The organism is Flavobacterium panacis (genome assembly GCF_024649945.1).
Taxonomy (GTDB): domain Bacteria; phylum Bacteroidota; class Bacteroidia; order Flavobacteriales; family Flavobacteriaceae; genus Flavobacterium; species Flavobacterium panacis.
Window position 1 is genome coordinate 1 of sequence record NZ_JANKMS010000005.1, and the last position, 57147, is coordinate 57147.

At 33.0% G+C, this 57147-nt stretch carries 62 protein-coding genes, 1 tRNA gene, 1 pseudogene and 1 riboswitch (1 of these 65 only partly in view); of the genes and pseudogenes, 41 read left to right on the plus strand and 23 right to left on the minus strand.

Annotated features, from left to right (window positions below; all coding sequences use genetic code 11):
* Positions 1-178 precede the first annotated feature (178 nt).
* A tRNA-Gln gene (locus NQQ59_RS11860) sits at positions 179-249 on the minus strand.
* A 245-nt stretch (positions 250-494) separates the two neighbouring features.
* Here NQQ59_RS11860 and NQQ59_RS11865 point away from each other — a divergent pair.
* On the plus strand, positions 495-3773 hold the full coding sequence (locus NQQ59_RS11865) for a glycosyltransferase family 117 protein (protein ID WP_144215485.1): 3279 nt from the start codon (positions 495-497) through the stop codon (positions 3771-3773).
* 98 nt (positions 3774-3871) lie between these two features.
* Positions 3872-4513 (plus strand): polysaccharide deacetylase family protein, encoded by a 642-nt coding sequence (locus NQQ59_RS11870; protein WP_144215486.1) that lies wholly within the window; start codon positions 3872-3874, stop codon positions 4511-4513.
* Positions 4514-4536: 23 nt separating this feature from the next.
* Here NQQ59_RS11870 and NQQ59_RS11875 read toward each other — a convergent pair whose 3' ends face one another.
* From NQQ59_RS11875 to NQQ59_RS11900, 6 genes are all read right to left on the minus strand, one after another.
* Positions 4537-4839, minus strand: coding sequence for a thioredoxin family protein (locus NQQ59_RS11875; RefSeq protein WP_109191779.1), 303 nt, complete (start codon positions 4837-4839; stop codon positions 4537-4539).
* 73 nt (positions 4840-4912) lie between these two features.
* Entirely contained in the window at positions 4913-6148 is a 1236-nt protein-coding gene (locus NQQ59_RS11880) for a metallophosphoesterase (RefSeq protein ID WP_144215487.1), read from the minus strand.
* Between the two features lie 159 nt (positions 6149-6307).
* Positions 6308-6496 (minus strand): hypothetical protein, encoded by a 189-nt coding sequence (locus NQQ59_RS11885; protein WP_144215488.1) that lies wholly within the window; start codon positions 6494-6496, stop codon positions 6308-6310.
* A gap of 104 nt (positions 6497-6600) precedes the next feature.
* Positions 6601-7929: a sensor histidine kinase gene (locus NQQ59_RS11890; protein WP_257698245.1), complete on the minus strand. Its 1329-nt coding sequence runs from the start codon at positions 7927-7929 to the stop codon at positions 6601-6603.
* Between the two features lie 10 nt (positions 7930-7939).
* Entirely contained in the window at positions 7940-8614 is a 675-nt protein-coding gene (locus NQQ59_RS11895; RefSeq protein WP_144215489.1) for a response regulator transcription factor, read from the minus strand.
* Positions 8615-8794: 180 nt separating this feature from the next.
* Complete coding sequence (locus NQQ59_RS11900; protein ID WP_144215490.1) at positions 8795-9004, minus strand: hypothetical protein; 210 nt, start codon at positions 9002-9004, stop codon at positions 8795-8797.
* 303 nt (positions 9005-9307) lie between these two features.
* Here NQQ59_RS11900 and polA point away from each other — a divergent pair, with 303 nt between their 5' ends.
* Entirely contained in the window at positions 9308-12157 is a 2850-nt protein-coding gene (gene polA / locus NQQ59_RS11905; protein ID WP_144215491.1) for a DNA polymerase I, read from the plus strand.
* 213 nt (positions 12158-12370) lie between these two features.
* On the opposite strand, the gene NQQ59_RS11910 is transcribed toward polA, so the two are convergent.
* The gene (locus tag NQQ59_RS11910) at positions 12371-13396 is read right to left on the minus strand and encodes a LacI family DNA-binding transcriptional regulator (protein ID WP_144215492.1); all 1026 of its coding nucleotides are present in this window, start codon (positions 13394-13396) and stop codon (positions 12371-12373) included.
* Between the two features lie 209 nt (positions 13397-13605).
* On the opposite strand from NQQ59_RS11910, the gene NQQ59_RS11915 reads away from it, so the two are divergent.
* From NQQ59_RS11915 to tsf, 6 genes are all read left to right on the plus strand, one after another.
* Positions 13606-14352 carry a ferritin-like domain-containing protein gene (locus NQQ59_RS11915; RefSeq protein ID WP_144215493.1) on the plus strand — a complete coding sequence of 249 codons (747 nt, stop codon included), beginning with the start codon at positions 13606-13608 and terminating at the stop codon, positions 14350-14352.
* 25 nt (positions 14353-14377) lie between these two features.
* Positions 14378-15190, plus strand: coding sequence for a ferritin-like domain-containing protein (locus tag NQQ59_RS11920; RefSeq protein WP_144215494.1), 813 nt, complete (start codon positions 14378-14380; stop codon positions 15188-15190).
* 194 nt (positions 15191-15384) lie between these two features.
* A complete protein-coding gene (gene rplM / locus NQQ59_RS11925) occupies positions 15385-15840 on the plus strand; it encodes a 50S ribosomal protein L13 (protein WP_026728617.1) in 456 nt (151 codons plus the stop codon).
* Positions 15840-16226 (plus strand): 30S ribosomal protein S9, encoded by a 387-nt coding sequence (gene rpsI / locus NQQ59_RS11930; protein WP_035645327.1) that lies wholly within the window; start codon positions 15840-15842, stop codon positions 16224-16226. The genes rplM and rpsI overlap by 1 nt, the downstream gene beginning before the upstream one ends.
* Before the next feature lie 176 nt (positions 16227-16402).
* Positions 16403-17167, plus strand: coding sequence for a 30S ribosomal protein S2 (gene rpsB, locus NQQ59_RS11935; protein WP_095927954.1), 765 nt, complete (start codon positions 16403-16405; stop codon positions 17165-17167).
* Positions 17168-17305: 138 nt separating this feature from the next.
* Positions 17306-18268 (plus strand): translation elongation factor Ts, encoded by a 963-nt coding sequence (tsf, locus tag NQQ59_RS11940; RefSeq protein WP_109191768.1) that lies wholly within the window; start codon positions 17306-17308, stop codon positions 18266-18268.
* Between the two features lie 57 nt (positions 18269-18325).
* On the opposite strand, the gene NQQ59_RS11945 is transcribed toward tsf, so the two are convergent.
* Complete coding sequence (locus tag NQQ59_RS11945; RefSeq protein ID WP_144215495.1) at positions 18326-20392, minus strand: M3 family metallopeptidase; 2067 nt, start codon at positions 20390-20392, stop codon at positions 18326-18328.
* 148 nt (positions 20393-20540) lie between these two features.
* Between NQQ59_RS11945 and NQQ59_RS11950 the strand changes: the two genes are divergently transcribed.
* The 13 genes from NQQ59_RS11950 (at position 20541) to NQQ59_RS12010 (ending at position 30729) form a co-directional block, all read left to right on the plus strand.
* Positions 20541-21218 carry a queuosine precursor transporter gene (locus NQQ59_RS11950; protein ID WP_144215496.1) on the plus strand — a complete coding sequence of 226 codons (678 nt, stop codon included), beginning with the start codon at positions 20541-20543 and terminating at the stop codon, positions 21216-21218.
* Between the two features lie 14 nt (positions 21219-21232).
* Positions 21233-21844 carry a hypothetical protein gene (locus tag NQQ59_RS11955; protein WP_144215497.1) on the plus strand — a complete coding sequence of 204 codons (612 nt, stop codon included), beginning with the start codon at positions 21233-21235 and terminating at the stop codon, positions 21842-21844.
* Between the two features lie 146 nt (positions 21845-21990).
* Positions 21991-22428 (plus strand): lipocalin-like domain-containing protein, encoded by a 438-nt coding sequence (locus tag NQQ59_RS11960; protein WP_144215498.1) that lies wholly within the window; start codon positions 21991-21993, stop codon positions 22426-22428.
* 72 nt (positions 22429-22500) lie between these two features.
* Positions 22501-23061, plus strand: coding sequence for a DNA-3-methyladenine glycosylase I (locus NQQ59_RS11965; RefSeq protein ID WP_144215499.1), 561 nt, complete (start codon positions 22501-22503; stop codon positions 23059-23061).
* 99 nt (positions 23062-23160) lie between these two features.
* Positions 23161-23258: riboswitch (TPP riboswitch) on the plus strand.
* Positions 23259-23324: 66 nt separating this feature from the next.
* On the plus strand, positions 23325-23531 hold the full coding sequence (gene thiS, locus NQQ59_RS11970) for a sulfur carrier protein ThiS (protein WP_144215500.1): 207 nt from the start codon (positions 23325-23327) through the stop codon (positions 23529-23531).
* 133 nt (positions 23532-23664) lie between these two features.
* Positions 23665-25485: a phosphomethylpyrimidine synthase ThiC gene (gene thiC, locus NQQ59_RS11975; RefSeq protein ID WP_144215501.1), complete on the plus strand. Its 1821-nt coding sequence runs from the start codon at positions 23665-23667 to the stop codon at positions 25483-25485.
* Between the two features lie 31 nt (positions 25486-25516).
* Complete coding sequence (locus tag NQQ59_RS11980; RefSeq protein WP_144215502.1) at positions 25517-26128, plus strand: thiamine phosphate synthase; 612 nt, start codon at positions 25517-25519, stop codon at positions 26126-26128.
* A complete protein-coding gene (locus NQQ59_RS11985; protein ID WP_144215503.1) occupies positions 26086-26826 on the plus strand; it encodes a hydroxymethylpyrimidine/phosphomethylpyrimidine kinase in 741 nt (246 codons plus the stop codon). The genes NQQ59_RS11980 and NQQ59_RS11985 overlap by 43 nt, the downstream gene beginning before the upstream one ends.
* On the plus strand, positions 26819-27457 hold the full coding sequence (locus NQQ59_RS11990; protein ID WP_144215504.1) for a thiamine phosphate synthase: 639 nt from the start codon (positions 26819-26821) through the stop codon (positions 27455-27457). The genes NQQ59_RS11985 and NQQ59_RS11990 overlap by 8 nt, the downstream gene beginning before the upstream one ends.
* On the plus strand, positions 27438-28214 hold the full coding sequence (locus NQQ59_RS11995) for a thiazole synthase (protein ID WP_144215505.1): 777 nt from the start codon (positions 27438-27440) through the stop codon (positions 28212-28214). The genes NQQ59_RS11990 and NQQ59_RS11995 overlap by 20 nt, the downstream gene beginning before the upstream one ends.
* Positions 28215-28358: 144 nt before the next feature.
* The gene (locus tag NQQ59_RS12000) at positions 28359-28736 is read left to right on the plus strand and encodes a GxxExxY protein (protein WP_144215506.1); all 378 of its coding nucleotides are present in this window, start codon (positions 28359-28361) and stop codon (positions 28734-28736) included.
* Between the two features lie 72 nt (positions 28737-28808).
* Positions 28809-29921 (plus strand): 2-iminoacetate synthase ThiH, encoded by a 1113-nt coding sequence (thiH, locus tag NQQ59_RS12005; protein ID WP_144215507.1) that lies wholly within the window; start codon positions 28809-28811, stop codon positions 29919-29921.
* 97 nt (positions 29922-30018) lie between these two features.
* Positions 30019-30729: a HesA/MoeB/ThiF family protein gene (locus NQQ59_RS12010; RefSeq protein WP_144215508.1), complete on the plus strand. Its 711-nt coding sequence runs from the start codon at positions 30019-30021 to the stop codon at positions 30727-30729.
* On the opposite strand, the gene NQQ59_RS12015 is transcribed toward NQQ59_RS12010, so the two are convergent.
* The 4 genes from NQQ59_RS12015 to NQQ59_RS12030 all read right to left on the minus strand — a co-directional run bounded on the left by NQQ59_RS12015 (position 30726) and on the right by NQQ59_RS12030 (position 33588).
* A complete protein-coding gene (locus tag NQQ59_RS12015; protein WP_144215509.1) occupies positions 30726-31520 on the minus strand; it encodes an MOSC domain-containing protein in 795 nt (264 codons plus the stop codon). The genes NQQ59_RS12010 and NQQ59_RS12015 overlap by 4 nt on opposite strands.
* Positions 31521-32159 (minus strand): leucyl/phenylalanyl-tRNA--protein transferase, encoded by a 639-nt coding sequence (aat, locus tag NQQ59_RS12020; protein ID WP_144215510.1) that lies wholly within the window; start codon positions 32157-32159, stop codon positions 31521-31523.
* Positions 32160-32307: 148 nt separating this feature from the next.
* Positions 32308-32679: a DUF3127 domain-containing protein gene (locus NQQ59_RS12025; protein WP_144215511.1), complete on the minus strand. Its 372-nt coding sequence runs from the start codon at positions 32677-32679 to the stop codon at positions 32308-32310.
* Between the two features lie 33 nt (positions 32680-32712).
* On the minus strand, positions 32713-33588 hold the full coding sequence (locus NQQ59_RS12030) for a flavin reductase family protein (protein ID WP_144215512.1): 876 nt from the start codon (positions 33586-33588) through the stop codon (positions 32713-32715).
* 160 nt (positions 33589-33748) lie between these two features.
* Between NQQ59_RS12030 and NQQ59_RS12035 the strand changes: the two genes are divergently transcribed.
* Positions 33749-34900, plus strand: coding sequence for a sensor histidine kinase (locus tag NQQ59_RS12035; protein WP_144215513.1), 1152 nt, complete (start codon positions 33749-33751; stop codon positions 34898-34900).
* A 48-nt stretch (positions 34901-34948) separates the two neighbouring features.
* Here the strand turns inward: NQQ59_RS12035 and NQQ59_RS12040 are convergent, their stop codons facing one another.
* Both NQQ59_RS12040 and greA read right to left on the minus strand, forming a co-directional pair.
* Positions 34949-35338: an HIT family protein gene (locus tag NQQ59_RS12040; RefSeq protein WP_144215514.1), complete on the minus strand. Its 390-nt coding sequence runs from the start codon at positions 35336-35338 to the stop codon at positions 34949-34951.
* A 63-nt stretch (positions 35339-35401) separates the two neighbouring features.
* A complete protein-coding gene (gene greA / locus NQQ59_RS12045) occupies positions 35402-35878 on the minus strand; it encodes a transcription elongation factor GreA (RefSeq protein WP_144215515.1) in 477 nt (158 codons plus the stop codon).
* A 156-nt stretch (positions 35879-36034) separates the two neighbouring features.
* Here greA and NQQ59_RS12050 point away from each other — a divergent pair, with 156 nt between their 5' ends.
* A complete protein-coding gene (locus NQQ59_RS12050; RefSeq protein ID WP_144215516.1) occupies positions 36035-36451 on the plus strand; it encodes a Rieske (2Fe-2S) protein in 417 nt (138 codons plus the stop codon).
* A 49-nt stretch (positions 36452-36500) separates the two neighbouring features.
* Here the strand turns inward: NQQ59_RS12050 and NQQ59_RS12055 are convergent, their stop codons facing one another.
* From NQQ59_RS12055 to NQQ59_RS12075, 5 genes and pseudogenes are all read right to left on the minus strand, one after another.
* Positions 36501-38690 (minus strand): TonB-dependent receptor, encoded by a 2190-nt coding sequence (locus NQQ59_RS12055; RefSeq protein ID WP_144215517.1) that lies wholly within the window; start codon positions 38688-38690, stop codon positions 36501-36503.
* Between the two features lie 356 nt (positions 38691-39046).
* Positions 39047-39451, minus strand: a pseudogene (gene arfB, locus NQQ59_RS12060) (alternative ribosome rescue aminoacyl-tRNA hydrolase ArfB).
* A gap of 1 nt (position 39452) precedes the next feature.
* On the minus strand, positions 39453-41567 hold the full coding sequence (locus tag NQQ59_RS12065; RefSeq protein WP_144215519.1) for a DUF4301 family protein: 2115 nt from the start codon (positions 41565-41567) through the stop codon (positions 39453-39455).
* Positions 41528-42151 (minus strand): nicotinamide riboside transporter PnuC, encoded by a 624-nt coding sequence (gene pnuC, locus NQQ59_RS12070; protein ID WP_144215520.1) that lies wholly within the window; start codon positions 42149-42151, stop codon positions 41528-41530. The genes NQQ59_RS12065 and pnuC overlap by 40 nt, the downstream gene beginning before the upstream one ends.
* A 31-nt stretch (positions 42152-42182) precedes the next feature.
* Entirely contained in the window at positions 42183-42911 is a 729-nt protein-coding gene (locus tag NQQ59_RS12075; RefSeq protein WP_144215521.1) for a phosphoglycerol geranylgeranyltransferase, read from the minus strand.
* Positions 42912-43005: 94 nt separating this feature from the next.
* Between NQQ59_RS12075 and NQQ59_RS12080 the strand changes: the two genes are divergently transcribed.
* The 3 genes from NQQ59_RS12080 to NQQ59_RS12090 all read left to right on the plus strand — a co-directional run bounded on the left by NQQ59_RS12080 (position 43006) and on the right by NQQ59_RS12090 (position 44366).
* On the plus strand, positions 43006-43602 hold the full coding sequence (locus NQQ59_RS12080) for a Crp/Fnr family transcriptional regulator (protein ID WP_144215522.1): 597 nt from the start codon (positions 43006-43008) through the stop codon (positions 43600-43602).
* 81 nt (positions 43603-43683) lie between these two features.
* Positions 43684-43971, plus strand: a complete 288-nt coding sequence (locus NQQ59_RS12085) for a hypothetical protein (RefSeq protein WP_144215523.1) — start codon at positions 43684-43686, stop codon at positions 43969-43971.
* Positions 43968-44366 (plus strand): group III truncated hemoglobin, encoded by a 399-nt coding sequence (locus NQQ59_RS12090; protein ID WP_144215524.1) that lies wholly within the window; start codon positions 43968-43970, stop codon positions 44364-44366. The genes NQQ59_RS12085 and NQQ59_RS12090 overlap by 4 nt, the downstream gene beginning before the upstream one ends.
* Before the next feature lie 30 nt (positions 44367-44396).
* Here NQQ59_RS12090 and NQQ59_RS12095 read toward each other — a convergent pair whose 3' ends face one another.
* On the minus strand, positions 44397-45050 hold the full coding sequence (locus NQQ59_RS12095) for a 4'-phosphopantetheinyl transferase family protein (protein ID WP_144215525.1): 654 nt from the start codon (positions 45048-45050) through the stop codon (positions 44397-44399).
* A 305-nt stretch (positions 45051-45355) separates the two neighbouring features.
* Between NQQ59_RS12095 and ahcY the strand changes: the two genes are divergently transcribed.
* The 12 genes from ahcY (at position 45356) to NQQ59_RS12155 (ending at position 54191) form a co-directional block, all read left to right on the plus strand.
* On the plus strand, positions 45356-46672 hold the full coding sequence (gene ahcY / locus NQQ59_RS12100) for an adenosylhomocysteinase (RefSeq protein WP_144215526.1): 1317 nt from the start codon (positions 45356-45358) through the stop codon (positions 46670-46672).
* A 142-nt stretch (positions 46673-46814) separates the two neighbouring features.
* Positions 46815-47276: a hypothetical protein gene (locus NQQ59_RS12105; protein WP_144215527.1), complete on the plus strand. Its 462-nt coding sequence runs from the start codon at positions 46815-46817 to the stop codon at positions 47274-47276.
* A 291-nt stretch (positions 47277-47567) separates the two neighbouring features.
* Entirely contained in the window at positions 47568-48095 is a 528-nt protein-coding gene (locus NQQ59_RS12110; RefSeq protein WP_144215528.1) for a hypothetical protein, read from the plus strand.
* A 26-nt stretch (positions 48096-48121) separates the two neighbouring features.
* Complete coding sequence (locus NQQ59_RS12115; RefSeq protein WP_144215529.1) at positions 48122-48460, plus strand: DUF7668 domain-containing protein; 339 nt, start codon at positions 48122-48124, stop codon at positions 48458-48460.
* 30 nt (positions 48461-48490) lie between these two features.
* Complete coding sequence (locus NQQ59_RS12120; RefSeq protein WP_144215530.1) at positions 48491-48775, plus strand: hypothetical protein; 285 nt, start codon at positions 48491-48493, stop codon at positions 48773-48775.
* Between the two features lie 11 nt (positions 48776-48786).
* Entirely contained in the window at positions 48787-49872 is a 1086-nt protein-coding gene (locus NQQ59_RS12125; protein WP_144215531.1) for a WG repeat-containing protein, read from the plus strand.
* 98 nt (positions 49873-49970) lie between these two features.
* Positions 49971-50966, plus strand: a complete 996-nt coding sequence (locus tag NQQ59_RS12130; protein ID WP_144215532.1) for a hypothetical protein — start codon at positions 49971-49973, stop codon at positions 50964-50966.
* A 42-nt stretch (positions 50967-51008) separates the two neighbouring features.
* Entirely contained in the window at positions 51009-51341 is a 333-nt protein-coding gene (locus NQQ59_RS12135) for a DMT family transporter (RefSeq protein WP_144215533.1), read from the plus strand.
* Between the two features lie 187 nt (positions 51342-51528).
* A complete protein-coding gene (locus NQQ59_RS12140; RefSeq protein WP_144215534.1) occupies positions 51529-52371 on the plus strand; it encodes a bifunctional helix-turn-helix domain-containing protein/methylated-DNA--[protein]-cysteine S-methyltransferase in 843 nt (280 codons plus the stop codon).
* A gap of 116 nt (positions 52372-52487) precedes the next feature.
* Positions 52488-53201 carry a 2OG-Fe(II) oxygenase gene (locus tag NQQ59_RS12145; RefSeq protein ID WP_144215535.1) on the plus strand — a complete coding sequence of 238 codons (714 nt, stop codon included), beginning with the start codon at positions 52488-52490 and terminating at the stop codon, positions 53199-53201.
* A gap of 137 nt (positions 53202-53338) precedes the next feature.
* Positions 53339-53584 carry an Ada metal-binding domain-containing protein gene (locus NQQ59_RS12150; protein ID WP_144215536.1) on the plus strand — a complete coding sequence of 82 codons (246 nt, stop codon included), beginning with the start codon at positions 53339-53341 and terminating at the stop codon, positions 53582-53584.
* Positions 53571-54191 carry an alpha-ketoglutarate-dependent dioxygenase AlkB family protein gene (locus NQQ59_RS12155; RefSeq protein WP_144215537.1) on the plus strand — a complete coding sequence of 207 codons (621 nt, stop codon included), beginning with the start codon at positions 53571-53573 and terminating at the stop codon, positions 54189-54191. The genes NQQ59_RS12150 and NQQ59_RS12155 overlap by 14 nt, the downstream gene beginning before the upstream one ends.
* 8 nt (positions 54192-54199) lie before the next feature.
* Here NQQ59_RS12155 and NQQ59_RS12160 read toward each other — a convergent pair whose 3' ends face one another.
* Positions 54200-54520 (minus strand): MmcQ/YjbR family DNA-binding protein, encoded by a 321-nt coding sequence (locus NQQ59_RS12160; protein ID WP_144215538.1) that lies wholly within the window; start codon positions 54518-54520, stop codon positions 54200-54202.
* A 31-nt stretch (positions 54521-54551) separates the two neighbouring features.
* A complete protein-coding gene (locus NQQ59_RS12165; protein WP_144215539.1) occupies positions 54552-55307 on the minus strand; it encodes an NUDIX hydrolase in 756 nt (251 codons plus the stop codon).
* 251 nt (positions 55308-55558) lie between these two features.
* Between NQQ59_RS12165 and NQQ59_RS12170 the strand changes: the two genes are divergently transcribed.
* Both NQQ59_RS12170 and NQQ59_RS12175 read left to right on the plus strand, forming a co-directional pair.
* Entirely contained in the window at positions 55559-55816 is a 258-nt protein-coding gene (locus tag NQQ59_RS12170) for a hypothetical protein (RefSeq protein WP_144215540.1), read from the plus strand.
* 157 nt (positions 55817-55973) lie between these two features.
* Positions 55974-57147 carry the 5' portion of a hypothetical protein gene (locus NQQ59_RS12175; protein WP_144215541.1) on the plus strand. Its footprint extends 848 nt past the window's final position, so 1174 of the gene's 2022 nt are visible here — the first part of the coding sequence; its start codon is at positions 55974-55976; its stop codon lies beyond the right edge, outside the window.

Consider the following 57147-nt stretch of genomic DNA (forward strand, 5'->3'; position numbering starts at 1 on the left):
GGTCTACTAGGACTCGAACCTAGAAAGACGGCACCAAAAACCGTAGTGTTACCATTACACCATAGACCAGCAGTGCGGTTAAGCGGGTGCAAAATTAAAACTTTATTTTAGTTATGCAAATTTTAAACGAAACTTTTTTGCATAAAAAAAGCCTCTCATTTCTGAGAGGCTTTTTATGTTGGTCTACTAGGACTCGAACCTAGAAAGACGGCACCAAAAACCGTAGTGTTACCATTACACCATAGACCAGCAGTGCGTTTAAGCGAGTGCAAATTTAAGGCTTTATTTAGTTTGTGCAAACTTTTTAACTAAAAAAAATCAAAATTTTAGTTTTTTTTCACTTTACAATCTCACACAATAACAGAAAGCACTCACAAACAACAAATTACTATTCAAGGATAGTTTTGTAGAATTTTTTGTTAATGCTCTATTCTTTACATAAAAAAACATTTTCTTTGTAGGATAGAAAACTTTCAAATTTTTAACACCTAAATATGGCACAATTCAATTTCAATAAATGGAATACAATTATTGGTTGGTTTGCATTTGCAATCGCTTTAATTACTTACACATTAACAGTTGAACCTACAATGAGCTTTTGGGATTGCGGAGAATATATTGCTACCGCAGCCAAACTTGAAGTAGGTCACCCACCAGGAGCTCCGTTATTCCAAATGATGGGTGCATTTTTTGCAATGTTTGCAATAGACGCTCAACATGTAGCTGTTATGGTTAATATGATGTCTGTTTTCTCTAGCGCATTTACTATATTATTTATGTTCTGGTCGTCTTCTATGATCTTAAAAAAGATTATAGCACGTTTTGCTGAGATCGATCAAAATAATTCAATTGTTATTTTAGGAAGCTCTTTTGTTGGCGCTTTAGCTTATACATTCTCAGACAGTTTCTGGTTTAATGCTGTAGAAGCCGAAGTTTACGCAATGGCTTCTTTATTAATTGCGCTACTTTTCTGGCTTGGTTTACGTTGGGAACAAGACATGGATAAACCAAAAGGAAACAAATGGCTTTTAATTATTTCTCTAGTTGTCGGACTTTCTTTTGGAGTTCACTTCATGGCTCTTTTAACTATTCCTTCAATTGGATTTTTGTACTATTTCAAACACTACGAAAAAGTTACCATCAAAAACTTTCTTATCGCCAATGTAGTTGTTATTGGAATCTTATTGTTTATTTTCAAATTACTTCTTCCATTAACTATGGCATTTTTCGGAAAAACCGAAATTTTCATGGTAAACAGCATGGGACTTCCATTTAACTCAGGAACCATATTTGTTGCATTGTTACTTGTTGCTTTCTTTTATTTTGGATTAAAATATACCAAACAAAAAGGATTCATATTTTACAACACAATAATATTATGTATTTTATTCATCCTTATTGGTTTCTCAACTTGGTTAATGCTTCCTGTTCGTGCCAATGCCAACACTGTTATTAATGAAAACAAGCCTTCAGATGCTACTGAGGTTTTAGCTTATTATAATCGTGAGCAATATGGTGTAAATCCTTTATTTTACGGACCTCAATACACGGAACTTTTTGCTGGTCTTGATGCCAAAACACCTTATTTAGATAAGAAACCAAACTACGAAAGAGACTATAAAACTGGTAAATATATCATTACCAACAATTATAAAAATGCAGAACAAAATTCTGATGACAACCAGAAAGCAGTTCTACCTAGAATGTGGAGTACAGATACCCCTCACATTCAAAACTATATCAACTTTACCAATCCTCCTAAATTCAGAATCGATCCAAATCATAGTTATGATGAAGATTTAGCTGAATACGGAATTGATGCAAGTCAATTAAGTGAAGACGAATACAATAAAGCAACTGCGCAATTACGCAATGAAGTTGAAAAAACGGTTTCTGAATTCAGACATGCTTATGCTCAAAAGCAGATTGACAACGAAGGCTATGTAAAATTCTTAAGAAGCTATGGAAAATACTTATTAGTTGAAAAACCATCTACTGCGGATAACTTTAGTTTTATGTTTGAATATCAATTCGGATACATGTACTGGAGATATTTAATGTGGAATTTTGTTGGACGTCAGAATGACATTCAGGGTAAATATGATAATTTGGACGGAAACTGGATCAGCGGTATCAAACCTTTAGATTCAATTCACTTAGGATCTCAGGACAATTTACCTTCAGACGTATTAAACAACAAAGGTCGTAATGCCTATTATTTCCTTCCATTTATTTTAGGATTAATTGGTTTAATGTATCATGCTAATAAAGATTTAAAAAGTTTTTATGTTCTTCTGGCCCTATTCTTATTTACTGGAATCGCATTAAAAATATACTTAAATGAAAGACCTTTTGAACCTCGCGAAAGAGATTATGCACTTGTAGGTTCCTTCTATGTTTTTGCTATCTGGATCGGATTCGGAGTCTATTCACTCTATGAAAGTTTCCAGAAATATTTGGCCCCAAAAATTGCAGGACCAGTTATTATTGCCGGAAGTTTATTAGCTGCGCCAGTTTTAATGGCTGCTCAAAACTGGGATGACCACGATAGATCTGGAAGATATACCGCTGTAGCAATGGCAAAAGCTTATCTGAGCTCATGTGACAAAGATGCTATTTTATTTACCATTGGAGACAACGATACTTTCCCGCTTTGGTACGCACAGGAAATTGAGCATTTTAGAACAGATGTTAAAATCGTAAATACAAGTTTATTTATGACAGATTGGTACATTGATCAAATGAAAGCCAAAGCATACGAATCTAATCCGCTTCCTATTTCGTTCACACACGATCAATATGTTGGAGATAGATTAGACTATACTGTTTATATTCAGAAAATCGACACACGTTGGAACATTAAAGATTTTATTGATTTCATCAAAAATCCTAAATCAACTGTTGGATTACAAAACGGACAGACAATTCATTTCTATCCAACTAACAAAATTAGAGTGAACGTTGACAAAAATACTATCATTCAAAACAAAGTAGTTAATCCTAAATACAACGATTCAATTGTTCCTTATTTGGATATTGACATCAAAGGAAGCGCTTTATACAAAAACCGTTTAATGATGCTTGACATCTTAGCTAATAACAATTGGAAAAGACCAATTTACTTTAGTGGAGGTGCTTTTGATGATGAAGACTACTTATGGTTGAAAGATTATCTGCAATTAGACGGAATGGTCTATAAATTGGTTCCTGTAAAAAACACTCCTTCTAAAGATGGAGGTCCACTAGACATGGGACAAATTGATGCAGATAAAATGTATAATATTGTCATGAAATGGGATTGGGGCAATAGTGACGGAAACATTTATCACGATCCTGAAACAAGAAGAAACAGTATTACATACCGTACTAATCTTTCAAGATTAATGAATCAACTTATTAAGGAAGGCAAAATTGACAAAGCTAAAAACATAATTAATTTAGCTATTACCAAAATGCCTTTAGACAAATTTGGATATTACTCTTTAGTTGAATCTTTTGCAGATGGTTATTACAAAGTTGGAGAAACCGCTAAAGCACAGGATCTCCTAAACAAACTTGTTAAAAAATACAATGAGAATCTAAACTATTACGGTACATTAACTCCTTCTGATCAAACAGATTTAGCAGTAGATATTATTACAGATATTGAACGTTACAGAAGTTTATTACATGTAATGCAGGACAACAAAGACAATGCTTTTTACAACAAACACAAAACCACGTTTAACACTTATGTAAATGTTTTTGAGCGTTTTGGACGTGAAAAAGAATAGATAATATACGAAAATCTTAACAATTAAAAAAATGCAGCACTGTTTGATAAATAGAGCTGCATTTTTTACTTTTACATACACTGTAAATTCAATTCAAGATGAGCTTTTATTGGGTAAAAACTAACGCATTTATAAAAAAGGTATTTTCTAAATATTGCTGGGATATTCCTAACAATGAAAAGAAAATATACTTGACGTTTGATGACGGCCCTACTCCCGAAATTACAGATTGGGTTTTATCAGAATTGAAAAAGTTTGATGCAAAAGCTACTTTTTTCTGCATCGGAAAAAACATAAAAGCCAATTTAGCCCTATTTGAAAAATTAATTACTGACGGACATTCCATTGGAAACCATACCATGAATCATGTTAATGGCTGGAAAATTCACACTAATGAATACATCGAAAATGTAAAAAACTGCGCAGAGGTTTTAGATGAACAAGAAAAAGCACCGCGTCGTTTATTGTTTCGACCTCCTTATGGAAAAATCAAAAAAGCACAATCTAAAATCTTACGAAGACTAGGTTACAAAATTGTAATGTGGGATGTTTTAAGTGCCGATTTCGACCAAAGTATAACTCCTGAAAAGTGTCTTGAAAATGTTACTAAGAATGTAAAATCAGGAAGTGTAATTGTTTTTCATGACAGTATAAAAGCTTCTCCAAATTTAAGATTTGCTTTACCAAGAACACTGCATTTTTTAAAAGAAAACGGATATCAATTTGATATTATTCACTAAATAACATCAAAAAAGGAAGTAATTTAAACGTTAAATTGCTCTTGAACAATTCCAATTATAGTATTCGCGTCAAGTTCTCCGGATTGTCTCCAGATCATTTGTCCATCTTTATAAATCATTAAAGTTGGAAGTCCTTTTATACGAAGTGCTTCTGCCAGTTCCTGATTTTTATCTACATCAATTTTAATCACTTTGGCTTTATCACCAAGCGCTGCAGCAACATCCTTAATAACAGGATGCATAGAAACTGACGATTCATTCCAATCGGTGTAAAAATCAATTAACACTGGAACTTGAGCATTTATTAGTTCTCCAAATTTTGACATAAAACCAAAAAATTAAGTTTTTTAAATCTTTTAAAAGAAATAAATATAATACAAATTTAGCATTTTTAACGAATTAAGCGACATTACGGCCTTTTTTTAGTTCAATGACTGTTATTTCAGGCATAATCCCAACTCGTCCAGGATAGGCGTGAAAACCAAACCCACGGTTAACATAAACGTATCTTCCGAGGTTTTCGTACAATCCTGCCCATTGTTTGTAAATATATTGTGCCAGACTCCATTTAAAATATCCTGGAATTTCAATTCCGAATTGCATACCGTGCGTATGACCCGCAAAAGTAAGATGGAAATTCTTCGGGTGCTCTTTAATTTCGGCGTCCCAATGACTTGGATCGTGACTCATCAAGACTTTAAAATCGTCTTGATGCACATTTTCTGAAGCTTTATTTAAATCTCCAGCTTTCTTAAAATTTACTCCCCAGTTCTCAACACCAATCAAAGCAATTTTATCTTCTCCTTTTTGAATATAAGTATGCTCATTCAGCATAAGCTTAAATCCAATTTGACTGTAAAGATTTTTAATTTGATGAAAATTTTCGTCTTTTTCTTTCTCTGATGGCCATGTTACATATTCGCCATAATCATGATTTCCTAAAACGGCAAACTTCCCGTATTTATAATCTTTTATGCGATTAAAAGTTTCCAACCATGGATGCATTTCTTTAGCATGTGTATTTACAATATCTCCTGTAAACAAAATAATATCTGCTTCTTGCTGATTTATCAGATCAATAGCATAATTTATCTTTTCAGGATTATCAAAACTTCCGCTGTGAACATCTGAAATCTGAGTGATTTTAAAACCATCAAAAGCATCTGGAAGATCCGGAAAAAATATGGTCTGTTTAATAACTTTAAAATTATATTTACCTTCAAAAATTCCGTAAATAATAGAAAGAAACGGAATCGCAGCCAACCCTAAAGCTATCTGACTAACAAATTTTCTTCGATCCGGCATCATTTCCTTTCGAGGAGCATTATAAACAAAATAGTTCAAAATACTGGCACCAACTCTTATAATGTCTTCACCAAACATAATTAGTGTCAAAACAATTTTAGGCACATAAACTACAAGCATCAAACCTGTGGTAAACATAAATTGTCTGGTCTGACCAACAGAACGGTCTACTTGGGAAAAAGAATATATAATAAAGATTAAAATCAGTAAACTTATGATTTGGTAACCAATCAAAACCCAGCGTGCTTTGATTAAAGTTCGAAAAGCCTGATAAGAATAGAACTCAATAAATAATAAAAGAGCGCATAGAATTACAAAACGAAGGATCATTTGTTATAGTTTTAAACAAAAGTAACAAAGAATGAAAATGCTATTGCTTTTCATTATAAAAAATTTAACTCATAGAAAGTAAAAAAGCTGAAAGATGGCTCTTTCAGCTTTAACCTACCAACCTTTTTAAAACTATTTAATCTACAACTTAATGTTGTTTTATTTTGCTTTTGGAGCTTCTGGTTTTACAGCTTCTGCTTTTTTCTCACCTTTAGCTTTTTTGTTTGCTTTTTTATCGTGCTTTGCAACTTTCACTTCTTTTGTTTGCGCTGGAGCTGGGGTTGTTTGCGCGTTTACCATTGAGAATGTTCCTAGAACTGCTACTGCTAAAATTGCTAATTTTTTCATGACTTTAAATTTTATTGATTAATTATTTCATTATTTGTAAGTCAAAGATATAATCGCAAAATGAAGACAAAATGAAGATAAAGTCTTACAATAAATTTTAACTTTTAATTAGCTTTTTCAAACCACAATTTAAAAGTTGTTCCAACATTTAAAACCGATTCTACTTTAATATGAACGTGATGAAAAGCAGCTATACTCTGGGCAATTGCAAGTCCTAACCCCTGCCCTTCTTGATCTGAACTTATACGAGCAAATCTGCTGAATATTTTTTCAAGCTGCGATTCGTCCATTCCAATTCCGGAATCTTTAACCGAAATAAAATAATGCTCTTCAACAAAACCGTCTTCTATTAAAATACTTCCTTTTGGTTTATTATATTTAATAGCATTCGTTACCAAGTTATAGATCAAAATATGAATTAAAGTCTTGTTTCCTGTAAAAACAAAATTCTCTTTCATTTTATTTACAAATCCAATTCCCCTATCATCAATTCGATCCTGAAGATCTTCCTGTAAATCCGAAACAACTTCCCGAAGATTAATTTCCTCATTGGCTTCATACTGATTGTTATCAATCCTAGAAATCAGTAATAAGTTATTGATGATTTTTTTCAGCATGTCTAATGTCTTCAATGAACCTGCTATTTTATCAATTGCGTTATCATCTAAAGATTCATTTTGTAATAAATTCTCCAATTTATTCTTAAGCAAGGCAATTGGGGTTAAAAGTTCATGCGAAACATTTGAGATAAACTGTTTTTCTTTTTTAAAAACTTCTGCAATGCGATCCATCATTTGATTTAAAACAAAATCAAGTTCTCTAAAATCTCGTGAAGCTGCTTTTATTGGAGTATGATCAAAAGTTTCAGGTTCGTTTACACGCCTGATTTTGGTATCAATAATTTTATAAAAAGGTTTAAGAAGATATTCTATATAAAAAGTATCTGCTAAAAAGGTGATAAAAAGAATCACAACAAAAACAATCAGAATAAAGAAACGAATGACAAAAGTCAAATCGCTTACTTCAGTTAGACTACTTCCTATTTCGAGTTGATAATCTACACCTTCATAAGTAAAATAATGTTGCAAGATTCGGAATTCACTTTCTTCATCTTCAATCTTTCGATATTCATTTGTAAAAGTTGTTTTTTTCTGATGTGGTTTTATCGGAACACGCGACAAAACCAAAAACTCGCTGTGAAGTGTCGAAAATTCAGAAAAAGTTTCTGTAGAATCATTCGGATTTTCTATAAAATCATTAATCTCATCCTGATTCAGATGCTCAATAAATTTTTTCTTTTTTTCCAGAAGACTATTATTGATATGATGATAAACAACATTTTTTACCAGAATCGGTAACATTAGCCATAAAATCAAAATAACCAACAATCTGGTCAGTGCGTTAAAAATGGCTAATTGATGTTTTATTTTCACAAGAATAATTTTATTCGTTTATACGATACCCTACATTTCGAACCGTTTCAAACCAATCTATTGGTGCATGTTTATCCAGTTTTTTTCTAAGATTTCGAACATGGACATCAATAAAATTAGAATCAGAATTGATTTCTAAAATATCGCCCCAAATATGTTCTGTAAGCTGAAGACGCGTAATAACCCTATTCTTATTTAGAACTAAATATTGAAAAATATCAAACTCTTTTTTGGTTAGATTAATTGGATTATCATTAAAACTAACTTTATAATCCTGAAGCTGTAAAACAAAACCGTGAATTGTCAGATTGTTTAAAGTAAAGCCGTGAATTCTTCTAATAACAGCAAATAATCTTGCGCTGAGTTCAGTTAACGCAAAAGGTTTTGTCAAATAATCATCGGCTCCTAAATGCAATCCGTTAATTCTATCATCCAGCTCACCTCTTGCCGTTAAAACAATAACCGCCATTTTTGATTTAGTTTTTCTGACAGTCTGTAAAACTTCAAAACCATCTCCATCAGGAAGACCTAAATCTAGCAGCATTGCATCGTAATCATTACTGCCAAATTCCTCCAAAGCATCAGCACACGTATGGGCAATCTTGCAGATATATCCCGCATTACACAAAAAATCATAAACTTCCACCACAAGTTCCCGATTATCTTCAACAATCAAAATATTCATAAAAATCTAGTTAAGCGTAATTAAAATTAATCATTTAAAAGAAGAAAAATCTGCATTGTAAAAAACATTAACGAAAAAAGCTGATAAATTTCTTCATCAGCTTTTACCACCTGCATTCTTCATAATTATCCTTCCTGTTTTGTTTCCTTACAATCATTCGAAAACAAAACAAAAAGTATATTATTTTTTCATTTTTGCAGTTTCTGTTTTCGGAGCTTCTGTTTTAACTTCAGTTTTTTCTGCTTTGGCTTTTTTAGAAGTTTTGTGTTTAGGATGTTTGGTTGCTTTTACTTCTTTTACTGGAGTTTCTTTTCCTGTTTTTGCAGGGAAAGCTTGAACCATTGCACTTGTTCCTAAAACTGCTACTAGTAACATTAAAAAATTTCTCATGATTTCTACTATTTAAGAATTAATAACCTTTTAATTTATACCTCAAAATTACCCTCAGAACATGAAGAAAAAATGAAGAAAAGCAATACTACCGATATTTTAACGAGACATTAACGTTACAAGGTTTTTCACCATATAGGAGATGTAAGTTCATCCAATTATAAGGAAGCAAAATCAAACACCACAAGATGTGCCTATCCTAAAATGAACTTATATCACTTATATGTCTATAAAATTAATTTTAAGAAACCAAATCGTTTTTTAAACCTCAATTGTTTATTTTTACACACTAATATTTTTCATATGTCGACTCAAAAACGCCTTTTTCTTCTAGATGCTTATGCATTAATTTTTCGTGGTTATTATGCCTTTATTAAAAACCCGAGAATCAACTCAAAAGGAATGGACACATCTGCAATTATGGGTTTTATGAACTCACTTTTGGATGTTATTAAAAGAGAAAAACCAGATCATTTGGCCGTTGCTTTTGATAAAGGCGGTAGTCATGTAAGAACTGAAATGTTTGTTGAATACAAAGCCAACCGTGATGCTACGCCAGAAGCAATTAAAATTGCTGTTCCCTATATTCAGGAATTATTAAAAGCCATGCACATTCCGATCATTGAACTTGAAGGTTGTGAGGCTGATGATTTAATTGGAACTATTGCCAAACAAGCCGAAAAACAGAACTATAAAGTTTTTATGGTAACTCCAGATAAAGATTTTGCACAATTGGTTTCTGAAAACATCTTTATGTACAAACCAGCTCGAATGGGTAATGGAATTGAAATCTGGGGAATTCCTGAAGTTTTGGCAAAATTTGAAGTCGAAAGACCAGAACAGGTTATTGATTTTCTTGGAATGATGGGAGATGCTGTCGATAATATTCCCGGATTACCAGGTGTTGGAGAAGTTACAGCTAAAAAGTTCCTGAAAGAATTTGGTTCAATGGAAAATCTTTTGGCAAATACTGATAAACTAAAAGGCAAAATGAAAGAAAACATTGAAGCCAATAAAGAAAAAGGTATTCTTTCTAAAAAACTGGCAGCAATTATGTGTGATTGTGATGTTACTTTTAATGAAGAAGACTACGAACTTACACGTCCAGACATTGAAAAAACAGATGCTATTTTTCAAGAATTAGAATTTAGAAGAATGGCAGAACAGTTTGACAATTTATTTAAAGTTGGAAGCCCAAATGAATCTACTAGCACTCCTGCTACTGACGCTAAATTATACAAAAAACCACAACCAAAAAACGAAGATCAATTTGATCTATTTGGAGGCGGAGGCACAACTCTTGACGAAAGTGCAGAAGCTGCAAGAAATTCATTTTATAACACTTTAGAAAACACAGAGCACTCTTACCAAACTATTCAAGGTGATTTAGGAATTAAATTGCTTTTGCAAAATTTAGAAAAACAATCTTCTGTTTGTTTTGACACTGAAACGACAGGAATTGACGCGCTTCATGCAGAATTAGTTGGAATGTCTTTTTCTTATGAAAAAGGAAAAGCATTTTACGTTCCTTTTCCAGAAAGCCAGGAAGAAGCGCAAACTTTAATCAATAAATTTGTTCCGTTTTTTGAAAATGAAAACATTGAGAAAATCGGACAAAACTTAAAATACGATTTGAAAATTCTTTCTAATTATGGTGTTACTGTAAAAGGAAAACTTTTTGATACCATGATTGCACATTATCTGATCAATCCAGATATGCGTCATAATATGGATATTTTGGCAGAAACGTATTTGAAGTATTCTCCAAAATCTATTGAAACTTTAATTGGCAAAAAAGGGAAAAATCAGCTTTCTATGCGTGATGTTCCTTTGGAAGATATTAAAGAATATGCTGCCGAAGATGCAGACATTACTTTACAACTAAAAGAAATCTTCACAACAGAATTAGACAAAACAGAAACCAAAAAGTTATTCGACGAAATTGAAATTCCATTAGTAAGCGTTTTAGCTGACATGGAAACAGAAGGGATTCGTTTAGATGTTGATTTCTTAAAAGCAATGTCTTCTGAAATGGATGTTGAGATCAAATCTTTAGAAGAACAAATCTATGAAACTGCTGGTGAGAAATTCAATTTAGCATCTCCAAAACAATTAGGAGATATTTTATTTGAAAAACTTAAAATTGGAGGCGCCAAACAAAAGAAAACCAAAACAGGTCAATACGCAACTGGAGAAGAGGTTTTGACTTATTTAGCCAACGATAATCCAATTGTAAAACAGATTTTAGACTGGCGCCAGATGGTAAAACTTCAAAGCACTTATATTTTGGCTTTACCGGAACAAGTTGACAAAAAAACTTTACGCGTTCACACCGATTATATGCAAACCGTTGCTGCAACGGGTCGTTTGAGTTCTAATAATCCGAACTTGCAGAATATCCCAATTCGCACCGAAAGAGGACGTCAGATTCGTAAAGCTTTTGTCGCACGCGATGAAAACCATACTTTAATCTCTGCCGATTACTCGCAAATTGAATTACGAATTATCGCTGCTTTGAGTGGTGAAGAAAATATGATTGCCGCTTTCCAAAACGGAGAAGATATTCACAGAGCAACTGCAGCAAAAGTTTTTGATGTAGCTTTAGATGAAGTTTCTCGCGAACAAAGAAGCAACGCTAAAACGGTAAACTTCGGAATTATATATGGTGTTTCTGCTTTTGGTTTAAGTAACCAGACTTCTCTTTCTAGAAGCGAAAGTGCCGCTTTAATTGATGCTTATTACAAAACATATCCGCGTCTTAAATCTTATATTTCTGAGCAAGTTGATTTTGCCAGAGAAAAAGGTTACGTTCAAACCATTTTAGGTCGTCGTCGTTATTTAAAAGATATTAATTCGGCTAATGCCGTTGTAAGAAGTGCAGCAGAACGAAATGCCGTAAACGCTCCAATTCAAGGAAGCGCTGCCGATGTGATTAAAATCGCCATGATCAACATTCACAAAAAACTTCGTGACGGAAATTGGAAATCTAAAATGTTACTTCAGGTGCATGATGAGCTTGTGTTCGATGTTCACAATGACGAACTCGAAAAAATTCAGCCAATGATTAAACATGAAATGGAAAATGCATTTAAAATGTCGGTTCCTTTGGAAGTTGAAATTGGTTTAGGGAAAGATTGGCTAGAAGCACATTAATAATTTTAGAATTCAGATTAGTTGGTTTATAAATAAAAAATCCCCCTAATCTTGTCATTTCGACGAAGGAGAAATCTCCGCAAGTAACTCCGTAAAGAAAAGCCAATCTTTGTAGAGCTTCTCGTGGAGATTTCTCCTTCGTCGAAATGACAAAAATTATGTATAAAAAAAGGACTGTTCTCAAACAGTCCTTTTTTTGTCAATACGTTTTATTTATTTTTTTCGAGTCGATTCTCTTTCTTTCAATTTGGTTTTGATAACGATTGTTTCGTAATCAGAAGTTTCTCCTTCTGGTTCTTCCAATCTTTGGATTAATCTTTTTGCAGCCACTTCTCCAATTTCAACACCATGCTGACTAACTGTAGTCAAACTTGGCGACAAACGTCTTGAAGCCAAAATTCCGTCTGCGAAACCAATAATAGAAATATCTTCTGGAACTCTATATCCTTTTTTCAAACTTACTCTCAAAGCGGCAACTGAATCATTTTCATCCAAAGCAAAAATTCCGTCAATTTTATGATCAAAGATTCCTTCTATTTTTGCTTTCATATCTTCTTCAGAATCGGTACGAAGAATAATTTTTTCGTTAACCGGAATATTATTGTCTTTCAAAGCTTTCAAATATCCTTCTGTTCTTAATCTTCCAACACTAATATTGTCCACAGAAGAAATAAGAGCGATGTTTTTACATCCTAAATCAATTAAATGTTGCGTTGAATTTAAAGCGGAATCAAAATCATCAACCACAACTTTATCACAATCTACTTCATCTGCAATACGATCAAACATTACAATTGGCGTTCCATCAGTAATAATCTCAGAAAAGTGATTATAATCTTGAAGTGTTTGCGCCTCTTTAGAAACAGATAAAATAAATCCGTCGATAGTTCCATTGCTCAGCATTTCTAAAGTATGAACTTCTTTTTCAAGAGATTCATTCGAAATACAGGTAATTACATTATACCCTTTTTTATCGGCAACTTTCTCAATACCACTAAAAACTTTCGCAAAGAAAGAATTTAGAATATTAGGAATAATTACTCCAATCGTTTTTGTCTTACGATTCTTTAAATTCAAACCAATAACATTCGGCTTATAATTTTTGAGTTTGGCATACTCCTTAATCTTAACCTTCGTTTGTTCACTAATTTCAGGACTGTCATTCAATGCTTTAGACACAGTCGAAACAGAAACACCTAGTTCCTTGGCAATTTGTTTTAGAGTTGCTTTAGCTTTCATCCAATTGAATTTTATGTAATTAATACAAATATAGTAGAATTACCGAAAATAAAACAAAAAGAAGCTATTAGTATTTAAAAATGTAGCTCTTTTCGAAATAACAATTAAATAAACCGATTTTTTAAAACCGTCCTTACAAAAATTTCGTTAATAACTAGATACCAGAGAACTAGAAACCAATTGTTGTTAACCTATTAAAAAACTTAATTATGAAAAACGAAGTTAAAATTCATGAAGTTGATCCTTCATTGAATAGCAGAAGGAGCTTTCTTAAGCTCAGCGGATTAACCCTTGCAGCTACAGGTTTAGTCATAGCTGGTTGCAGCGATCATGACGACGATAACAATATGCCAGACACTTCTTTACCGGGAGTAAGAAATGGTATTTTCGATTTAGGCTCTGGAGATTTTGGGGTTTTAACCTATGCATACGCATTGGAACAACTGGAAGCCGACTTTTATACTAAAGTAGTTAATGCAAGTAGCTTTAATACTGTTTTTAGCAGTGTTGAGCGTCAAGTTCTAACTGATTTGTACCATCACGAAGTGGTTCACAGAGACTTTTTCAAAGCTGCTTTAACTGGAGCACTTCCTGATCCTAGTTCACAATTACTACCAACTTTAGCTTTTAATTATGGTTCATTAAATTTCAATAGTCGTACCGAAGTTTTAGCTACTGCAAAAGCATTAGAAGACACTGGAGTTGCCGCTTATAATGGAGCTGGAAGATTAATTAAAACAGCTGATTATCTATTACTAGCCGGAAAAATTGTTTCTGTTGAAGCCAGACATGCTTCAGCAATAAGAAGTTTGATTAATCCTAATTCTAAAGACTTTGCGGGAGATGATATTGTAAATATGTCAACAGGTTTAGATGATGCAAAAGATCCATCTAAAATATTGCCAATTGCTGCGAATTTTATAACCACAAAATTTACAGCTAAATACTTGCCTTAATCTTAACCGTTAAAACTTAGAAATTATGAACATTTTAAAATTTATAGAATCCTTTACTGATGACAATTTAATGAATAGTACTGGTTCTCGTAGAGACAGTTTTTCACAGTTTGGGAACATCGGAAAAAATCTAGCTTTAGCCTCAATTCCTTTCGGATTATCGGCTCTGGCTAATAAAGCTTTCGCAAAAGACATTACCGCAACACCTGCCACTCCAATTGGAGCTTTGCAATTTGCTTTGACTTTAGAATATCTCGAAAACGAATTTTATGCCATGGCACTTGATTCTGGAGTAATTCCAGCTTCTGAAAATGGCGGACGTGATTTAAAAGTATTCCAGCAAATTGCAGCTCACGAATCTGATCATGTGAAATTTTTAATTGCTGGATTGGGTGGTACTGCAAGTGCTAACTTCGTTCCAAAACCAACTTTTGACTTTACAGTGGGTGGCGCTTTTAATCCTTTTGGAGATTATCCAACATTTTTAGCTTTGGCACAAGCATTTGAAGATACAGGAGTTCGAGCGTATAAAGGACAAGCAGCAAATCTAATTACAACACCAGATTTATTGACAGCCGCTTTACAAATTCATTCTGTTGAAGCTCGTCACGCTTCTGAAGTGAGAAGACTACGAGGTTTAAAAGGATGGATTTCTAATTCAGAAAGAGGTGCTGGTATGCCAGCGGCAACACAGGCAGTCTATGATGGCGAAGGCGTAACGATGCAAGCAGGATTTAATACTGCGACTGCATTTGGTGCTGCAGCAGGCTCAGAAGCTTATGATGAGCCACTTACGACACAGCAAGTTGTTGATATTGCCAATATTTTTATAGTATAATTGATTTTTTTTCTAAATATTTAACCGTCTTTACGTTATTGTAGAGACGGTTTTTTTATTCCCTAATTAATTAAAAAACTGAAGCCCTGATTTTCAGCAGATAAAATATTCTTTCAGGTATTTGGTTTTAAAATAATTAATTGTACTTTTGCATCCCCTTTATTGGGGATGGAATGTTTAATTAAAATAATATTATGGACGCATTAAGCTACAAAACAGTTTCAGCAAGCAAAGCCACTGTAACTAAAGAGTGGATTGTTGTTGACGCTGAAGGTCATAACTTAGGACGTCTTGCTTCTAAAGTTGCTATGATTTTAAGAGGTAAGTACAAACCAAGTTACACACCGCACGTTGACTGTGGAGATAACGTAATTGTTATCAACTCAGAAAAAATTAACCTTACAGGTACAAAAATGAATGACAAAATTTACATGCGTCATACAGGTTACCCAGGAGGACAAAGAACTTTAACTGCTAAAGTATTGCAAGCTAAAAACCCTGCATTATTAGTAGAAAAAGCTGTAAAAGGTATGTTACCTAAAAACAAATTAGGAGCTGAACTTTTTAGAAATCTAAATGTTGTTGTAGGAGCTGAGCACAAACACGGAGCTCAAAAACCTAGAACTGTTAACCTAAATGATCTTAAGTAATGGGAGTTATTCACAAAATCGGTAGAAGAAAAACCGCTGTTGCACGTGTTTACGTTTCTGAAGGAACTGGAAACATCACTGTAAACAAAAAAGAATTCGCAACTTACTTTCCAACTGCAACTTTACAGTACAAAGTTTTACAACCGCTTTCTATGACAGAAAACGCTGGTAACTTTGACGTTAAAGTAAACGTTTACGGAGGTGGTACAACTGGTCAGGCAGAAGCTGTTAGAATGGCATTAGCACGTGTAATGTGTGAAGTTAACGCTGAAAACAGAGGAATCCTTAAACCAGAAGGTTTATTAACAAGAGACCCAAGAATGGTTGAACGTAAGAAATTCGGTCAGAAGAAAGCTCGTAAGAGATTCCAGTTCTCTAAACGTTAATATTACCTGTCTTGTTCAGATGGGACAAGACATTATCAATTATTTATTGAAATTAAAAAACACAGTTATTGTTGCTCTCCTATCGAGGTAGGATATAGTTTAGCATCTAAATGTATAAAGCCAGAGAAATCGCCATTTATACATTGCTAATCAACAGAACGTAAACTAGTACAAAAATGGCAAACAAAATAGAAGTAAAAGAATTACTAGAAGCAGGTGTTCACTTCGGACACATGACTAGAAAATGGGATCCAAACATGGCTCCTTACATTTATATGGAGCGTAATGGTATTCACATTATCAATCTATATAAAACTGCAGCTAAAATTGAAGAAGCTAACGAAGCTTTGAAAAAAATCGCTGCATCAGGTAGAAAAATCTTATTCGTAGCTACCAAAAAACAAGCAAAAGACATCGTTGCTGATAAAGCAAAAGCTGCAAACATGCCTTACATCACTGAAAGATGGCCAGGTGGAATGTTGACTAACTTCGTAACTATCAGAAAGGCAGTTAAAAAAATGTCTTCTATCGATAAAATGAAGAAAGATGGTACTTTCAACACTTTATCTAAAAAAGAGCGTTTACAAGTTGATCGTCTACGTGCTAAATTAGAGAAAAACTTAGGTTCAATTGCTGATATGTCTAGACTACCTGCAGCATTGTTCGTAGTAGATATCAAAGCTGAACACATCGCAATAAAAGAAGCTCAAAAATTAAACATTCCAGTTTTCGCAATGGTTGATACGAATTCTGACCCAAGAGAGGTTGATTACGTGATTCCTGCAAATGATGACGCTTCTAAATCAATTGACAAAATTTTATCTTTAGTGACTACTGCAGTAATCGAAGGTCTTTCTGACAGAGGTGCTGAAAAAGAAGTTGAAGCTGCTGAAGAAGCTCCTGCTGTTGAAGCTGAGGCTGCTCCTGCAACTGAAGAATAAATCAAATTTTAAATTCCAAATTTTAAATTCCAAATTCCAAATACAAAATTAAAAACGTTATGTTGATAATTTAATAAAATTGGAGTTTGGGATTTAGAAGATGGAATTTTTACTTTTAACATTAAAATTCAAAATATTATGGCAACAATTACTGCTGCAGACGTAAATAAATTAAGACAATCTACAGGTGCCGGAATGATGGACTGTAAAAAAGCTTTAGTTGAAGCTGAAGGAGATTTCGATAAAGCGATCCAAATTCTTAGAGAAAAAGGACAAAAAGTTGCTGCTAACCGTTCTGACCGTGAGTCTTCTGAAGGAGCTGCTGTTTCTTTTATCAATGCTGACAACACTAAAGGAGCTATCCTTACTTTAAACTGCGAAACTGACTTCGTAGGTAAAAATGAGGCTTTCGTTACTTTAGCTAAAGATTTAGTTGAAAGAGCTATCAACTTCTCTTCTAAAGAAGAATTTTTAGCTTCTGATTTCAACGGAATTACTGTTGCTGAGAAATTAATCGAGCAAACTGGAGTTATCGGTGAGAAAATCGAAATCGGTGGTTTCGAAATTTTAGAAGGTGCTTTCGTTGGATCTTACGTTCACGTTAACAAAATTGCTGCTTTAACTGCAATTTCTGCTCCAATCGCTAATGCTGAGACTTTAACAAAAGACGTTTCTATGCAAGTTGCTTCTATGGGAGCTGACACATTATCTTACAAAGATTTTGATCCTGCTTTCGTTGAGTCTGAACTTGCTGCTCGTATTGCTGTAATTGAAAAAGATAACGAAGAAGCTGCACGTTTAGGAAAAACTTTGAAAAATGTTCCTAAATACATCTCTTTCTCTCAATTAACTCCTGAAGTTATCAAACAAGCTGAAGAAGATGCTAAAGCTGAATTAAAAGCTGAAGGAAAACCAGAGCAAATCTGGGACAAAATTCTTCCAGGAAAAGTTCAACGTTTTATCTCTGATAACACTACTTTAGATCAAGAAAAAGCTTTACTGGATCAAAACTTCATCAAAGATGACAGTAAAAAAGTTGGTGATTACGTAAAAGGATTCAATGTTGAAATCACAGGTTTCAAAAGAGTTACTTTAGGTTAATATATTATTTCAATATTTAAAAAGCCCGAATAAATATTTATTCGGGCTTTTTTATTTTTACTGTTTTTCTACTGGAAAATTTCTAGCACGCATCAAAGCATCTGATTGTGGCGCATGTCCTCTGAAATTCTCATACATCTCCTCATTATCAATCATATTTCCAACGCTTAAAACTGTTTTGTAAAGACGTTCAGAAACATTTTTATCAAATGGTCCGTTTCCTTCCAGAAAAGCTTCATAAGCATCTGCATTGATCACGTCTGCCCACAAATAACTATAATATCCAGCCGCATATCCATCACTTGAAAATATATGAGCAAATTGAGGAATTCTATGTCGCATCACTATTTCAGACGGCATATTAATTTCACTTAAAACTTTCTTTTCAAATTCATGCGGATCGACTGTTTCAGTTGTTAAATGTAGTTTCATATCAACAAATGAACTTGAAATCGTTTCTACCGTTGCAAAACCTTCATTAAAATTGGCTGCTTTTCCAATTCTTTCTACCAACGATTGAGATAAAGGTTCGTTTGTTTTATAATGAAGTGCGAACTTATTTAAAACCTCAGGCGTTGCCAACCAGTGCTCTAATAATTGCGAAGGAAACTCAACATAATCTCTTGCAACCGAAGTTCCTGAAAGACTCGGATACGTTACATTAGAACACAATCCGTGTAGTGCATGACCAAATTCGTGAAACAAAGTCGTTGCATCATCCCACGAAATCAAAACAGCTTCGTTGCTATTTCCTTTAATAAAATTGCAATTGTTTGAAACAATAGGAAGCAAATTTTCCTTTATTTTCTGTTGATCTCTATGAGAGTTCATCCAGGCTCCCGAACGTTTTCCTACGCGTGCATAAGGATCAAAATACCAAAGACCGATAACTACTCCTGTATTTTTATTATTGACTTCCCAAACGCGCACATCTGGATGATAAACAGGAACATCAAATACTTGTTTAAATCCGAGATCGAATAACTCACCAGCTGTCCAGAACATTCCTTCTCTCAGATTTTCTAACTGTAGATATTGTTTTATTTCATTCTGATCTAAATCGTATTTAGCTTTACGCACTTTTTCGGCGTAATAGCGATAATCCCAAGGTTGAATTTTAAAATTCCCGCCTTCATCATCCACTATTTTCTGCATAGCCGAGACATCATTTTTCACTTTTTCGACTGCTGGCTTCCACACAGAATGCATTAAATCCAAAGTTTTCTGTGGGTCTTTTGCCATTTTGTTCGACAAACTCCATTCTGCAAAATTTTTAAAACCTAATATTTCAGCCTTTTTTGCTCGTAACTGCAAAATGGAAACCAGAGTTGCATTAGTATTATTTGAATTATAATTATCACCTCTTTTTACAAAAATCTCAAATGCTTGTTCTCTTAATTTTCTCTGATCTGAAAAAGTCAAAAAAGGTTCAATTGAAGATCTTGTATTTCCAATACAAGCCAAAACATTAAGCTTTCTTTCTTTTGCTTCTGCAATTGCCGCGTTTTTGAATTCTTCTGGCAATCCTTCTAAATCACTTTCTGAATTCAACTCCAAATATTGATCATTTTCTTCTGCTAATAATTTTTGGCTAAAAAGTGTAAAAAGCCCTGCAAGCTCCTGATTTATATTTGCTACTTCTTTTTTATCTTCCGCACTTAACTCCGCTCCTTCCCTAACAAAATCAGTATAATACAACCAAAGCAGACGCTGTTGTTCTGCTTTTAGCTTTTTACTGTCTTCCGATTTATATAATTTTTCAATCCTAGAAAACAGTTCATCATTTTGGTATAACTTATCACTAATCTCTGCCAATTTTGGAGACATTTCTGTATCTACCACATTAAATTCTGGACTACTTAAATTTGATCGATAAATTCCGTAAACCGCGTGAATTCTGTCTAGTTTTTCTCCTGAAAGCTCTAAAGCGACAATTGTATTTTCAAAAGTTGGAGCTTCTAAATTATTTGCAATAACTTCAATTTCATTCAGTTTTTCCTGAATCGCAAATTCAATTGCAGGTTTAAAATCTGAAATTTTATATTTTGTAAAATCCGGAACACCTCCATAAGGTCCTGACCATTCCTGAAGCAACGGATTTTCTAACTCAATTTGTTTTTTCATAATAACACATTTTTATAAATTCTATCAAAACCTTAAAAGACCATAATGACAGTATTCCAAAATTAACCAATCGAAAGCATATCAACAATTATCTATTTCTATGATTTAAAGAAATAGCTTAAATTTGAAACATCATAACGAAAATAACATGTTTAAAACCCGAAAAGAGATTGTCTTTGTAATTCTTGCAGGAATATTTATTACCAATGCCGTTGTGGCTGAACTTATTGGAGGAAAATTAATCCAGATTGGACCTTTTGTAATGAGTATCGGAATTCTTCCATGGCCCGTTGTTTTTTTAACTACCGATTTAATTAATGAATATTTTGGTGAGAAAGGGGTAAAAAAACTTTCTTTTATCACAGCATGTTTGATTACTTACGCTTTTATCATTCTTTTTATGGCCATAACCATCCCTGCTGCTAAAGGAATAAGTCCCGTTGACGACAATCAGTTTGAAGCTGTTTTTGGACAAAGTATGTGGATTATTGTCGGGAGTATAATTGCCTTTATGGTTTCGCAATTGATTGATGTAAGTGTTTTTTGGTTTTTTAGAAAAAGAACTGGACATAAAAAAATATGGCTCAGAACTACCGGATCGACTGTAATCTCACAACTATTTGATTCGTTTATCGTTCTTGGAATTGCTTTCTGGCTTCCAGGAAAAATCGATTTTGATACTTTTATATCGTCGGGATTAATCGGATATGTTTTCAAACTATCTATCGCAGTTTTACTAACTCCTGCCATTTATTTAGGTCATAATTTAATAAAAAAATATCTAGAAAAAGATAATCTCCAAAACGACGAAGAACATTTACAATAATGAGGAATTACAAAATGTATTTTTTAGCAATCCTTATAAGTTGTCTTGTAAGTTGCTCTAAAAATGCAAAAAAACAAATACTTGAAGTCACCGACAAGATTTCAAATCAAATAGAAACTATTTCAGAAAGCACTGTTGAGACTGTAAAAGAATATAAAAACTCAATTGTAGATAAAATCACAAATGATGATATTCCTGCCGAAAATAAAGACATTGCAAATGACAGTATTGCGGTAGAAAAAATCGAAAATGACAAGTTTTTAGGAATTACCTATTTCAAAAAATTCATATCAGATTGTAAAACTGGAGAAACCATAACACAAAAGGAATTAATTGAAAATCACAACATTCCTGCTGACGGAATAAAACTGATAAAAAGCATTACCAAAACGGCTGAAGATGAAATTGAAATAAAATGGAAATCAACTTGGTTTATTGAACGTATTTCGGATGCTAAATTTACTGATGCCAAAATAAAGTTCAAATTCGAAGCCAATAAAATGTACACTTCCGGACAAGCCATCGGAATTAAATACAAAAAGAAAATCTATACCGATCTCATTATAATTGGAACAAAAGCTTATATACCGAGCGTAAAAGGTTATCATTGGAAAATTGGAAAGTAAAAAGTATTGATTTCTAAAAATAATTTTACAAATACAAATTAATTTTAGAATTAAACAAATAAAGTAAAAACTTACAAAATAAATTTATAAATGTAAGAATTATTGTTATTTTTGCACTTATATAAACAATTAATTTTTAAGTTAAAATGAAAAAACTAGCTATTTTATTTATTTCAGTTGGACTTTTATCATCATGCAGCAGTAATGATAATGATGATAAACCTGCTAACGAAACAGCATCACTTATTGGAAAATGGGAGCTTACAAAACATGGGAACATTTTAAATGGTTCTGAACTTTTTCTACCTATTAATAAAGAAGGAAATTGCAGTTATGACCAAATTGAATTTTTAGAAAATGGTAATTATAAGGAGTTACAGTATGAATATACAAATTCAAAATGTAAAGAATACACCAATGACGGAACATGGTCAAAATCAAATAACATCTTAACAACTAAAGACATCTTAAAGAATGAATTTGGCTATGAAATATTAAGATTAGACGAAACTACATTAAGATTAAAAATTACCAAGGGTAATGATAGTGCAATTTATTTACTACTTGAATACACGAGAAAATAAAATTACAAATCAATTAAATTAAACCTCCGTTCAAAAAAAGAACTGAGGTTTTTTTATATTTGAAAAAAACAAATGGAACCAATAAGATGCAGCTGGTGCTCAGCAAGCGATTTATATAAAAAATATCATGACGAAGAATGGGGCGTTCCTGTTTATGACGACCCAACTTTATTCGAATTTTTAATTCTTGAAACTTTTCAAGCTGGTTTAAGTTGGATTACAATTTTAAATAAAAGAGAGAATTTCAGAGCTGCTTTTGATCATTTCGATTATAAAAAAATGGCTAATTATTCTGAAGATAAAATCGAAGAGTTAATGCAGAATTCCGGAATTATTCGGAACAAGTTAAAAATTAAAGCGGCAGTTTCAAACGCTCAGGCTTTTATGAAAGTTCAGGAAGAATTTGGAACTTTCTCAGATTATATTTGGAAATATACTGACGGAAAACCAATCGTAAACAATTTAAAAAACTCAAAAGATGCTCCGGCTACTACTCCACTTTCTGATGAAATCAGTAAAGATTTGAAGAAAAGAGGTTTTAAATTTGTAGGTTCAACCGTTATTTACGCTCACATGCAAGCCACCGGAATGGTCAATGATCACGTAGAAGATTGCTTTACGCGAAAAAAATAGTTTTCAGTCGCAGTCGCAGATTTCAGCTACTTAAATCCAGTTTAAAACTGAAAACTGCGACTGAGACTGTAAACTTTAAAAATAAAACATTACATTTGCTTCACACTTTAGGGGTGTCTACAAACTTGTAGGCTGAGATTTTACCCTCTGAACCTGATCTAGTTCATACTAGCGTAGGGAAAAGTAAGATGACTTCTGCGCGCATTTTTATGCGCTCTTGTAGCCATTCCTAAGGTGTATCTATACACTAAACTCAACAAGGAATGGAACTAAAAATCAATCAACAAACCAAAAAATTCAATGCTGAATCGCTAAGCGTTCAATCATTGCTCGATCTCGAAATTCCGCAAAAACAAAACGGAATCGCTGTTGCTGTCAACAATAACGTTGTTCCAAAAACCAAATGGAACGAATTCTTCCTACACGAAACTGACGATATTTTGATTATTTCTGCTACCCAAGGGGGATAAAATCCAATATTTAAATTCCAATTTACTAACCATACGTAGACGCACTGCAGTGCGTCTCTACGGAAAAACATTGCGAATAAACACAATCAGAATCAACTTGAAACTTCAAACTTGAAACAAAATCAACAAAAAAATGAAAGAAGAACAAATATCCAGAACCCCGTTTCCGAATTCTAAAAAAGTATATATCGATGGAGAAATTCATCCGATAAAAGTGGCCATGCGCGAAATTGCGTTGAGCGATACCAAACTTTCAAATGGCGGTATTGAGAAAAACCCGCCTGTAACTGTTTACGATACTTCGGGTGCTTATACAGATCCTAATATTAAAATTGATATTAGAAAAGGATTGCCACGCTTACGCGAAAGTTGGATTCTAGATCGAAATGATGTTGAAATTCTAGAAGAAATCACTTCAGATTATGGTCAAAGCCGATTAAAAGATGAAAGCCTAAATCATCTTCGTTTTGAATATTTACATCAGCCAAAACGTGCTAAAAAAGGCGCAAACGTAACGCAGTTGTATTACGCCAAACAAGGAATCATTACTCCTGAAATGGAATATATCGCGATTCGTGAAAACCAACGTATCGAACTTTTAAACGAACAAACTAAAGCCATGCAATGTCAGCACGGCGGAAACAGCTTTGGTGCCAATACTCCAAAAAATAAAATTACTCCAGAATTTGTTCGTTCTGAAGTCGCTTGCGGAAGAGCCATTATTCCAAATAACATCAATCACCCTGAAAGCGAACCAATGATTGTAGGTCGTAATTTCTTGGTAAAAATCAATGCCAATATTGGAAACAGCGCTGTAACTTCAAGTATCGAAGAAGAAGTCGAAAAAGCGGTTTGGGCTTGCCGTTGGGGAGCCGACACGATTATGGATTTATCAACAGGAAAAAATATTCACGAAACCAGAGAATGGATTATTAGAAATTCTCCTGTTCCAATTGGAACCGTTCCGATTTATCAAGCACTGGAAAAAGTAAAAGGAATTGCGGAAGATTTAACTTGGGAGATTTTCCGTGATACTTTAATTGAACAAGCAGAACAAGGTGTTTCGTATTTCACGATTCACGCGGGAGTTTTGCTTCGTTACATTCATTTAACCGCAAATCGTGTTACTGGAATCGTTTCTCGAGGCGGATCGATTATGGCAAAATGGTGTTTGTTTCATCATAAAGAAAACTTCTTGTACACACATTTTGAAGAAATCTGCGAAATCATGAAACAATATGACGTCGCTTTTTCTTTAGGAGATGGTTTACGTCCAGGTTCGATTGCTGATGCGAATGACGCTGCACAATTTGCCGAATTGGAAACTTTAGGCGAATTGACAAAAATTGCGTGGAAACATGATGTTCAAGTTTTTATTGAAGGCCCAGGACACGTTCCGATGCACATGATTAAGGAAAATATGGACAAACAATTAGAACATTGCCACGAAGCTCCGTTTTACACTTTAGGTCCATTAACTACTGATATTGCGCCAGGTTACGATCATATTACTTCTGCAATTGGTGCTGCTATGATTGGCTGGTACGGTTGTGCGATGTTGTGCTATGTAACTCCAAAAGAACACCTTGGTTTACCAAATAAAAAAGACGTTAAAGACGGTGTAATCACGTATAAAATTTCTGCTCATGCTGCTGACTTGGCAAAAGGTCATCCGGGAGCGCAGTATCGTGATAATGCATTAAGCAAAGCCCGTTTCGAATTCCGTTGGGAAGATCAATTTAATTTGGCTTTAGATCCAGATACAGCAAGAGAATTCCATGATGAAACACTTCCTGCCGATGGCGCAAAAGTGGCGCATTTCTGTTCGATGTGCGGACCAAAATTCTGCTCTATGAAAATATCTCAGGAAATTAGAGATGTCGCTGCCGCAGAAAAAGGAATGCAGGAGAAATCAGAGGAATTTATTGAACAAGGGAAAGAGATTTATATTTAAGAGGCAAGAAAATAGAACAAAGAGAAAAGACATGATCGTAATTACAAATCCTTTTTCTGTTGAAGATGAAATTCAAATTCTTCATTCTTTATTGGAGGAAGGATTGTCTTTGCTTCATATTCGGAAACCTGATTTTTCAGAGTTGGAAATGGCGCAGTTTCTTCATCAGGTTAAACTACAATTTCGAGGAAATTTGGTCTTGCATAGTCATCATCATTTAGCAGAAGATTTTGGAATTAACAACTTTCATTTTTCTGAAAAAGAAAGAAAAAGTCTGAATGATTTTCCCACAAGGTTTTCAAAACCTTGTAGGTATAAATTTTCAACATCAACACATTCGATTGAAGATTTTAATTCACTTGAAAATTTTGATTATGCTTTCTTAAGTCCTGTTTATAAAAGTATTTCTAAAGAAAATTATCATCCTAAAATTGATCTTTTTGAAGCAATAAAATCAAGAACAAATCATCAAACAAAAATGATTGCTTTAGGCGGAATTGATTCAAAAAACATTCAAGATGTTTTAGAAAAAGATTTTGACGATGTCACGCTTTTAGGAAGTATTTGGAAGAATGAAAATCCATTAAAACAATTTAAATTATGTCAACAGATCGCCCTTTCGTACTCACAATCGCAGGTTTAGATCCTTCGGGTGGCGCTGGGATTTTGGCTGATATCAAAACATTTGAACAGCACAAAGTGACTGGTTTTGCTATTTCGACAGCGAATACAATTCAGACTGAAAACCAGTTTCACGAAATTCAGTGGACAGATTTGAGTTTTGTGATGCGTTCTATTGAAACGCTACTTTTAAACTATAAAATCAGCGTAGTAAAAATTGGAATTGTATCTTCTTTATACGATTTAGATCGAATTGTTTCGACCATAAAACTGCTTTCTCCTTCAACAAAAATGGTTTGGGATCCAGTTTTGAAATCGACTACAAAATTTGAATTTATGGAAGTTCAAAATTATTTGAGTTTAAACAAAATACTCTCCAAAATTGATTTGATTACGCCTAATTATTACGAAGCCGAAATATTGTTTCCTGATTTTATTTCTAAAGAAAATGAGTTTTCAACGAACATTTTATTGAAAGGCGGACATAATGAAAAGGCTTTAGGAACAGATCGTTTATTTCTAAAAAATGAAGTTTGTGAATTACTTCCGTCAAATCAAAAATGTTTTGAAAAACATGGTTCTGGTTGTGTTCTTTCTTCTGCGATTGCTTCCAATTTGGCTTTGAGTCAAACTTTAGAAATGGCTTGCAAAAACGCTAAAATCTATATCGAAAATTACTTGAGTTCAACATCAACATTAATCGGATATCATTATGTATAGCAAACTTCAATATATCTCGCAGGGCGAAACCATCGAAAAACAATTGTATAATATTCATCACGCGTTAGACGCAGGCTGTAATTGGATACAAATGCGTTTCAAAAACCAAACACAAAAAGATGCTTTTACTTTAGCGGAAGCGATAAAACCTTTATGCGAAAAATACAACGCTAATTTTATCGTAAACGACAATCTGCATCTTACCAAAGAAATTGACGCAGACGGCATTCATTTAGGTTTAACCGATACCAAAATTGACGAAGCAAGGGCTTTTTTAGGCGCATCAAAAGTAATTGGAGGAACTGCCAACACTTTTGAAGATATCGAAAATCATGTTAAAAACGGTTGTGATTATATCGGATTAGGTCCTTTTCGATTTACTGCTACAAAAGAAAAACTAAGTCCGATTTTAGGATTATCAGGCTATTTTGATATTCTTCAAAAACTGAAAAAAAATAAAATAGAAATCCCTGTTTATGCGATTGGAGGTATCACATTGCGAGATGTTAATCCGTTAATGGAAACTGGAATTCATGGAATTGCCGTTTCTGGAATCATCACAGAAAGCGATGAGAAAGAAAATTTGATTCAACAATTAAACGAAAAATTATATGCAAACATCATTGTTTAATATCGGAGATAAAACCTTTAAATCCCGCTTGTTTTTGGGGACTGGAAAATTTGGTTCGAATGAAGAAATGGAGAGTGCCATTTTGGCTTCAGAAAGCGAATTGGTTACAGTTGCCTTAAAACGCATCGATCTAGAAACCGATACCGATGCTATTTTATCGCATTTAAAACACCCAAACATCAATTTATTACCTAATACATCTGGCGCACGAAATGCCAAAGAAGCTGTTTTTGCAGCACAATTAGCCCGTGAAGCTTTAGAAACAAATTGGGTAAAATTAGAAATTCATCCTGACCCAAAATATTTAATGCCGGATCCAATCGAAACTCTAAAAGCAACGGAAGAATTAGCGAAATTGGGTTTTATTGTACTTCCGTACATCCACGCCGATCCTGTTTTGTGCAAACATTTAGAAAGCGCCGGAACTTCTGCTGTAATGCCTTTGGGTTCGCCTATTGGAAGTAACAAAGGCTTAAAAACAATCGATTTCTTAGAGATTATTATTGAACAAAGTACGGTTCCTGTTATCGTCGACGCGGGAATTGGAGCGCCTTCTGACGCTGCAAAAGCAATGGAAATTGGTGCCGATGCTGTTTTGGTCAATACTGCGATTGCAGTTGCTGGAAATCCAAGTTTAATGGCTGAAGCTTTTGCGGCAGCGGTAATCGCAGGAAGAAAGGCTTTTGAGGCTAAAGTTGCGAATCAGCAAAATTATGCTTCGGCTTCTAGTCCTTTGACTTCTTTTCTTTATGAATGATTTTTTTGTTTCACGCAGATTTTTGCTGATTTAAGCTGATTTAATCTGATTTTTCTATTTGATCTCTTTAAATCTGCACAAATTAAAAACAATAAAAAAGAAAGAAAATTCTTTAGTTTTGTGTTTCATCAAAATTAAAGAATCATGACTGAGAATGAAATATCGTATCTGATAAGAGGGGCAATTTTTAAAGTATATAACAATTTAGGACCGGGTTTGTTTGAGTCTGTTTACGAAAGTGTTTTGTATTATGAATTAGAAAAACTGGATTTAAAGGTTCAAAAACAAGTTGAAGTTATAATTCCGTATGAAGAAATAACTTTAGATCCTGCATTTAGGATTGATATTTTAGTTGAAGACAAAGTGATAATAGAGTTAAAATCTGTAGAAGATTTAGCGCCAATTCATTATAAACAATTAGCAACATATTTAAGATTAACAAACAAAAAATTAGGCTTGTTGGTAAATTTCAATACGACAAACATACTTAATGATATTAAAAGAATCGCAAATAAATTCTAATGAAACAGATCAAAAAAATAAATCCTTTTTAATCTGCTTAAATCAGCTGAATCTGCGTGAAACCAAAATAAAATGAAAACATTCAAATCTATTTTTGAGCAATATAATTGGGACGAAATTCAATCCAGAATATACAAAACTACATCAAAAGATGTCGAACGAACTTTGTCTAAAACCAAATACAATCTCGACGATTTTTTGGTTTTGATCACTCCTATTGCTCAAAATTATTTACAACAAATGGCACAAAAATGCCATGAAATCACCAAGAAACGTTTTGGAAAAACCATTCAAATGTATGCACCGCTTTATTTAAGTAATGAATGTCAAAACATTTGTACCTATTGCGGATTTAGTTTAGATAACAAAATCAAAAGAAAAACACTTACTGACGCTGAAATAAAACTCGAAGTCGAAGCCTTAAAAAATACAGGTTTCGATCACGTTTTACTGGTTACTGGTGAAGCGAATTACACCGTAAACATCAATTATTTTCTGAATGCAATAAATCTAATTAAAGAAGATTTTTCTATTATTTCTGTTGAAGTACAACCACTTTCTACAGAAGATTATGAACGTTTGCATAGTGCTGGAGTATATTCGGTTTTGGTTTATCAGGAAACGTATCATCAGGAAGTTTACAAAAAGTACCATACGAAAGGCAAAAAATCCAATTTCGATTATCGTTTGGAAACTCCAGATAGAATAGGAACTGCTGGAATTCACAAAATCGGTTTGGGTGTTTTGTTAGGTTTGGAAGATTGGAGAACGGATAGTTTTTTCAATGCCTTACATTTAGATTATTTGCAGAAGAAATATTGGCAAACTAAATATTCAGTTTCTTTTCCGCGTCTGCGTCCGGCTGAAGGCATTATCGAACCGAATTTCATAATGGATGATAAAGATTTGACACAATTGATTTGCGCTTACCGTTTATGGAATGAAGATTTAGAAATCTCCATTTCTACTCGCGAAAACGAAAAATTCAGAAATAACATTATTCCGATTGGTGTTACGAGTATGAGTGCCGGTTCTAAAACAAATCCTGGTGGTTATGTGGTCGATCCGCAGTCTTTGGAGCAATTCGAAATCAGCGATGAACGTTCGGCTGAAGAAATTTCAAAAATCATAAAAAATGCAGGCTATGAACCAGTTTGGAAAGATTGGGATAAAGCTTTTGTTTAAATTCCAAAATCTAAAATTGCTTCGCCTGTTCGCTATCGCTCGGGTTCAAATTCCAAAATCAATCTAAAATCTAAAATCAGAAATCTAAAATTTAAAAATGAGCATTATACAAGAATTCCTTCGTTACAACAGACAAACCATTCTTCCTGAAATTGGCGACGAAGGTCAGGAAAAACTAAAAAAAGCTAGAGTTTTAGTGATTGGAGCTGGCGGTTTGGGCTGTCCGATTTTACAATATATTGCAACGGCTGGAGTTGGTTTTATCGGAATTATGGATTTTGATACGATTGAAATTCACAATCTTCATCGACAGATTTTATATACTGAAAATGAGATTGGTCAGCAAAAAGCTATTATTGCCAAAGATGTAGTTTCGAAATTAAATCCGTTGATTGAAGCTGTTGCGATTAATAAAAAATTAACGGCTGAAAATACATCTAAAATCATTCAGCAATATGATATTGTCGTAGATGGTTCGGATAATTTTACGACTCGTTATTTAGTGAATGATACTTGTGTTAAGCTACAAAAACCTTTGGTTTATGGAAGTATTTTGAAATTTGAAGGACAAATTGCTGTTTTCAATCATAATGGAAGCAAAAATCTTCGTGATTTATTTCCAGAAATGCCGGATCCAAAAGATGTTCCGAATTGTAATTTGAATGGTGTTTTAGGGACATTGCCTGGAATTATTGGTAATATGATGGCGCACGAAACGCTGAAATTGATTCTCGAATTACCAACTTTAAACAATGAATTAATACTTTTTAATACTTTAAACTGGAACTTTACAAAGCTGAATTTCTAAAAAACGACCTCATCGCCAACACTAATAATTCCCGAATTCAAGCTCACAAGATTAGTTCCGAATAAAACTGAATTGTCTACATTTCTGTATTTACTTAAGGTTTTTAAAGGTTCCTTTTTTACAATTGCTTTCTGCGGATCGTTATTTACCATAATGCATCTTCCGCAGGGTTTTATGTTTTTAAATTGAACATCCCCAATTTTAAAAGTCTTGAAATCATCTTCTTCGTGGGCGTTTTTGGTGCTAACCACAATGTTTGGGCGAAATCTTTTAATGGTGATTTTTTCTTCTAATTTTTCATTTAAAAAATCAAGGCTTTCAGTTCCAATTAATAAATAAGGATAACCATCAGCCAAACTCACATTATAGGTTTCATTTGTTCTGGAACTTTCATGTTTACGCGCTCCAATTTTATTGATTTTTACCAATCTGCATTCGAAACCTAATTTATCACTAAACCATTTTGAAGAATTTTCATTCACTTCGAAAACTTCACTTTTATCATCCCAAACTTGAGATTCTATAGGATTCTCTAAATGTTCATTTATAGAAAATTCATGTATTTCTCCCTCAAAAGTAATTTGAACTTTATCTCCTAAAATCTGCGGATAAAACTGACTCATGATTGGATATTCTCGTTGCGTAACATGAATATTTTCAGCATTAATCAGCATCCATCTTCGGTCGTTTTCAAAACCCATTTCTTCAGCATGAGCACTTTTTAGGCTAATGCCTGCTAAACTTTTTATCGGATAAATATAAATTTCTTCTACACTGTAAACTGTGCTCATTTATTCACTTTTTAAAATAGACATAAATTCTTCCCGATCAATTTCACGGCAGCCTAAACTATCTAAATGCGGATTATAAACTTGACAATCTAATAGTTTATAATTTTCTTTTTCTAAATGTTTTACTAATGATATAAAAGCGACCTTTGAAGCATTTGATACTTTCGAAAACATACTTTCTCCACAGAAAACATGTCCTAAATCTACTCCATACAAACCTCCAACTAACTCGCCCTCTTGCCAAACCTCAACCGATTTTGCAATTCCCTGACGATTAAGCTCACAATACGATTCTACTATATCATCCGAAATCCAAGTTCCATCCTGACCAACACGTTGTATTTTCTGGCAGTTCGAAATCACTTCTTTGAAATTCGTATTAAAGGTAACTGTAAATTCTTTTCTATTTAAAATGTTCCGCATACTTTTAGAAATAACTAATTCATCTAAAAACAGAACCATACGTGGATCCGGTGCCCACCAAAGAATAGGTTCGCCTTCATTAAACCAAGGGAAAATTCCTTTTTTATACGCTAGCTTTAAACGTTCCGGACTCAAATCTCCACCAACAGCCAGAATACCTTCTTCATCGGCTTCTGAAACAGGCGGAAAATATAAATTATCAAATAAGAAATACATTTTTTTAAATATTCAAATGGTTCTAAATTTCAATGTTGAAATTCCAAATTCCAATTAGAAGTATTAATTCAAAAGCAAAATTCCAAATCCCAAATTCACGCGAATGAATTGGAATTTGGAATTTTCAAATTTTGAGATTTACTTTTTATTAGAATGGTAAATCGTCTGGTTCGTCTTCGTTGATGCTTGTTGCAGGAGCAAATGTTTCAGCTGCTGGCATTGCAGGAGCTTGTCCTTGTCCTTCTGCTGCCAATCTTTCGATTCTCCAACCTTGAATACTATTGAAATATCTAGTTTCTCCTTGTGGATTAACCCATTCTCTTCCTCTTAAATTGATAGAAACTTTTACAGCATCTCCTTGTTTATAGCTACTCAATAAATCGCATTTATCTTGCGTAAATTCGATTAAAATATGTTGTGGATACTGTTCCTCAGTAGTAACAACTAACTCTCTTTTTTTGAATGAGGCACTAACTTGCTGCTCTGGGTTAACCACTTTTACTTTTCCTGTAACTTCCATCTTCGTCTATATTAATTATTGTTTCTATTTCTTTTATTTTTTGGCTAAAAGCACTTTCCAAGCCGATTCTACATCGCCTTTATCCAGATATTTTTTGGCTTCTAAGTGTACTTTTTTCTGGTCATCTGAGCTTAAAACTCCTTTGACTGCGAAATTTTCTTTCACAAATATACTAACTTCTTCTATTGTAGGCAAGGCTTCTATATTACCTAATTTCCCTAAATCATTCCCATCAAAAATACCGCTTTCTTTTACAAAATTTGGTACAGCATCTACTCCTATTCCCAGTGTTGTCAAGGGTTTTGCAACTTCAAAAAGTCCTTGGTTGGATCTTGAATACCAGTTATTTCCAAGTCTTGAAACCAAATCTATTTTATGCTGATCGATGGCTCCTTTTTCATCTAAAATAGATTCACTGATGTGAATTTTTACTACTTCACATAAAATTAGATTTCCAGCTCCGCCTTCTGTTCCTAACGGAATAATCTGCGTTACCTTGCATTCAAATTGAACTGGAGACTCTTTAACACGATAAGGTTTTACGATATCTGACGGAATTTGTGTTAAACCAGCTTTTATAAATTCGTTTACACCATCTCCATATTCTGTACTCGCCAAAGAAGTTTGTTGCACAATATCGTAATTCACTACGTTTATGACAACCTCACGAGTTGCTTCGGCGTTAATCAAAGTATGTTTGATTGTATTATCGCGAACACGTCTTGATGGCGAAAAAACCAAAATTGGCGGATTGGCACTAAACACATTAAAGAAACTAAACGGCGATAAATTTGGAATTCCTTTTTCACTAATAGTACTTGCAAAAGCAATTGGTCTAGGTCCGATTGAACTCTGCAAATAACCTTGCAATTGAGCCGTTGGAATCTCTTTTGGATTAATGCTGATCATACTTTTTGATTTAAACAGAATCTTTTTTTTGTACCTGCAAAAGTATCGAAATGGTTTAATTATGAAAAATAGTTTTGCAGATAAAAACAAAAAAACTTTCATCCTCTTCAAAATATAGAATAGGTATATTTCGTTATATTTATACCACAAAAAACTCGATATGTCTTTTTCTGAAAGAACAAATACAACTCGCTGGATTATTATTTCTATCTGCTTTTTAATCATTTCTCTAATTCTTTGGAATACTTATACTTTCTTCCAAATCTTTAAAAATGAGGAACGTTTGAAGATGAAACTTTTTGTGAATGCACAAATTACAATTCTAAATGCGAACGAAAATACCGATGTTGAACTTCCGCTTCAAATCATCAACAACAACACTTCAATTCCGGCAATAGTAATATTGTTTGACAAAGTAGTGAGCGCTACGAATGTTCCGGATGAAATTCTTACTAACAAGAAAAAAAGAAATGCTTATTTAAATAAACTGAGAAACGAAAATGAGCCTATCACTTTTGAATATGCTCCCGGAAAATACCAAACCTTATATTATGGAAATTCCGGATTACTGAATAAGCTTAAATATTACCCGATTGCTTTATTTCTGATTATTGTTTTGTGCATTGCTTTGATTTATAATTTTTACAAAAGCACAAAAATGGCAACCCAAAATAAACTTTGGGCAGGAATGGCAAAAGAAACAGCACATCAAATTGGAACTCCTTTGTCTTCTTTGATTGGATGGGTTGAAATATTGAAAACCGAAGATATAGATCCTTCTATTAGTCTTGAAATCGAAAAAGATATTGAGCGCCTGCAAACCATTACGGATCGTTTTTCTAAAATTGGTTCGGTACCTGTCTTGGAACCTCTGAACATTATTGAAGAAACCAAAAATTCTTATGAATATCTGCAATCTCGCTTTTCTAAACAAATTGCATTTTCATTTAGTGCACCGAAAGAACCTATCTATGCTATGATAAATCCGACGCTACATAGTTGGACGATCGAAAATTTAGTCAAAAATGCTATTGATGCCATGAAAGGAAGAGGAAGTCTTGATCTTCAAATTGAACAAGATGCTTTTAATATCAAAATCAATATTAAAGATTCCGGAACGGGAATTTTGAAAAAACAGTTTAAAACCATTTTCGAACCTGGCTTTACAACCAAAAAACGTGGCTGGGGACTTGGACTTTCTTTAACCAAAAGAATTGTTGAAGAATATCACAACGGACATATTAAGGTTTTACATTCTGAAATTGGTAAGGGAACTACTTTTCAGATTTCATTAAATAAAAAAGTGCAGTAAAATTATTTACTGCACTTTCTTTTTTAAAGAATCGAAATTGAAATCTACTTACAAATTCGATTGAATATCTTTTGCTAAAGCTTCAAATTTTTCTTTAGAAAGCGAAACTTTGTTGATGAAACGCATTTCATCCATTTCGTTTAACGGAATCAAATGTACGTGTGCATGAGGCACTTCAAGTCCAACAACTGCAATTCCAACCCTTTTGCAAGGAACTGTTTTTTCTAAGGCTGCGGCAACTTTTTTAGAAAACTTCATTAAGCCTAAATACAACTCTTCATCCATATCAAAAATCTTATCGATCTCTTGTTTTGGAATACAAAGTGTATGTCCTTTTGCATTTGGATTTACATCTAAAAAAGCCAAATAATTATCGTCTTCGGCAATTTTATAAGCTGGAATTTCTCCGTTTACTATTTTAGTGAATATTGAACTCATAGTTTATTCGTTTATTTGGTTAATCGTTTAATCGAATTAATGATCAAACGGTTAAACTAAAATTTAGTCTCTCGAGATTTCAAGAATTTCGAATTTCAAAGTACCGTTCGGCACAGTAATTTCTGCCACTTCACCAACAGATTTTCCTAACAGTCCTTTACCAATTGGAGAAGTTACCGAAATCTTTCCTGTTTTTAAATCAGCTTCGCTTTCAGCAACAAGAGTGTATTTCATTTCCATTCCGTTACTTTGGTTTTTGATTTTTACATTTGATAAAACCAAAACTTTAGAAACGTCTAATTGAGACTCATCAATTAATCTTGCATTTGCATATACTTCTTCAAGTTTAGAAATTCTCATTTCTAATAAACCTTGCGCTTCTTTAGCTGCATCATATTCCGCATTTTCAGACAAATCACCTTTATCTCTCGCGTCTGCAATATCTTGAGATGCCTTTGGACGCATTACACTTTTTAAGTGCTCCAATTCATCTTTTAATTTTTTTAGTCCTTCTGCTGTATAATAGGATACTTTACTCATAACTTCATCGTTTATATAAATACAAAAAATCCCATCGCGACGGGATTTTCTTACCACAAATATACTATAATTTTTAATAGTACATAATTATATGTTAATCATATAGATTTCAAATCTAAATAAATTATTTTTGTTTCACTAATTCTTATTCAAATAATGAAAAAAATCTGGTTCTTTATCGCACTTTCCGCTATTTTATTCTCTTGTAGCGACAATAACAGAAGCAACAACAATCCCTATATACCTAATTATTCTGTAAACGCCTATCTGGATTACAATCTTCCGACTTATAATAATTTACGATATGTAAGTAATCCTGTTTTTGTAGCCAATTATGGGGCTAAGGGAATTATTGTGATGAAAACCGGAGAAGGAACTTATACTGCTTTTGATGCAGCTTGTCCAAATCAGGCGCTTACATCTTGTACTGCTATGACAATCGACGGAATTATGGCTGTTTGTTCTTGTGATAAATCTAAATACAATTTATATACAGGGCTTGGAGATAAAGAATACCCGATGAAACAATATCGTGTAGAATTTTCAGGAACTGTAGTTCATGTATATAATTAAAAAAAAATCCTGAAAACCATTTTCAGGATTTTTTTTGGTCTCAACTTAATTAAAACTTCAACGTCAAACCAGCTAAGAAATTAATTCCTGCTTGTGGATAATAGTAAGGATAAATATCCCACATGGCTCCGTTTGAAACATATTTTTTATCTAAAATATTATTAACCATTCCGGTAATGGTAATTGATTTGAAAATAGAACTTGGTTTTATTTCGTAAGAAACGTTCAAATCATTTACAAAATAATCTGCCAATTTAGCTGCTGGCAATTCGATATTATTCATGTATTGTTCTCCTACATATTTTTGCAGTAATGAAACATATAATCTTTCTATAGGTTTGTACACAATAACGTTTCCTGCAATTACTTCCGGAGAATAAGCAATTTTAGTTGTTCCGTAAAATTCACCATCAACTGCTAGATCTACGTTTTTGTTGCTGCTTAAAGTGAAGTTTGGTCTTAATGTAAATTTCTCTGAAAGTGCAATTGTTGCATCAACTTCAAAACCTAAACGGTAACTTTTTTCAGTATTGGCACGAATTGGCGCTCCAACATCATCCAATCTTCCTGTCAAGATCAATTGGTCTTTATACCCCATATAATACAGATTAGAATTTAATTGAAACTTCTCTGAATTGAATCTCCAGCCTAATTCAAAATCATTTAGTTTCTCTGGTTTTACATTTCCACCTTCGTAATCTGTTCTGTTAGGTTCACGATTGGCGCGTGCGTAAGAGAAATAAAGTGTATTTTTTGAGTTAATTTCAAAATTTAATCCTGCTTTTGGATTAAAGAAATGGAATGTGTCATTTACCACCCCTGTTTCGGCACTATTGGCTTTATAATGTACATTTCTATATTGCAAATCTCCATAGAAACTTAACTTTTCTGTAAACTGATAATTGGCTTTAGCGAAGATATTTCCATCGGTTTTTGAAGAATAATCATCATAGTAATGATCCCCTAATTCTGAAGTTCCTGCATTTCTAGCCCAAATGACTTTTCCGTAATGATCTCCTTCATATTTATTCCAAGCTCCACCAACAATAACATTCAGTTTTTCTGTTACATATTTTGCAGAAAAAGTAGTTCCGTAAAAATCGTTATCCAACCATTTTTGACGAATTAAATCTGTTCCTGGAACCAATTCCCCCAAATCATTCTCCACCATTTTTGTTGATCCAATTGCTCCATATCCTTCAATCGGCTCATCTTCTTTATAATTTTCGAAATATCCTTTTCCTTTCGTATAATGAAAAGCTAGGTTTGTACTCCATTTATTAGAGATGGATTCGCTCCAGTGTAATTGATAATGATCTTGATTGTAGTTATCTGTTTCGTTATCATAATAACGAGTATTTCCAGCTTCATCAGTGTATTCTCCAGCCGAATTATATCTGCGGTCTGTGTTTAATTTGTCTGCATCAATTCCGTTCCAAGCCTGATATGTTTTTTGTGTTCCTCCAAAAACCAGCGCTTTGATTAAAGTAGTTTTTCCAACATAAGTTCCTTGAAGAAAATACGATTTCAGATTAGAACTTGCACGATCTACATAACCATCCGATTTAACTGTAGACAAACGTCCTGCCAATTCAAAATGATCGTTTAGTAAACCTGTACTAAATTTCACGGTATTTTTATTAGAATTGAAACTTCCGAAAGAGCTTGAAATTTCGCCCGTTGCTTTAGAAGCATAACTGTCTGTCAGCATGTTTAAACTTGCACCAAAAGCTCCAGAACCGTTTGTAGAAGTTCCAACTCCGCGTTGCAATTGTAAGCTTTCTACAGAAGAAGCAAAATCGGGCATGTTGACCCAAAAAGTTCCCTGACTTTCAGCATCGTTGTACGGAATTCCGTTGATAGTAACGTTTACACGAGTTGCATCGCTTCCGCGGACTCTGATTCCGGTGTAACCTATTCCGCCTCCTGCATCTGAAGTTGTTACAACAGATGGCAAGTAGTTCATTAAAACTGGGATGTCTTGACCAAGGTTTCTGTATTTAATCTCTTTTTTATCCATATTACTAAACGTGACAGGCGTTTTTGTAGTTACACGAATTGCAGAAACTAAAACCTCATCCAGAGAATTCACTTTTGTAGAATCTTGCTTTTGCGCAAAAGAAAATAGAGTAAAGAAGAAAGTAGAAAGAAATAAAATAGATGTCTTTTGGGTCAGCTTTGAACCTTTGTACCTTTGTACCTTTGTACCTTTAGAAGTACCTTTAAAAATAGTTTTCATTCGTAAAAAATTACGAATAAAAGGGGGAATTATTCTTTTGTTAAATTAATAAATGTGTTTCACGACAAAATAAAGTGTGCACGCTCGATAGTGTCGTTTTTTCCCTTAGCAACATTACTCGCTCAGGTTCTTTGGGTATGATCTCAGCTCGTTATTTAGAGCACCCCTTTGAGACAGTGCAAAGGTAATGTTAAAATATTTAAAACTCCAAAAAAGAAATTTCTTTTAAAATTCCAATTTGTGAAATTCCAAAAAACGCTCAAAATACTTTTCTTAAACTCCAAAAAAGAAATTCCAAATCCCAAAACAAGCCTTTATCGAATTGCTGTTGGTATTTGGAATTTCTTTTTTGGTATTTAATCCAGATTAGGTTTCCTTCTTGATTGTTTCAAATCAGAAACATTCTTTTTATCCTTGATTCTCTTTTTTATAACCGATTTCGGAACTTTTGTAGCTTTCCTTATTTTCGGAACAAACAATCCTTTTTTGATAATTTCTAAAAATCGTTTGGTAACAATATCTTTGTTTTTAAGCTGACTTCTGTCTTCATCACAATTTAAGATCAGTATGTTTTCAGAAGTTAATCTTGCTGAAATATTTTCTATTAAAAGACTTTTTTCCTCATCAGACAAAGCTTGAGAAGTATTCAAATCAAAGTTCAGAACAACTTTTGACGAAACTTTGTTCACGTTTTGTCCACCTTAACCACTACTACGGACGGCTTTAAAATTTAATTCTGATATGATTTTTTCTATATCCATTTTATTGTGGCTGATGTGCTGCTTTCAACAAATCATTTACTGTTTTTACCGGATTAAAAGTAATTAACGGAACCGCCACAAAAACAGTGAGCCAATTTGCCATTGAACCATTCCATAATCCAGGAAGTTCGTAATTTTTTACTGCTTTTCCATCAACGCTTTTTTCAACAATAAATCCCGTTTTATGATCCACAAATTGCAATAAATCAAACTTTTCGTTTCTGTAGTTTTTTATACTGCAAACCAAATCTACCGGATTAAAATGTGTTGCCTCTGCTAAAATTTTCTTTTGCTTTTTATTTTCCAAATCAACTTGAGATGTTTCTACAATTTGAAGTGATTTTACACCTTTTTTGTTCATAATCCAAAAAGGTCCGCCACCCGGTTCTCCTTCATTTTTAACCATTCCGCAAACACGAATTGGTCTATTGAGAAGTTCTTGCAACTTACTTATTTTATTCTCAAAAGTAAATTTATTGAAATCACTCGTCATTTCAACATTAAATTCCTTTTGCAAAAAATTGACAATCTCTGCAATTTTATCTTCTTCTATTCCCTCTTTGTCTATTAATTTTAAATACTTAAAAACCTTTTGTTGTGTTTCTATTAAAACACCAGCCAAACCTTTTTTATACAATGTAATTTGATCAATATGATTTTGAATTACATTATCTATATTTTTAATAAAAATAAGGTCTGAATCAAGATCATTTAGGTTTTCGATTAGAGCTCCATGTCCTCCTGGTCTAAAAATCAAACCTCCGTTTTTATCTTTTACCAGTTTATTATCTGCATCGATTGTGATAGAATCTGTACTTTTACTTTGATAGGAATATCCAATATTAATAGTAATTCCTGAAGGTTTTTCAATTTTCTCCTTTACATCCAAAACTGCTTTTTCAAACAAATCCTGATGTATTTCGGAAACTGTAAAATGTAAATTAGAAACATTTTTTGATGATGCATAATGTACACATTCATTCAAATGCTCTTCAATCGGATTTGCAATATGTGTTTTATATAAATGAAAAGGTAAAACCGCTTTTGGTTTATTTGCTGAATTAAAATGATCTGGAGACAATAATAGTTTTATAAAATAATAGTTTTTATAATCTCTCTCCAAAGTCTCAAAATCAGGATAAATTTCTCTTAGTTTTTGATCTACAGTTTCAAAAAAAGGAAACTTCTCCATTCCAACAATGAAAATGGCCAGTTCTTTGTCATTTTTCCTGTTGATATAAGCATTTATGGTTTCTTTTTTAATGTCAAAATCATTTAAAAAAGCACTCAAAAATTTATACATTCTTGTCGCTGCACCTGATGCAGGAACAAACTTCTTGATTTTAAACTGATCCTTTTGTTCATCAAAAAACAAAGCCTTTTGTTGAAATTCTTCTTCTGACAAACTTAAAATTCCATCATTAATAGTTGCCGGACGGATCAGGTTACTTTTTGAAATTCCTTTTTTGAAATTTTTCAATTGTTTTAAAATCGTTTCAAAAGAAATTCCTCTATTGTATATCTGAACAAAATCATCAGATGAAAAATTATTCTCTTTTGCCAATGCCAAATCTTCGATTATAGAAACTGCTTTTTTCAAACGACATTCTTTATCTCCTGAAAGTGTTATGAAAGGCTTTTTAGTATCAATCAAAGTTTGTTTGAAAACAGAAAATACAGTTTCTCTTCCTTCTGGAGTATCTCTAATATCATCTTTTTCCCAAGGCACATCAATATCTGTCAGAAAGAACAGATCGTATTCATGCTTCAAAGCGGCTTCATTTAAAAGCGGATCACAAAAACCATAATACATTTCAGAGAAAACTTTGGTTACCATCAAATTGGTATCACAAAACAAGTATTTATTTGCTTTTGCTAATTTTTCATTCTCTAATGCAGTTTGTCCGTAAGCAATTGGCATCATATCATCTGCAACACAGATATGCTTATTTTCTTCCCATTTCTCTTGCAAATAGTCGCGTGCAAACTCTGGAACCCATTCGGTTTTGTAGTAATCTGCAAGTTGTTTTGCTAAGGTTGTTTTCCCTGTGCTTTCAGGACCAAACAAAGCAATTTTTAGGATAGCTGTTTTTTGCTGTCTAAGATCTTTCTCCATTCTAAATAAGCTGAAATAGCCAAAATTGTAAAAATTATATACTGAAGTGACAACATCCCTAAACCACGATAAGCATAGAGAGGCACAACAATAATATCACCAATAATCCAAAGTGTCCAGTTTTCTATTTTTTTTCTGGCCATGTACCACATTCCTGCGAAAAATATTCCCGACGAAACCATATCGACATAATTGTCTGGATGAATTTCGTAATCAAAATATTTATAAATGCCGAAAACTACAAAAACGGTTACAATAAACAGTAAGATTCCAATTATTTTTTCATTAAAAGTTGTACGAGTAATTGGAAGATTGTCTTCAGTCGTTCCTCCTTTTCCCCAAACATACCAACCATAGATACTCATAATTGAGAAATATCCATTAATAATCATATCTCCAATATAGCCTGCAATATAAAGCAAATACACTGAAATTACGGTTGCCACTAATCCTGTAGGATATACCCAAATATTCTCTTTTTTCGCAAACCAAACACTTAAAATTCCACAGACAAAAACTAAAAACTCCAAAGCAATATGCCATAACGGAGCATTTTTATAACTATCAAGAAAAAAGTCAATCATTTTATGGTATTTAAAGGCGGTTAAAATTTATTTATGAATCGAAGAAATGGCTATTATTTTCAAAAGCAGTACCAATTACAACCAAATCTGCACCGGCATTGTGCGCTCTTTTAATTCCCTGTAAATCTACAATTCCCCCACCAACAATAACAGGAATATCTATATTTTGAGCCACTAATTCAATCATTTCTAACGGAACAGGATGTTTTGCTCCGCTTCCAGCTTCTAGATAAATCAATTGGTTTCCTAACATTTCTCCTGCTTGGGCGGTTGCCAGAACCAAATCAAAATTCTCACGACTTAAAGGTTTGGTTTTACTTACTCGTGCAACAGCTGTTTCATTACCACTTTCGATCAGAATATAACCTGTAGAAATAACTTCTAGATTTGTCTTTTTTAGAATTGGAGCTGCCTGAACCTGATATTCTATTAAATAATCCGGATTTCTACCAGACAATAACGACAAAAATAAAATACCATCTGCTTTTGGAGAAATCTGTGAAGGATCACCAGGAAACAAAATAACAGGTAAATTTGTTTTTTGTTTTAATTCGGCAATCAATTCTTCTAATATATTGTTTTGCACAATGCTTCCACCAACAAAAATATGAGTAGCTGGCGACTCATTAATTTTTTCAATTAAATGCGCCAAATTTTCCAGTAGAATTTTATCCGGATCCAAAAGCACTGCAAGCAACTTCTGTCCGTTGCTTTTAGCTTCTAAAATCTGTTGTCGAATGGTTACTAATTGTTCTTGCATCGTGGGTGTAAAAGTAAAAGTTTTTTAGTGCAGAAGAACTATCACGAATGAATTATATTTGTAAACTCTCTGTTAACAATAAAAGAAACCCTTTATGATCGCAGTTGAATTATTAGAGAAATATGGTGCTGTAAAAAAAACTTTCGGCAAAAATGAAATTATTTTTGAAGAAGGAAATCTACCAACACATTATTATCAGATTATTTCGGGTGAAATTAAAATGTGTAACTATAATGATGACGGACGAGAATTTATCCAGGGAATATTTTATAAGGAACAATCTTTTGGAGAGCCTCCGTTATTTCTCAACCAAAAATATCCTGCCAATGCTATTACTGTTGAAGAAAGCCAGATTCTGCTTCTTCCAAAACCTCACTTTTTGAAACTGTTAGAAGAAAATCCTTCAGTAAGTATTAAAATAATCGAAAATCTTGCGCAACGATTATATTACAAATCTATAATGGCCGCCGAAATCTCTACACACGAACCTGAACATCGGGTCTTAAAATTAATCGATCACGGAATTGCTTATTTCAATTTTCAAAAAGATAAAAATGGTTTCCTAATCAACTTTACAAGACAGCAGATTGGCGATTTAACGGGTTTACGTGTAGAAACAGTTATCAGAGCCATAAAAGCATTAGAGAAAAAAGGCGAATTGAAGATTATTAATCGAAAAGTATACAGATAAAAAAGTTCTAGTTTTATGATTTTAATCATAAAATGCAGTCGTATTGTGAGCGTATCTTTGTCATATAAAAATCTGAATATCATGACACTATATCAAACAACATTCGACATTTTCAATAAAAATTATATGGGTTCTGCTGCTATGGCAGTAATTGGACAAAGCTGTTTAGGTGGCGCTGCTGCAATGTATGTTTTAGCTAACGGAACTTCAATTCCACAAATGATTCAGCTAGCTATTATTGTTTTAGCTTGTATCTTTGTAAACACTTCAATTTTGGCACAGATGAAACACAAAGTGGTTTTTAATCTTTTAATTTTAAGCTCAATTTTAAGTGTAGTATTTATTCTTTTAAACACCCTTTTTCTGTGAAAAAACAAATAGAAAACAGAGCAGATATTGCTTTTCTGGTAAATACATTTTATGATAAAATAAGAGCCGATCAAGAAATCGGCTTTTATTTTAACGAAATGATTACCGATTGGGATTTACATCTCGAAAAACTAACTGATTTTTGGGAAACCAATTTATTTGGCGTTCGCAAATACAAAGGAAATCCGCATGCTGTCCACAACGAAGTCGATGCTCATTTTGACGAAAAAATCACAGCAAACGAATTCGGAATCTGGCTCAATCACTGGTATCAGACATTAGACGAGCATTTTGAAGGCGAAAATGTAGAAACCTTGAAAAGACGCGCTCGAAAAATGAGTACTTTTTTATATATGAGCATGTTTCAACACCGTCAAAAAGAAAGTGAAGTTTAAAAGCTGAAAACTGTCACTGAGACTAAAAAACTATTTCTCAAAAGCATAAACCAAAGTAAAAATTCCCTCAAAATTATCCGATTTGATTTCCTGATAATGTACATCAAAATCTTTAATCAAATTATCAAAATGAAGACTTGCCTGCGTTTGGGTTTCACCTAAAGAAAAGTTGCTCACATTGATATGATCTTTAAAACTTATACCTTTTTCATTTCTAATTTTAAAGATTGCTTCTTTGGCTCCCCAGATAACGGTAAGTTTTTTTATGTATTCTTCTGTAGTTGATGGATCTAAATAATTACATTCAAAATCAGTGAACTTATCGGCAATTCTCTGAATTTTAAAACGTTGTAATTCCATGTCGATTCCAACCGTTTCTTGACTTATAATAATCGCTGCAAAATGATAGGAATGCGTTATTGAAATGTAATTATGACAATCAAAATACGGTTTCCCAAATTCGTCATAATGCAAATCTTTATCTGTAAAGCCCATTTCCTGAATCAGCATGCGAACACTTAAAAAAGCACGCTGATGCATTTCAGATTTCATTCCGTTTAATCTCTTTTGTGTTTTTTCCTTTAAAAAAACTACTTTGCTCAATAATTCATCGAGAGATTCTGTTATTTCCCAAATTAAAATTTTAGTCGTTTCGTTAAACTGTATGGTCTGAAATAGAGGCATTTCTTTTTAATTGTAAATTATGAATGGTTAATTATAAGTTTTTTAAACCATATAAGTGATATAAGAAAATATAACTGTTGGCTCAAAAAATGTATTAGTAAATATAAGCAATTAGCGACAAAGGTAATAGTTAAGAATCTTTTTAAATGAACTTATATCACTTATATGGTTCAAAAATGATTCTTAAACTAACATTCTAAAGATTAAGAAATTAAAGATTTCACAAATCTGAGAGAAAATAGTAAAATTCAAAAGCTATTCCTTAAATTTGCAAAAATTTTACAATACATACAAATATACTATAAATGAGTACATCGACTACGCCTTATGTGGCTTTCAAAGTAAAAGACATTTCTCTAGCGGCTTGGGGAAGAAAAGAAATTGAACTAGCTGAAGCTGAAATGCCAGGTTTAATGGCACTTCGCGCTGAATACAAAGACGAACAACCATTAAAAGGTGCTCGTATTGCTGGATGTTTACACATGACGATTCAAACTGCTGTTTTGATCGAAACTTTAATTGCTCTTGGTGCAGAAGTTACTTGGTCTTCTTGTAACATTTTCTCTACTCAAGATCAGGCTGCTGCTGCAATTGCTGCTGCTGGAATCTCAGTTTACGCTTGGAAAGGTCTTGACGAAGAGTCATTTGACTGGTGTATTGAGCAAACTTTATTCTTTGGTGAAGACAGAAAACCATTGAACATGATTTTGGATGACGGTGGAGATTTAACTAACATGGTTATCGATCGTTACCCAGAATTAGTTGCTGGAATCAAAGGTCTTTCTGAAGAAACTACAACTGGTGTTCACAGACTTTACGAAAGAGTAAAAGCTGGAACTCTTCCAATGCCTGCAATCAACATCAACGATTCTGTTACTAAATCTAAATTTGACAACAAATACGGATGTAAAGAATCTGCTGTAGATGCTGTACGTCGTGCAACTGACTTAATGTTAGCTGGAAAAAGAGTTGTTGTTTGCGGATACGGTGACGTTGGAAAAGGAACTGCAGCTTCTTTCAGAGGTGCTGGTTCTATTGTAACAGTTACTGAAATCGATCCAATTTGTGCTTTACAAGCTGCAATGGACGGTTACGAAGTTAAAAAATTAAACACTGTAATTGCTAATGCTGATATCATCATTACCACTACAGGAAACAAAGATATCGTTCTTGGAGAGCACTTCGAACAAATGAAAGACAAAACTGTAGTTTGTAACATCGGACACTTCGATAACGAAATCGACATGGCTTGGTTAAACAAAAACCACGGTGCGTCTAAAATCGAAATCAAACCTCAGGTTGACAAATACAACATCAACGGTAAAGATATCATCATCTTGGCTGAAGGTCGTTTAGTAAACTTAGGTTGTGCTACAGGTCACCCAAGTTTCGTAATGAGTAACTCATTTACAAACCAGACTTTAGCTCAAATCGAATTATGGAACAACAGTGCAGCTTACAAAAATGACGTTTACATGTTACCAAAACATTTAGATGAAAAAGTTGCTGCTTTACACTTAGCAAAATTAGGTGTTGAACTTGAAGTTCTAAGAGAAGATCAAGCTGCTTACATCGGAGTTGAAGTTCAAGGTCCATTCAAACCAGAATACTACAGATACTAAAATCAATTTTAGATTTAAGATTGTAGATTTCTGATTTACTGAAATCATATATCAAACCCGACAAGTTTTAAAAACTTGTCGGGTTTTGTTTTTTCAATTACTAAGCTATTTTTACATATTTTTGATCAACAAAATCCAAATTATGAAAACCCGTTTTTTTCTTTTATTAATCATAATATTACCCTTTTTTTCACATGCCCAAGTCGACTACAGCATGCAATCGCCAATTCATGATCCCATTACCGGAATGCCAATGTCGCGTCCTAATACTCCAAAACTGGAAACAGTGAAACCTCTTTCTAGAAATTATAAAGAAAAAATGCAAGCCAAATTAGAAAAAGAAGAAAGAAAACTAATAAAACTTGCCGCAAAATCATGGGAAATTGAACTCGATTTGAGAGCAGAAAAAAAAGCGCTAAAAACTCTTGAAAATAATACCAATGATCCTGATCTTCAGAAAAATACAGAAAAACAAAAACAAGTAATCGTTAAAATTGAAGAAAATCTAAAAAGAGTAAAAACCGAAGAAGAAATAAGTTCCAAAAAAGTAGCCGATTTAGAACTTGCAGTAGAAGACGCAAAATTTAAAAGAACAGAATACTAAACACATTTTCAAACCCGACAAGTTTTAAAACTTGTCGGGTTTCTTTTTTAATCTAAAATCTGAAATCTAAAATCATTTGGGCGTGTCACCATCCCGATAAGAGGGCAAAAATACTTTACGCTTATTCGCCCTCTTATCAGGATGCTGTCGGGCTATCCGCGCTACTTCGGTAGCTAGCTCCTATCCCTCACGCTTACGTAGACCAAGAAGTAAGATTTAATCAGATATTTTAGACGATTCTTAAATTATAATCCTAAATTTGAAATACCATAACCCCAATAAAATCAAATCATGAGATTCCGTATCATTTTAATGTTATTAATTTCCTTTCCTTTTTTTATCAATGCTCAATCCAGTATGCAGCGACAAATGCAGTCTTCAAATGCAATGTTCAGACAACAAAATCAAATGTTTTTGCAGCAACAGCAACAACAACGTATGATGGCCACAATGATGAACAATATTGAAACTAAAGAAACAAAACTGGCTAAAGAAGAACAAAAACTAAAAAAAGCAACAAAAAAATTAGAAGAAAGAGAAGCTGATTTCAAATTAAAACAAGAAGAATTAGCATCGATTGAAAATAATTCAAATGCACAAAAAGATATCGAAAAAGCAAAAAGCAAAATTGAAAAAGCAGGAAAAAAAATAAACAAATCAAAATCTGATATCGAAACCAGTTCTTCTAAAATTCAGGATTTACAGCAACAAATCGAGTCAGACAAAATCAAAAGAGCCGAACTTGTTAAAAAACACGAAGAAGAAAAAAGACTTAAAGAAGAAGAAAAAGCCAGAAAAGAACAAGACAAGAAAAAATAAAAACTCCTCTTTAAACCTACTTTAAAATGGTTGAAAAAAGCATTGCAGAAACAGCATTCAAACTAACTTGTGAATTAATAGAAAGTATTAACGAAAAAAATTTCAAAAACCTAGAAGATAATTTCAATATTAGCCCAGCTGTTTTAGAAGAAATCAAAGAAGAATTGTTCGACTATTTTGAAACTGAAAAACTACCCAAACTCAAAATTCTGGAAACTCATTTTGATATCTTTAAATATGATACCACAGAAGGATTCGGCATCGAAACCACGATTTTCACCCTTGATAATAAAGAAACCGAATTGACTTTACATACCGAATTCTACAATAATAACTTAAGATTTAAGTTAATTGAAGTAATGTAGAATTCTTTTTTCAATTCAAAAACATCAAAAATGATCGAAAAAATTTCCTGCGACATACACGGTTTAAAAGAAATGTCTTTTTCATGTATTCATCTTGCAACAGCAATAGATTCAAAAAATCAGGTTGGTTTTTATTATTCAGAAGCCGAAGGAGATCTTCCACAAATTGCTTGGTGTGGCTCTTGTGAACAATATCTTTTAGACAACGGCGAAGAATGGACAGAAACTTTCCAAAACTTAGCCGATTTCAAAATGTTATGCTCTGATTGTTTTGACGAAGCAAAAAATAATGAAGAAGAAATTCATCTTAGATAAAAGCATTTTTCATGAAAAAGATTATCGCCCTTTCTCTATTCTATTTCCTTACTTGTTCAACATTTGCTCAAAGCAATGATGTTTGGGTCGCATTTCCGAATAAAGACACCACATTAACAGGATTTAAAGATAAAAACGGAGTAATTAAGATTGAACCCAAGTTTTCTGGTTTTACAACCGCAAGAGAATTTGAAAACATAATCGCTGTAAGTGAAGAAAAAAACAACAAATGGGAAAGCTATTATTTAACCAAAAAAGGCAAAGTCGTTGGTCGCGATAGTTTGTATGTTTTTGACAATAGTCCAGACTGTGAAAACGAAGGTTTTATCAGATTTACAGATCGTAAAACGGATAAAATGGGAATCTTTAACAGCGAAGGGAAAATTGTAATTCCAGCCCTATACAGCGATGTATCAAAAGTTCATAACGGATTAATTTCTGTCTTAAAAGACGCTAAAAAGAAAAGAGATCCTTTGGGAGAACATTTTTTCTGGACTGGAGGAAAAGAGCTTCTTATTGACCTCAACAATAAAATTCTAATTAAAGGCTTTAAAAGCGATAACAATTTGAATTTTTATTCGCTTCAAAAATCAAAAGAACCAAGCAAAGACAAAACAAGAGACAATTTCCTTGGAGTTGATGGTCAATACTATTCTTTCATTAATTATGAAAAAGAATTTAAAAACTGGCTCAAAAACACCTTACTTTCAGATTTATCCCAAGCCAATTTAGAAAAACATTCTTTCGATAAAATTACGTATTGGAAAGAGCCAGATGGATGGCTAAATGTACCGAAATCGAAGTTTATAGAACAAAATTATATCTACTTAAAATTAAAGCTGGAGGAACTTAAAAATCCGAAAACAGATTACTTTGTATCAACAGACGGACTGAATCAGTTTATTTTTGAATCGAGTGAATATGATCTGTATTTCAACAATTGTAACGAGTCGAAAGATTGGTTATATCCCGTTAAAAATATCGTAATCAATTCGAAAAATGACGCCGATTTTGGACAAGATCATTTTCATTTTTTAAGAACTGAAAATGGTTATAAGTTAATTAGTGTTTCCTCAAAAAAGGAAATTTTAAAATAATTTGGTGATTTTTTAATATAGCCCGATTTCTTAACAACTTTAAAATCTATATTTTAGCAGTGTAAAATAGTACTAAATCTTTTCATTCTGCATAAAATATGACGAAAAATACTTTACTAATTCTTCTTATTTTTTCTTTAAGTTCTTGTGCTACTATTTTCAACAAAAAAACTCAGACGCTTTCAGTTTCTACAAATTCGATTAATGCAACAGCAAAAATCAATGACAGTATTTATAAATTACCTGCAAAAGTAATTGTTAAAAGATCCAAGAAAGAACTGCCAATCGAATTGGTTTCTGATAGTTTGATAACAAAATATATGCTCTTGCCTTCTGTAGATGGAAAATTTGTTTTTGGAAACTTAGCATTCTTTGAATTATTACCTGCAGCTTACATTACGGATTTTACAAATCAGAAAAGATTTTATTACCAAGACAATGTTTTTCTTGATACTCAGGATTCTGTTCGCATCATTAAAACAAATATGTCAAAAGCTTTTTCAGGATTCAAACATCATTTCACAAAAGAATATCCAACAAAAAAAGGTCAGTTCAATTTTGTTCTGGCGTTGCCCTATGTCAATACTTTTCATTTTAAACCATCTGGCGAAAATTACATTAACAAAACAGGATTTTTCGGTTTCTCAGCTGGGATCGAATATTTTTATACTACTAAGAGGTATTTTTCGGCTAATTTTAGAGCTGTCAGCGATTTTGAACTTCCTTTTCCAGTTCCTTTGGAACAATTTGATGAATATGAAAGATTAAATTCTTTCAGTTTTGGAATTACTCACAATCATAAAATTAGAAGATTTTCTGTCGGCTATGGTTTAAACTATTCCAGAAATGTTTGGCACAAACATTATGACGAATATTTTCTAGAACCTGGAGATGAAACAGGCATAACAAAAGACAATAGAACATTAGGAGCAACATTAAATGGTTATTACCAGATGGGCTCATTTTTTTATATAGGTTTAAATTACAATCAAAGTTTCCTAAACCTAGAAAAATCTTCTCAATCTAAGCCTGAAAATGTAATCTCTTTAGATTTTGTTTTTAAATTATCTCCCAATAAGAAGAGACTGAAATAATTCTTTTAAACTTTAAACTTTACCTTTGTAAAAAAGTAAACTATGAAGAATTTTCTGTTTTTATTCTTAGCCATAATTTTCGAAATCATCGCAACTTCAGCATTAAAAAAGTCTGAAGAATTTACCAAAATGCTTCCAAGCATTATTACTGTTATTGGTTATTGTGGTGCATTTTATTGTTTGAGTTTTGCTATAAGAACTATTCCCGTTGGTTTTGCTTATGCGATTTGGTCTGGCGTTGGTATTGTTTTAATTACGATTATAGGTGCCGTATTCTTTAAGGAAATTCCAGATTTACCCGCAATTATTGGTTTGTCATTAATTATAATTGGGGTTATTGTGATTAATGTTTTTTCGAAGACTACTGCTCATTGAAGTAATGCCACAAAGACACTAAGTCACAAAGTTTCTACTTTTTAGTTTTTCGACCTTGATAAAAGCAAACAATACTAAAAAAAAAACTTCGTGCCTTAGCGTCTTTGTGGCAGAAAAAAACAAAGCAAGTTTCAGATTTTATACCTTCTAAAACCAATCGATATTTGTATTATAAAATGGAAAGAAGATGAACACACAAGAAACCATCAATTATAATCGTATCGCCGAAGCTATAGATTATATCAAAGCTAATTTTAAAGATCAACCCAATTTAGATGAAGTGGCGGAAAAAGTACATTTGAGTCCGTTTCACTTTCAGCGACTTTTTAGCGAGTGGGCAGGAACTAGTCCAAAGAAGTTTTTACAATATACCAGTATTGAACATGCCAAAAAATTACTCAAAGAAAATCAGGCAACAATTTCAGAAACTGCTTTTGAAACTGGACTTTCTGGCACAAGCCGACTTCACGATTTATTTGTAAATATCGAAGGAATGACGCCAGCCGAATATAAAAACGGAGGAAAAAATCTTGAAATCAATTACAGTTTTGCTGAAAGTCCGTTTGGGAATATTATTGTGGCTTCAACACAAAAAGGCGTTTGTTTTATGGCTTTCGCCGAAGATGAAATCACAGGATTTATCGCCTTAAAAGATAAATTTTCGAATGCACAATTTTCTAAAAAACTGGATTTATCACAGCAAAATGCACTTTTCATTTTCCAGAATGACTGGAGCAAATTATCAGAAATCAAACTGCATTTAAAAGGAACCGATTTTCAATTGAAAGTCTGGGAAGCACTTTTGAAAATCCCAATGGGACAGCTTTCTACTTATGGTTCTATTGCCAATCAAATTCAGAAACCAAATGCATCACGTGCCGTTGGAACAGCGATTGGAAGTAATCCTGTTGCGTTTTTAATTCCGTGTCATCGCGTGATCCAATCTTCTGGAACATTTGGCGGTTATATGTGGGGAAATACCCGAAAAACAGCCATTATTGGCTGGGAAGGCGCGCAAATAAATCTTTAAGTTTTTTTCGCCACGAATTACACGAATTTATTTTTTTTAATTTGATGAAAAATTTGTGCAATTTGTGCAATTCGTGTAATTCGTGGCGAAAAAAAATCTCAATCTAAAACTTCTTTATGCAAAATATACAATCAAAAATTGCTTCTCAAAACTGGGAAAGCATCACCGAATCTATGCACGAAAATGGCTTTGCCATTATTCCGAATGTGTTGAATAATGAACAATGCGAAGACTTAAAATTTGATTATGACAATCCTAATTTATACCGAAAAACAGTTGTTATGGAACGTTATCGATTTGGTTTGGGAGAATACAAATATTTCAATTATCCGCTTCCTGATTTGATTCAAGAACTTCGAACTTTGATTTATCCGAAACTAGCGTCAATTGCCAATTCTTGGATGAAAGCTTTAAATATCAATACCATTTTTCCAAAAACACATGAAGAGTTATTACAGCAATGTCATGACAATAATCAACTAAAAGCGACAGTTTTAATTCTAAAATATGGCAAAGGCGGCTTCAATACTTTACATCAAGATTTGTATGGCGATGTTTATTTTCCAATTCAAATTGTACTTTTTCTAAATGAACCCGATGAAGATTTTACTGGTGGCGAATTTGTTTTAACGGAACAAATACCAAGAGCACAATCGAAAGCTATTGTTTTAAAACCTAAAAAAGGAGATATTCTAGTTTTTACAACCAATTTCAGACCTGTAAAAGGTACAAAAGGGTATTATCGCGTGAATATGAAACATGGAGTAAGCGAAATTCATTCAGGCGAACGATATACATTGGGAATAATTTTTCATGATGCTCTTTCATAATTTTATTTCTCGCAAAGTCGCGAAGTCGCAAAATAGACAACTCAACTTTATGTTTTAAGTTTTAAATTCTTTGCTTCTTAAATAGAACAAAAACTTTGCGTTTTTGCGACTTTGCGAGAAATTTATCTTTAAATAATATGCTTCATCACAACAAAATTTCAGATTTAGATCTTCGAAATAAAATTAAAAAAGGCGAAATTTGCTTTGGTGGAAACCAAAAATTAAAAATCTACGGAACACTTAAATGTTCTTCTGGAAAAAGAATGAAACGCGAAAATCGTGTTTTCTTTTCTTCTGAGAATGAAGCCAAACAAAACGGTTTCAGACCTTGCGGACATTGCATGAAAACTGAATATCAAAACTGGAAAAATGGACTTATTTAATCCTCAAACAGACGAAAACACCAATTTACTTCCGCAAGATGGGACTGTAAATTATTACGGAAAATTGTTTTCCAGAGAAGAAGCAGATTACTATCGTGATATTTTATTGAATACCATTGAATGGAAAAATGATGAAGCCATCATCTTCGGGAAATTAATTTTAACCAAAAGAAAAGTAGCCTGGTATGGCGAGAAAGAATTTGAATATACTTATTCCAACACCACAAAAAAAGCGCTTCCTTGGACACCTGAGTTATTAAAACTAAAAGCCATTATCGAAGAAAAAACAGGAGAAACTTTCAATTCCTGTCTGCTGAATTTGTACCATTCTGGTGAAGAAGGAATGGCGTGGCACAGTGACGGCGAAAAGGATTTAAAAAAGAATGGAGCAATCGGATCTCTAAGTTTTGGTGCTGAGCGTAAATTTGCTTTCAAACATAAAGAATCTAAAGAAAAGGTTTCTTTAATTTTAGAACATGGAAGTTTGTTGGTTATGAAAGATGAAACGCAAACCTATTGGTTGCATCGACTTCCTCCCACTAAAACAACAACAAAACCAAGAGTAAATCTGACTTTTAGAACTATTGTAGAATCAAATCTAATGTAGAAATGGTTCTATGTTTTCTTTGAAGCTACATTCTCATACGAACGTATTAAAGCATCTTCAAACATTTCAGGTCTTACTTTTGCGAGTTGTACAATGGTCCAGCCTTGCTTTCCCCATTTATTGGGAACTTCATAGAAAATCTTTTCGCTTGACGAACAAAAAACAGATTGATCGATTTCATTTAATTTTAAAACAGCTCGGTTATTTTTTTCATCAAAAGTGGCAAATATCTTTTTCTTGATTCGAAATGAGGTTTTCTCAAAGTGAGGTTCTTCTCCAGCATCTGGAAATGATAATGCTAATTTTCTAAATTCGTCAATTGAAACCATAATCATCATTTTTAAAGATTAAAGTCTGCTTCTACCAACCTTGATTCAAACCATTTTTAAGAACCTCATCGTATTTCTCTTTGTCAAAAGAATACAAGTTTGGTGCTTTGTGTGCTACGTTACTTTTCTTTTCGTCCAGTTTAGTCAGGATTCCGATATTGGTGATTTTGCGTAAAAAATTTCGACGATCTAGTTTTTTATCCAAAATGGTTTCATACAATTTTTGAAGTTCTGGAATTGTAAATTTTTCTGGCAGCAAATTAAAACCAACTGGCATTAAATTCAATTCGGCTCTTAAAGTATCCAAAGCTTTATCCAGAATTTCTCTGTGATCTAAAATTAGTTCTGGTACTTCTTTATGATCAATCCATTCTACAATTTCATGTCTTCCAGTTGGGTTAGGAATAATTTTCGAAAAATCTACTAAGGCATAATAGCCAATCGTAACAAAACGACGTGTGAGCCATTTTCCTTTTTCTTCATCAATTTGCAGGTATTCGAGTGTTTTTTTGTCAAAATGCTGATCATTTCGTTTGACCTTTCCAAAGGTTGCAAATTGCCTTAAAAAAACGCCTTCAACGCCTGTTCTTCCGTTTAAGACTGTATTTGCAGCAGTATCAATATCTTCATCAACAGGAATAAAACCGCCTGGTAAAGACCATTTCTTGGCGCGTTCTACTTTTATCAATAAAACTTTTAACTGATTGTCATGAAAACCAAAAATTACACAGTCGATAGAAAGTCCTGGCTGGTAGTTTTCGTTGTTATCTATAATGTCTTTTAACATTCAAATTGAGTATAAATCCTTCTAATAACGATGCAATTTACTTCATTTTTACAAAATCAAGTACTTTTTTGATAAATTATAGAAGTGTATGAATTACAATTTTAACTATAATTTAAAGTCAAATTTAAAAAAAATAATTACATTGCGTCATAATAACACATTAATGCTTTTAATTGTTAAAAATTAAAGAAAAATAATACAAGCTGTTCCATTTTTCTTCAAGTGAGCGTAGAAATTTAAACACAGAAGTTATGATTAGCAATCCGTTAAAAAACATCAATAAAAAAATTAGAACCAAAATCTGGACTTCATTCGGATTTGTTTCTAAGACGTATCTTTTGGAAGCTTCATTAAAATATAGTGAAGAACAAGAAAGAATTTTTAATGAAATGATTGTTGAAAAAGATGCCAAAAATAAAAAGGCCAAGCAAGAAGCTTATGAAAAAGCTTTGTATGCTTCGTACAAAGGAATTGGCGTAATGGATTTTGTAAATACTGTTTTGAAATAAACCTTTCCCTGTAATATAATTTATAATGCAACCTCACTTTCTTTCCGAGTGAGGTTTTTTTTTATCATAAATTTCACAATAGTAATAGAGTTAAATCGTTTATTATTATTTATTTTTATTCTTTTAAAGTAAGAATATACACCTACAAATCACAGATATGGAAAACATCGTAGAATCAGAAAGTTATAAAATTCAAAAACCTGGAGACTGGGCTTCAAAAATTGATGACAATCAGCTGATCGAATACATAAAAGAATCTGATTTTTCAAAAAAACAAGTTGACGAAGGTCGCGATTTCTGTTATTTCTTAGATAAAATCTATTACACAAGCGACACCGAAAACAGCGAATATGCTTGCGTTGCTTACACACTGAACGAGCCGTCAAATATGGAAAGCGCTTCTGCAAAAGACATAATTGTGGAAGAAAATGAAACTTACGTTATTCACCGAATCAGCGTTTTAAGAGATGGAGTTTTAATTGACAAAATTCCAGATACAAAAATTAAAGTTCTAGATAACGAAAGCCAAAGTGAAGGCGGTATCCTAAGCAGTAGTAAAAAAGTAAATATTACGATCAAAGATTTACGTCTTTATGATATTTTAATTACCGAAGATTCAAGAGTTAAAGTTTTCAGTGATCGTGATTTTCTTCGTAAAGAATTTTTAAAATATGTTTATGTAACTCCAAATACGTATTGGGCTTACGGAAATTATAAATTTACATTTATCAATGACCGTAAAGAAACGATTGCTTACAAGAAAACATTCTTCAGAGATGAAAATGGAACCGTTTTGGAACCAGAAATTAATTTGCTGAAAAAAGGCGAAAGATTTGTAATCGAAAAGGAAAACTATATCAATTCTTTTGATGAAAACAGAGAAGTTGCACCATACATCGATTTTGCTACAGATCGCAACTGGACAGATTTGTCTAATTATATTTCGCCTCTTTACGAAGAAATTTACAACAAATCTTCTTTAAAAGAATTTGCTCCAAACCTTGCAGAAAAACTAGATGCAATCGCTGATCAAGATGAGCGTTTGCAATTTGCCATTGACTATGTTCAAAATCATGTTTATTATGTTTTTAATGCAGATGAAATGAACGGGCATAAGCCCCAAGAACCTGCAGTTACTTACGAAAATAAACAAGGAGATTGTAAAGCCAAATCGGTTTTATTGAAAGTTGTTTTGGATTATATCAATGTTGATTCTTCTGTAATTTTGGTCAATTTTAATTCAGATCATTATATTTCACATTATCTCCCTTCGTTGCTAACTTTCAATCACGTGATTGTAAAAGTGAATTATAAAGATGAAACTTATTTTA

Bases quoted from the DNA above. Each gene is read 5' to 3' on its own strand.
- NQQ59_RS11865 (WP_144215485.1), top strand. From the start codon at position 495: ATGGCACAATTCAATTTCAATAAATGGAATACAATTATTGGTTGGTTT.
- NQQ59_RS11870 (WP_144215486.1), top strand. From the start codon at position 3,872: ATGAGCTTTTATTGGGTAAAAACTAACGCATTTATAAAAAAGGTATTT.
- NQQ59_RS11875 (WP_109191779.1), bottom strand. From the start codon at position 4,839: ATGTCAAAATTTGGAGAACTAATAAATGCTCAAGTTCCAGTGTTAATT.
- NQQ59_RS11880 (WP_144215487.1), bottom strand. From the start codon at position 6,148: ATGATCCTTCGTTTTGTAATTCTATGCGCTCTTTTATTATTTATTGAG.
- NQQ59_RS11885 (WP_144215488.1), bottom strand. From the start codon at position 6,496: ATGAAAAAATTAGCAATTTTAGCAGTAGCAGTTCTAGGAACATTCTCA.
- NQQ59_RS11895 (WP_144215489.1), bottom strand. From the start codon at position 8,614: ATGAATATTTTGATTGTTGAAGATAATCGGGAACTTGTGGTGGAAGTT.
- NQQ59_RS11900 (WP_144215490.1), bottom strand. From the start codon at position 9,004: ATGAGAAATTTTTTAATGTTACTAGTAGCAGTTTTAGGAACAAGTGCA.
- polA (WP_144215491.1), top strand. From the start codon at position 9,308: ATGTCGACTCAAAAACGCCTTTTTCTTCTAGATGCTTATGCATTAATT.
- NQQ59_RS11910 (WP_144215492.1), bottom strand. From the start codon at position 13,396: ATGAAAGCTAAAGCAACTCTAAAACAAATTGCCAAGGAACTAGGTGTT.
- NQQ59_RS11915 (WP_144215493.1), top strand. From the start codon at position 13,606: ATGAAAAACGAAGTTAAAATTCATGAAGTTGATCCTTCATTGAATAGC.
- NQQ59_RS11920 (WP_144215494.1), top strand. From the start codon at position 14,378: ATGAACATTTTAAAATTTATAGAATCCTTTACTGATGACAATTTAATG.
- rplM (WP_026728617.1), top strand. From the start codon at position 15,385: ATGGACGCATTAAGCTACAAAACAGTTTCAGCAAGCAAAGCCACTGTA.
- rpsI (WP_035645327.1), top strand. From the start codon at position 15,840: ATGGGAGTTATTCACAAAATCGGTAGAAGAAAAACCGCTGTTGCACGT.
- rpsB (WP_095927954.1), top strand. From the start codon at position 16,403: ATGGCAAACAAAATAGAAGTAAAAGAATTACTAGAAGCAGGTGTTCAC.
- tsf (WP_109191768.1), top strand. From the start codon at position 17,306: ATGGCAACAATTACTGCTGCAGACGTAAATAAATTAAGACAATCTACA.
- NQQ59_RS11945 (WP_144215495.1), bottom strand. From the start codon at position 20,392: ATGAAAAAACAAATTGAGTTAGAAAATCCGTTGCTTCAGGAATGGTCA.
- NQQ59_RS11950 (WP_144215496.1), top strand. From the start codon at position 20,541: ATGTTTAAAACCCGAAAAGAGATTGTCTTTGTAATTCTTGCAGGAATA.
- NQQ59_RS11955 (WP_144215497.1), top strand. From the start codon at position 21,233: ATGTATTTTTTAGCAATCCTTATAAGTTGTCTTGTAAGTTGCTCTAAA.
- NQQ59_RS11960 (WP_144215498.1), top strand. From the start codon at position 21,991: ATGAAAAAACTAGCTATTTTATTTATTTCAGTTGGACTTTTATCATCA.
- NQQ59_RS11965 (WP_144215499.1), top strand. From the start codon at position 22,501: ATGGAACCAATAAGATGCAGCTGGTGCTCAGCAAGCGATTTATATAAA.
- thiS (WP_144215500.1), top strand. From the start codon at position 23,325: ATGGAACTAAAAATCAATCAACAAACCAAAAAATTCAATGCTGAATCG.
- thiC (WP_144215501.1), top strand. From the start codon at position 23,665: ATGAAAGAAGAACAAATATCCAGAACCCCGTTTCCGAATTCTAAAAAA.
- NQQ59_RS11980 (WP_144215502.1), top strand. From the start codon at position 25,517: ATGATCGTAATTACAAATCCTTTTTCTGTTGAAGATGAAATTCAAATT.
- NQQ59_RS11985 (WP_144215503.1), top strand. From the start codon at position 26,086: ATGTCAACAGATCGCCCTTTCGTACTCACAATCGCAGGTTTAGATCCT.
- NQQ59_RS11990 (WP_144215504.1), top strand. From the start codon at position 26,819: ATGTATAGCAAACTTCAATATATCTCGCAGGGCGAAACCATCGAAAAA.
- NQQ59_RS11995 (WP_144215505.1), top strand. From the start codon at position 27,438: ATGCAAACATCATTGTTTAATATCGGAGATAAAACCTTTAAATCCCGC.
- NQQ59_RS12000 (WP_144215506.1), top strand. From the start codon at position 28,359: ATGACTGAGAATGAAATATCGTATCTGATAAGAGGGGCAATTTTTAAA.
- thiH (WP_144215507.1), top strand. From the start codon at position 28,809: ATGAAAACATTCAAATCTATTTTTGAGCAATATAATTGGGACGAAATT.
- NQQ59_RS12010 (WP_144215508.1), top strand. From the start codon at position 30,019: ATGAGCATTATACAAGAATTCCTTCGTTACAACAGACAAACCATTCTT.
- NQQ59_RS12015 (WP_144215509.1), bottom strand. From the start codon at position 31,520: ATGAGCACAGTTTACAGTGTAGAAGAAATTTATATTTATCCGATAAAA.
- aat (WP_144215510.1), bottom strand. From the start codon at position 32,159: ATGTATTTCTTATTTGATAATTTATATTTTCCGCCTGTTTCAGAAGCC.
- NQQ59_RS12025 (WP_144215511.1), bottom strand. From the start codon at position 32,679: ATGGAAGTTACAGGAAAAGTAAAAGTGGTTAACCCAGAGCAGCAAGTT.
- NQQ59_RS12030 (WP_144215512.1), bottom strand. From the start codon at position 33,588: ATGATCAGCATTAATCCAAAAGAGATTCCAACGGCTCAATTGCAAGGT.
- NQQ59_RS12035 (WP_144215513.1), top strand. From the start codon at position 33,749: ATGTCTTTTTCTGAAAGAACAAATACAACTCGCTGGATTATTATTTCT.
- NQQ59_RS12040 (WP_144215514.1), bottom strand. From the start codon at position 35,338: ATGAGTTCAATATTCACTAAAATAGTAAACGGAGAAATTCCAGCTTAT.
- greA (WP_144215515.1), bottom strand. From the start codon at position 35,878: ATGAGTAAAGTATCCTATTATACAGCAGAAGGACTAAAAAAATTAAAA.
- NQQ59_RS12050 (WP_144215516.1), top strand. From the start codon at position 36,035: ATGAAAAAAATCTGGTTCTTTATCGCACTTTCCGCTATTTTATTCTCT.
- NQQ59_RS12055 (WP_144215517.1), bottom strand. From the start codon at position 38,690: ATGAAAACTATTTTTAAAGGTACTTCTAAAGGTACAAAGGTACAAAGG.
- NQQ59_RS12065 (WP_144215519.1), bottom strand. From the start codon at position 41,567: ATGGAGAAAGATCTTAGACAGCAAAAAACAGCTATCCTAAAAATTGCT.
- pnuC (WP_144215520.1), bottom strand. From the start codon at position 42,151: ATGATTGACTTTTTTCTTGATAGTTATAAAAATGCTCCGTTATGGCAT.
- NQQ59_RS12075 (WP_144215521.1), bottom strand. From the start codon at position 42,911: ATGCAAGAACAATTAGTAACCATTCGACAACAGATTTTAGAAGCTAAA.
- NQQ59_RS12080 (WP_144215522.1), top strand. From the start codon at position 43,006: ATGATCGCAGTTGAATTATTAGAGAAATATGGTGCTGTAAAAAAAACT.
- NQQ59_RS12085 (WP_144215523.1), top strand. From the start codon at position 43,684: ATGACACTATATCAAACAACATTCGACATTTTCAATAAAAATTATATG.
- NQQ59_RS12095 (WP_144215525.1), bottom strand. From the start codon at position 45,050: ATGCCTCTATTTCAGACCATACAGTTTAACGAAACGACTAAAATTTTA.
- ahcY (WP_144215526.1), top strand. From the start codon at position 45,356: ATGAGTACATCGACTACGCCTTATGTGGCTTTCAAAGTAAAAGACATT.
- NQQ59_RS12105 (WP_144215527.1), top strand. From the start codon at position 46,815: ATGAAAACCCGTTTTTTTCTTTTATTAATCATAATATTACCCTTTTTT.
- NQQ59_RS12110 (WP_144215528.1), top strand. From the start codon at position 47,568: ATGAGATTCCGTATCATTTTAATGTTATTAATTTCCTTTCCTTTTTTT.
- NQQ59_RS12115 (WP_144215529.1), top strand. From the start codon at position 48,122: ATGGTTGAAAAAAGCATTGCAGAAACAGCATTCAAACTAACTTGTGAA.
- NQQ59_RS12120 (WP_144215530.1), top strand. From the start codon at position 48,491: ATGATCGAAAAAATTTCCTGCGACATACACGGTTTAAAAGAAATGTCT.
- NQQ59_RS12125 (WP_144215531.1), top strand. From the start codon at position 48,787: ATGAAAAAGATTATCGCCCTTTCTCTATTCTATTTCCTTACTTGTTCA.
- NQQ59_RS12130 (WP_144215532.1), top strand. From the start codon at position 49,971: ATGACGAAAAATACTTTACTAATTCTTCTTATTTTTTCTTTAAGTTCT.
- NQQ59_RS12135 (WP_144215533.1), top strand. From the start codon at position 51,009: ATGAAGAATTTTCTGTTTTTATTCTTAGCCATAATTTTCGAAATCATC.
- NQQ59_RS12140 (WP_144215534.1), top strand. From the start codon at position 51,529: ATGAACACACAAGAAACCATCAATTATAATCGTATCGCCGAAGCTATA.
- NQQ59_RS12145 (WP_144215535.1), top strand. From the start codon at position 52,488: ATGCAAAATATACAATCAAAAATTGCTTCTCAAAACTGGGAAAGCATC.
- NQQ59_RS12150 (WP_144215536.1), top strand. From the start codon at position 53,339: ATGCTTCATCACAACAAAATTTCAGATTTAGATCTTCGAAATAAAATT.
- NQQ59_RS12155 (WP_144215537.1), top strand. From the start codon at position 53,571: ATGGACTTATTTAATCCTCAAACAGACGAAAACACCAATTTACTTCCG.
- NQQ59_RS12160 (WP_144215538.1), bottom strand. From the start codon at position 54,520: ATGGTTTCAATTGACGAATTTAGAAAATTAGCATTATCATTTCCAGAT.
- NQQ59_RS12165 (WP_144215539.1), bottom strand. From the start codon at position 55,307: ATGTTAAAAGACATTATAGATAACAACGAAAACTACCAGCCAGGACTT.
- NQQ59_RS12170 (WP_144215540.1), top strand. From the start codon at position 55,559: ATGATTAGCAATCCGTTAAAAAACATCAATAAAAAAATTAGAACCAAA.